We start from the raw sequence: 56,655 nt of genomic DNA on the forward strand, positions 1-56,655 counted from the left end.
CGCCTTCCGCATGAACAAGCTCGACGCGCAATTCGGCGTCGAGGAAGAATAGGAGACGGGAACAGATGGATCAGTTTACAATCAACCTGATGTTCGTCGGCGCGAGTTTTGCGCTGTATATCGGCATCGCGATCTGGGCCCGGGCCGGCTCGACATCGGAATTCTACGCCGCCGGCCGCGGCGTGCACCCGGTCACCAACGGCATGGCGACGGCGGCGGACTGGATGTCCGCGGCCAGCTTCATCTCGATGGCCGGCCTCATCGCCTTTACCGGCTATGACAATTCCAGCTTTCTGATGGGCTGGACCGGCGGCTACGTGCTGCTGGCGCTGCTGCTGGCGCCCTATCTGCGCAAGTTCGGCAAGTTCACCGTGTCGGAATTCATCGGCGACCGGTTCTATTCGCCGACCGCGCGCATCGTGGCGGTGATCTGCCTGATCGTCGCCTCGACCACCTATGTGATCGGTCAGATGACCGGCGTCGGCGTGGCCTTTGGCCGCTTTCTCGAGGTCAGCAACACGCTGGGCCTGCTGATCGGCGCCTGTGTGGTCTTTGCCTATGCGGTGTTTGGCGGCATGAAGGGCGTGACCTATACCCAGGTGGCGCAGTATTGCGTGCTGATCATGGCCTATACCATCCCGGCCGTGTTCATCAGCCTGCAGCTGACCGGCAACCCGATCCCGGCCCTGGGCCTGTTCGGGGACCATGTCGCCAGCGGCGAGCCGCTGTTGGCCAAGCTGGACACCATCGTCGCCGAGCTGGGCTTTAAGGAGTATACCGTGCATCACGCGGATACGCTGAACATGGTGCTGTTCACCCTGTCGCTGATGATCGGCACCGCCGGTCTGCCGCACGTGATCATGCGCTTTTTCACCGTGCCGAAAGTGGCCGATGCCCGCTGGTCGGCCGGCTGGGCGCTGATCTTCATCGCGCTGCTCTACCTGACGGCCCCCGCGGTCGGCGCCATGGCGCGTCTGAACATCACCGAGATGATGTGGCCCAACGGCACCGATGGCGAAGCTGTTTCGCTGGCCGATATCGAGAACTCGCAGGAAGGCGACCAGCTGTTCTGGATGAAGACCTGGGAGAAAACCGGTCTGCTGGCCTGGGAAGACAAGAATGGCGACGGCAAGATCCAGTACTATAATGACGGTTCCGAGGCCCTGCAGGCCAAGGCGGCCGAAAACGGCTGGACCGGCAACGAGCTGACCAACTTTAACCGGGACATCCTGGTGCTGGCCAACCCGGAAATCGCCAACCTGCCCAGCTGGGTGATCGGCCTGGTGGCTGCCGGCGGTCTGGCCGCGGCGCTGTCCACCGCGGCGGGTCTGCTGCTGGCGATCAGCTCGGCGGTGTCGCATGACCTGATCAAGGGCTCGATCAACCCCGGCATCTCGGAAAAGGGCGAATTGCTGTCGGCACGTGTCGCCATGGCGGTGGCCATCGGGGTCGCCACCTATCTGGGTCTGAACCCGCCGGGCTTTGCGGCGCAGACCGTGGCCCTGGCCTTTGGTCTGGCGGCGGCCTCGATCTTCCCGGTCCTGATGATGGGCATCTTCTCCAAGAAGGTGAACAACACCGGCGCCGTGGCGGGCATGCTGGCCGGTCTGACCGTGACCCTGGTCTACATCTTCCTGCACAAGGGCTGGCTGTTCATCCCGGGCACCAACTCCTTTACGGATGCGGACCCGCTGCTGGGCACCATCAAGTCGACCTCGTTCGGCGCCGTCGGCGCGGCCGTGAACTTTGCCGTGGCCTACATCGTGTCGGGCATGACCAAGCCGCTGCCCAAGGAGATCGTGGAACTGGTGGAAAGCGTTCGCGTGCCGCGCGGCGCCGGCGCTGCCGCCGCCGACCACTAAACCTCTCCCAGGCGCGGGCAGTCCCCCCCGGTTCCGCCCGCACCACCCGGTCCCGTCCGCATCAAAGCGGACGGGACCAATTCAGTTTTTCCAGGTGACACATGACCCTTTCTCGCCAAGACCTGCACCGGTTCATCTTTTCGGTTCATCCCTATGACAGCCTGCTGCCTGCGGATCTGGCCGACCTTGTGCCGCTGTTCCAAACCGTGCCCGTGTCGGCCGGGGACAGCATCTATCAACTCGGAGACCCGCTGGAGGGTCTCTATCTGGTGCATGACGGCGAGATCGAGATCACCGATGAAAACGACATTCCGGTATCGCTGCTGGGCCCGCGCAACTCGTTCGGAGAACGTGGCCTGACCCGAAACGGAATGGCTGTCACCTCGGCCCGGGCCACCACCGATGGCCTGCTGCTGCTGCTGCCACGCGCGGATTTCGACGCGCTGATGGCGCGTCACAGCAGTGTCGCGAAATTCTTTGACCGCCGCCGCAGCGATTCCCGGCGCGGCAGCAACCTGGCCACCAGCCGGGTCGAGACCCTGATGGCCGGAAAGCCGATCACCTGCCCCACCGGCACGGATGTACAATCGGCCGCCCGGCTGATGCGCGACCATCGCATCTCGTCGCTCTGCCTGACGGAAAAGGGCAAGCTTTCGGGTATCGTCACGACCCGCGATCTGTCGGGCAAGGTACTGGCCGAGGGGCTGCCCTTTGACACCCCCGTATCGCAAGTGATGACCGCCTCGCCGCTGACCCTGTCCCCCTCTGCCATCGGATCGGACGTGCTGCACGCGATGATGGAGCACAACATCGGCCATATCCCGATCGTCAAGGGCGGCAATCTGGTCGGGATCGTCACCCGAACCGATCTGACCCGGTTCCAGGCGGTCAGTTCGGCCGAACTGGTCAGCGCCATTTCGCGCGCCGACACCGCCGCCGACATGGCCCGCGTCACCGCCGAAATCCCGCGCCTGCTGGTGCAGCTGGTCGCCGGCGGCAACCGTCACGAGGTCGTCACCCGGCTGATCACGGATATTGCCGACACGGCCACGCGGCGCCTGCTGAAACTGGCCGAAGCCGAACTGGGCCCGCCGCCCGTACCTTATCTGTGGCTGGCCTGCGGCAGCCAGGGCCGGCAGGAACAGACCGGGGTCTCGGATCAGGACAATTGCCTGTTCTTGGATGACGCGGTGCGCGAGGCGGACATGCCCTATTTCCATGCGCTGGCGAAATACGTCAGCGACGGGCTGGACACCTGCGGCTATTTCTATTGCCCCGGCGACATGATGGCGACCAATCCGCGCTGGTGTCAGCCAGTACGGGTCTGGCAGCAGTATTTCCAGGGCTGGATCGCCAAACCCGATCCCGAAGCACAGATGCTGGCCAGCGTGATGTTCGACCTGCGCCCGATCGGCGGCGACCGCGCGCTGTTCGGCAATCTGCAGAAAAAGACCCTGAAGGCGGCCAACCGCAATTCGATTTTCGTGGCGCATATGGTCAGCAATTCGCTGAAGCACACGCCGCCGCTGGGTCTGTTGCGCGGCTTTACCACAATTCGCTCGGGCGAGCACCGCAACCAGTTGGACCTCAAGCTGAACGGCGTCGTTCCGGTGGTCGATCTGGGCCGCATCTATGCGCTGCAGGGGCGGCTGACCGAGGCCAATACCCGGGCCCGCCTGCAGGCCGCCGAGACCAAAGGTGTGATTTCGGCCAGCGGCGCGCGCGATCTGCTGGACGCCTATGACCTGATTGCCGAAACCCGGCTGAACCACCAGGTGAAACGCGTGAATGACGGGGAAAAACCGGATAACTTCCTGTCCCCCACCGATCTGTCGGACTTTGAAAGAAGTCACCTTCGCGACGCATTCGTCGTGATCAAGACCATGCAATCCGCGATTGGGCATGGCCGTGGTACGCTCAGCTGACCACCTGCGGAATGAACGTGAGAGCGCCTTGGGGAGGGCATATTTGTAACAGATGTGATTGAGCGGGCGGCAGCAAGCCGCCTTGGGAGGAGAAAACATGTTTCTGGAACTCATCGGAACGGTCTTTGCCGGTTTCGCCGTTGCCGGCGTCGTGATGCTGGTCAACCGGCTGACCGGCGGGCGCCTGCCCCGCTGGACCGCCCCGGCGGTCGCCGGTCTGGCGATGATCGCGGTGACGGTGTCGATGGAGTACAGCTGGTACGAGCGCACGCGGACCAACCTGCCCGAGGGTCTGGTGATCGCGAAATCGATCGAAAAGCAAAGCATGTACCGGCCCTGGACCTATGTCACACCCTATGTCGACCGGTTCGTGGCGGTGGACCAGCTGTCGCTCAGGCGCAACGCGCAACTTCCGGATCAGCGCATGGTCGAGCTGTATTTCTTTGGCCGCTGGGCGCCGCTGAACAAGGTCGCCGTGATCTTTGACTGCGCCAATGCCCGCCAGGCCACCTTGATCGACGATGTCAACTTTACAGAATCCGGCGCGCTGGCGGATGGCGACTGGGTCAAAGTCGCCGCCGATGACAGTGTTCTGACGACTGTCTGCGAGGTGTCGTGATGCAGACCAAACTTGGATTGCGCCTTCGCATCTTTCTGTTCTTCTGCCTGCTGGCCATTGGCGGTGTCGGGTTGACTTCGGCGGCGCTGGCGATCGGCTATCGCCGCGCCGAAGCCCCGGAAATGCTGGACGCTTTCGTGTTTTCCGGCCTGTTGTCGGGATTTGTCCTGCTGGCGATGACGGCCGGTGTCTGGCTGTGGTTCGACGAGAATGTCGCCAAACCCATCGAACGTCTGGCCTCGGAGATGCGCGCCCGCGCCCATGCCGGCGTGTCCGGCGAAATCGATTTGAAGGCGGCGCGCTATCTGGGCGATCTCGCCCCGGCGGCGCATGCGGTCACCGGCCAGCTCAGCCAGTCGACGCTGCAGACAGCGGAACGGATCGCCGAGGAAACCGCCAGACTGGCGGCGGAAAAGCAAAGTCTGACCGCGCTTTTGACCGAGATTCCGGTGGCCATGGTGCTGGTGAACCCGTCGCACCGCATCGTGCTGTATGACGGTCAGGCGGCGGCGGTTCTGGCGCAGGTTCACCATCCGCGCCTGAATGCGTCGCTGTTTGATTATCTGCGCCGCAGCGCGGTTCTGGAGGCCTATGACGAATTGCAGCGCACCGGTGAAGAGGTGACGTTTCACGCCGTCAGCGTCGACGATACCTTTGGCTATACGGCGCGGATGAAACCCCTGGGGCACGCCCCCGGCTATATGCTAGTGTTTGACGAAAGCGAGGCCCAGATCGCGCCCGAGGCGGAACGTCCTCTGGTCTATGATTTCGAGTTGCTGGATACGCTGGGCGACGATGAATTCGAGAACCGGCCCCTGTCCAGCCTGTGTTTCGTGGTATTTGATTCCGAAACCACCGGGCTGTTGCCGCACAAGGACGAGGTCGTGCAACTGGCCGCGGTCCGGGTGCTGAACGGCCGCATCATCGAGGGCGAGGTCCTGGACACCCTGGTCGATCCGGGCATCCCGATCCCGGCGGCCTCGACCAAGGTGCACCGGATCACCGATCAGATGGTTCAGGGCGCGCCCGGGTTCATCGAGGTCGGACGGAACTTTCACCGCTTTGCGCATGACGCCGTGATCGTGGCGCATAACGCGCCGTTCGACATGGCCTTTCTGCGCCGCGACGCCGAAAAGATGGGCGTCACCTGGGAACATCCGATCCTGGATACGGTGCTGGTGTCGGCGGTGGTCTTTGGCGCCTCGGCCACGCATACGCTGGACGCGCTGTGCGATCGGCTGGGGGTCGTCATCCCCGCCGAATTGCGGCACACCGCACTGGGCGACGCCTATGCCACCGCCGAGGTCCTGTGCAAGATGCTGCCGATGCTGCAGGCCCGGGGCATGGAGACCTTTGGCGATGTCATCGAAGAGACCCGCAAACATGGTCGCCTGCTCGAAGACCTGAACTGAACCCGCGCCCCGGCGCGGCGGCCCACCGGGCCGCCGCCACCACCCGGACCAGGGTGCGGCGCAACCCGGGGCATGGACAAATCCGGGCTGGCATGGCACCCAGCGCGGCAGACCAACAGGCGCGCAGGATCATGTCCGAACTCACCTTTACCCCCGGCCCCGACACCAGCCGCGCCTATCGCGACGCGTTGGGCTGTTTCGGCACCGGGGTCACGGTGGTCACGACCCGCACCGACCGTGGCCCCCTGGCCATGACCGCGAATTCCTTTGCCTCGGTCTCGCTGGACCCGGCGATGGTTCTGTGGTGCGCGGCGAAACATTCGTTGCGCCATCCGGCCTTTGCGGCGGCGCAGGATTACGCGATCCACGTGATGGCGGACGATCAGCAGGACATCGCCCTGCATTTCGCCCGCAGCGGCGAGGATTTCGCGCCGGTGGACTGGTCGCAGAACAGCAATGGCGTGCCGATCCTGCAGGGCTGCCTGGCGCGGTTCGAATGCCGCCAGATGGCGTTGCACGATGCCGGCGATCACACGATCATCGTCGGCAAGGTCCTGTGCGCCACGCATCGCCCGGGGTCCGGACTGATGTATAAGCATGGCCGCTATGGCGGGTTTGCCGGCCTGGACTGATCGGCGCTGAATTCCGACCGCGGGGGCCTAGTCGGCCGCTTTTATCGTGCCGGTCACCACATGTTCCACATCCAGCCCGTCGATGGTCAGCACCACCTTGGCCTCATAGCTTTTGCGGCTCGGGTCGCCGGACTGGCGCAAGCCGTCTTCGATCGCTTTTTGACTGGTCACACCCACCTGTTTCAGGAACTTGCGCATCGACATGTTGAAATCGCCACTCATTGTGTTTCCTTTCCTTGCAATCTTTTCATTGACCGGCTGGCGCGCCAGCACCGGCCGGGGTGTTCGCCCGATTGATGGCCCTGGCGCTGGCCGTCAATATGGCCGCGGACTCGCGACCGGCGCCACCCCGCCGAAACCACCCGCTTCAATTGACCGCGACCGAGCGGTTCAACACCGCCGACACCGGCGCCAATGTCACCCGGCTGCGGTCCTGCAACCCCCACAGCAACAGCGTGCTGATCGTGTTGGGTCGCAGCCGTCCCATCATCACCACATCGCCCTCCTGCCCCGCGCGAAACGCCGCCTGGTCCAGAAACCGGCGCATCACGTCGGGGCTTTGGCCGGCACCGTCGAAATCGCGGAACACCAGCGCGGCGGGCACCTGATCGCGGCGCGCCAGTTTCAGCGCCGTGTTCAGCCCGGCGGCCTGGGTCAGCAACCCGCGCCCGGTGCTCTTGACAAAGGCAGCAACCTGACCGGACAAATCGCGGCTGCCCTGAATGCCGGTGCCCGGCCCTTCGAGCACGCCCACCGCCTCGGTCAACGTGTCGAACCCGGCGGACAGCAGCACTTCGGCATCCTGCGCCGTGGCGCCCTGTGGCAGATCGACCAGCGCCACGACTTCGAATCCGGCCGCGCGGTGGCGGGCCATCTTTTCCGCCGCATCCGGAGCAGTCGGATCAACGGCAAAGGTCAGCGGATAGGGAAAGTCGGCCAGCGCTTCGACCCCCAGCGCATCGGCATCGTCAATCAGGACGATCGCCATCAGCGGCTTGTCCGCCGGGGCCGCAAAGGCCGCCGCGTGTTTCTTCAGAGGCGGCAGGTTTGCCGTGTCGCCGTCGGGCGCGCAGGGGGCCTCTTCTGCCTTCGGCGCACGTTCGGTCAGCGGCAGCACCCGCTGTCCGATGCCGATGCGCACCGGCGCGCTGGCGACACCGGCCTGCGGCAGGGCCGCCAGCCGGGGCTGGACCGGACCGGTCCTGTCGCCGGGCGCGACCGCTACGGGTTCCGGGGCATCCGGCGTGCCCGCCGGCGTCCGGGAACCGGCAGGCGCCTTCTTGGGGGTTGCCGGTGCAGGCGCTTCGGGAACAGGCTGCGCGGGGTCGGGTCGGGGCATGGCCGCCGCCACGTCGATCTCGGGCACGCTGCCCGGTTTCGGAGCGGTGACTGTCGCCGGACGCGCGCCCGGCAAAGACGGCGGATCGGCGCGGGCAACGACGCCCGCGATAAGGCCGGGTTCGGTTGCCGACCCCGCAGTCGCGTCAGCGTCCAGAACCGCACCAGGGTTCGTGACCGGCCCGCCGGTTTCCACCTTGCCCGGACGTGCCGGGGCCGCCGGCAGCGCGGCGGGCAACGGATCCGGCTGCGTCTGCGGCGCCGGCAGCGGCGCCGTTGCCGGTTGCGATACGGGGGCCAGGGGGCGCAGGCGTTCCTCGGTCGACATTGCCCCGAACGCGGCGGCATCCGGCGCTGCCGGCTGCAGGGCCGCCGCGCCGATATCGGGCTGCGTTCCCGGGTCGGTATCCGCCCCCTGACCCGCACCCCCTTTCTCTGGGGCCGGCATCAGAGTGGCCGGTGCGATCTTGGCTGATTGCACCGGCTGGTCGGCAGCAACGGGATCGACCAGCCCGGACGCGGCCGGCGCATCAGGCGGCGGCGCCAGCGCGACCTGCAGCGGCGGCGCCAGGGGCGACACCTGCGAAAGAGGCGTCAGCAAAGACAGAGTTGCAAGGCCCAGACCACTCAGGACCAGACCCCAGAACACTCCGCTGACAAATCCGCGCATCACTGCCTTGCCTTTCTGATCTCACCGAACGCTGCACTGACCGTCTGAGCGGTGTTTCCTGCAGGTCCGGGGCCGGTTTGCGCTCTTGACGCTGCCCGACAACCCTGAACATGTATGGTGCAACCTCTATATCGCGACCGGGGCACCCGCCTCTAGCCCATATCGAACGAATGCCAGATGTTGCTGCTGATAGACAACTATGACTCATTTACCTACAACCTTGTACACTATTTAGGCGAGTTGGGCGCGGATGTGGAGATCCGACGCAACGATGCCCTGAATGTACAAGAGGCGATGGCGATGAACCCGGCCGGAATCCTGCTGTCTCCGGGGCCCTGCACCCCGGATCAGGCCGGCATCTGCCTGGCGCTGACCCAGGCGGCGGCAGAAACCGGAACACCGCTGATGGGGGTCTGTCTGGGGCATCAGACCATCGGCCAGGCGTTCGGCGGCAAGGTGGTGCGCTGCCACGAGATCGTGCATGGAAAGATGGGCGCGATGCGCCATTCCGGCACCGGGTTGTTCGCCGGCCTGCCCAGCCCGTTTCACGCGACGCGCTATCATTCGCTGGTGGTCGAACGCGACAGCCTGCCGGACTGTCTGGCCATCACCGCCGATCTGCAGGATGGCACGATCATGGGGCTGCAGCACCGAACGTTGCCGATCCATGGCGTCCAGTTTCATCCGGAATCGATTGCCTCCGAGCACGGCCATGCGCTGCTCGACAACTTTCTGAAAGAATTGAAGGTCCCCGCATGAGCGAAGCCCTGAAACCGCTGATCGGCGCTGCCGCCGACCGGCCGCTGACCCGCGCCGAGGCCGAACAGGCCTTTGGTATCCTGTTTGACGGCGCCGCCACGCCCAGCCAGATCGGCGGATTGCTGATGGCGCTGCGCACGCGCGGCGAAACCGTCGACGAATTCGCCGCAGCGGCGGCCGTGATGCGCGCCAAATGCCAGCCGGTCAGCGCCCCGGACAACGCCATGGACATCGTCGGCACCGGCGGTGACGGCAAGGGCACCCTGAATATTTCCACCGCCACGGCCTTTGTCGTGGCCGGCGCCGGTGTTCCGGTGGCCAAGCACGGCAACCGCAATCTCAGCAGCAAATCCGGCGCCGCGGATGCGCTGACCGAGTTGGGCATCAACGTCATGGTCGGCCCCGACGTGGTGCAGGCCGCGCTGGACCAGGTGGGAATCGGGTTCATGATGGCGCCGATGCACCACCCGGCCATGGCCCATGTCGGTCCCAGCCGGGCCGAGCTGGGGACGCGCACGATATTCAACATTCTCGGTCCCCTGACCAATCCGGCCGGGGTCAAGCGCCAGCTGACCGGCGCGTTCTCGCGCCACCTGATCCGGCCGATGGCGGAAACCCTGGGCGAACTGGGATCGGACCGCGCCTGGCTGGTGCATGGCAGCGACGGCACCGACGAACTGACCATCACCGGGGTCAGCTGGGTCGCCGCTCTGGAAGACGGCACGGTGAAAGAGGTGGAACTGCACCCCGAGGACGCCGGCCTGCCGGTTCACCCCTTCGAAGACCTTCTGGGCGGTACTCCGGCGCAGAACGCCGACGCAATGCGCGCATTGCTGGACGGTGCCCCCTCGGCCTATCGCGACGCGGTTCTGCTGAACGCGGCGGCAGCGCTGGCGGTGGCCGGCGCGGTGGACGATTTGCGCGACGGTGTGGCCCGTGCCGCTGAGAGCATCGACAGCGGTGCGGCGCGCGCCAAGGTCGCGGCCCTGGCAAAAATCACGCAGGACATGGCATGACCGAAACGATTCTGGACAAGATCAAGGCCTACAAGCTGGAAGAGATCGCCGCCGACAAGGCGGCCCGCCCGCTGGACGAAGTCGAGGCTGCGGCCCGCAACGCCGGCCCGGTACGCCCCTTTGCCGAAGCTCTGAACAAGGCCAATCGCAGCGGCTATGGGCTGATCGCCGAAATCAAGAAAGCCAGCCCGTCCAAGGGGCTGATCCGCGCGGATTTCGACCCGCCGGCGCTGGCCAGAGCCTATGAACAGGGCGGTGCGGCCTGTCTGTCGGTGCTGACCGATACGCCCAGCTTTCAGGGTGCGAATTCCTATCTGACCGCAGCCCGCGCCGCCTGTGAACTGCCGGTTCTGCGCAAGGATTTCATGTATGATCCCTATCAGGTAGCCCAGGCCCGCGCCCTGGGGGCCGATTGCATCCTGATCATCATGGCCAGTGTCAGCGATGCGCAGGCGGCCGAACTGGAGGCTGCCGCCATTGAATGGGACATGGATGCGCTGATCGAGGTGCATGATCTGGCCGAATTGGAGCGCACGGCGGATCTGAAATCGCCGCTGATCGGCATCAACAACCGCAATCTCGCGACCTTTGAAACCTCGCTGGATGTCACCCGCAAGCTCAGCAAGATGGTGCCCGCCGAGCGCACCATGGTCTGCGAAAGCGGGCTGAGCAACCCGGCCGATCTGGCCGATATGGCGCGATATGGCGTGCGTAATTTCCTGATCGGCGAAAGCCTGATGCGCCAGAACGATGTCGCCGCCGCAACCCGGGCACTGCTGGACAAGCCGCTGACCCCCGGAGCGATGTGACATGACACTGACCCATTTCGACGCCAAGGGCGATGCGCATATGGTCGATGTCTCGGACAAGGCCGAGACCACCCGCGTCGCCGTGGCGCGGGGTCATATCCGCATGGCGCCCGAGACCTTTGCCACCATTTCGGAGGGCCGCGCGCAAAAGGGCGATGTGCTGGGCGTGGCCCGTCTGGCCGGGATCATGGGAGCCAAGAAGACGCCGGACCTGATCCCGCTTTGCCACCCCCTGCCCCTGAGCAAGGTGGCCATCGATCTGACGCTGGACCCCGATTTGCCCGGCGTGCAGATCGAAGCAACCGTGCGCACCACCGGGCGCACCGGCGTCGAGATGGAGGCGCTGACAGCCGTCTCGGTTGCCGCGCTGACGGTCTATGACATGGCCAAGGCGGTGGACAAGGCGATGCAGATCGGCGGCATCCGGGTGGTGCTGAAGGACGGCGGAAAATCCGGGCGCTACCAGGCCTCATGATCACCGTGGCCCAGGCGCGCGCCGCGCTGTTCGACCTGATCGAAACCTTGCCGGCCCAGCAGGTGCCGCTGACCGAGGCCGCTGGCCGGGTGCTGGCGCAGGACGCCGTGGCGCGGCGCGATCAGCCGCCCTTTGCCGCCGCATCGATGGACGGATATGCGGTCAAGACGGCCGAGGTTGAACTGCACGCGATGTTCAAGGTGATCGGAGAGGCCGCCGCCGGGCATCGCTTTGACGGCACGGTCGGTGCCGGACAGGCGGTACGTATCTTTACCGGCGCGCCGGTGCCGCAGGGGGCCGACCGCGTCGTGATCCAGGAGGATGTCAGCCGCTCGGGCGATCTGATCACCATTACCGACGATCCCGGCACCAAGCACAACATCCGCCCGGCCGGCGGCGATTTCCGCACCGGAGACAGCCTGACCGCGCCGCGCCGTCTGACCCCGCAGGACGTCGCGCTGCTGGCATCAATGAACATCGCGCGCGTGCCGGTCGTGCGCAAACCCCAAGTGGCGATCCTGGCCACCGGCGACGAACTGGTGATGCCCGGCGAGGACCCCGGCCCGGACCAGATCATCGCCTCCAACAGTTTCGGTCTCAAGGCCATGCTCGAAGGGTTGGGCGCCCGCGTCCGCCTGTTGCCGATCGCCCGCGACACCCATGCATCGCTGCGCATGGCCTTTGAACTGGCGACCGGCGCCGATCTTATCGTCACCATCGGCGGTGCCTCGGTCGGCGATCACGATCTTGTCGCCGCGGTGGCCGCCGACCTGGGGCTGGACCGGGCGTTCTACAAGGTCGCCATGCGCCCCGGCAAACCGCTGATGGCCGGTCGGCTGAACGGCGCGGCCATGGTCGGGCTGCCGGGCAACCCGGTCTCGGCGATGATCTGCGGCCAGGTCTTTCTGGCGCCGATGATCCGCGCCATGCAGGGGCTGGGCCGGGCCGCCGCGCCGCTGCAACGGGCCCGGCTGGCGCAGGACATCGGCGCGAACGGGCCGCGCGAACATTACATGCGCGCGATCCTGCGGGACGGCGCGATCAGCCCCTTTGACAATCAGGACAGTTCGCTGCTGACGGTTCTGTCCCGGGCCAACGCGCTGCTGGTCCGCCCGGCCGGCGATGCCGCGCGTTCGGCGGGGGCGCAGGTGGACTATCTGCCGCTCTGACCCGTTGGCGCAATGAACGGGCCGGTGCAAATTCGTTGACACAAAACGGGAACATGCCTAGAACAAACGCAAACCAACAGGCAAGAGGTCCGGGTAATGTTGACCAAGAAGCAGCTGGATTTGCTGGAATTCATCCATAATCGCGTGCAGCGCGACGGGGTTCCCCCCAGTTTTGACGAAATGAAGGTAGCGCTGGATCTGCGCAGCAAGTCGGGCATTCACAGGCTGATCACGGCGCTTGAGGAACGCGGGTTCATCCGGCGACTGGCGCATCGCGCCCGCGCCATCGAGGTCGTGCGGCTGCCCGAAAGTCTGGGCGGCGAGGCCACGGTGGGCTTTACCCCCCAGGTGATCGACGGCGACCGCCCCGACACACCGCGCCCGACCGGTTCCAACGCGGTCTCGGCCAGTGCGGTTGAACTGCCGCTGATGGGACGCATTGCCGCCGGGGTTCCGATCGAGGCGATCAGCCACGTGGAAAACCAGGTCGCGGTGCCGGCGCAGATGCTGTCCAGTTCCGGCGAGCATTACGCGCTCGAGGTCAAGGGCGACTCGATGATCGATGCCGGCATCAACAACGGTGACGTGGTGGTGATCCGGGAAACCGCGTCGGCCGATGACGGCGACATCGTGGTGGCGCTGGTCGAGGGGCACGAGGCGACGTTGAAACGCTTGCTGCGCCGGGGCGGGACCATTGCGCTGGAGGCCGCGAACCCGGCCTATGAAACCCGGGTCTATCCCGAGGACAAGGTCAAGGTTCAGGGCAAGCTGGTCGGATTGATCCGCACCTACTGAACCGCTTGTCGGCGCAACGCCAGTTGCCGCGCGTCGCGTTTTTGCGGCGTGTTCCAGATGCGCCGTCCCGCGGCCTGGCGTGCGGTAACGATTCCGTTTTCCGAGATCGCCAGACTGCCGGTACGCAACAGGCGTTTGCTGTCATAGACCCGGCACGGGCCGGCCAGTGTCAGGGGCACCGAGGCGATCACCACCTGACCGGCCTCGCAGCCGGTGATCTGTCTCGCGCCCGTCTTGCCGATCACATGCACGATCTGCGCCCCGGGCGCATCGATACGGCGCACCTTTCCGGGCTCGGCTGGCCAGCGCGCCGCTGCCGCCGCCTGCTCGGCGCCATCGCCATCGTTTTCCAGCCAGTTCTGCGCCACGAACCCGGCACCGCGCGGCTTGCTCAGGGCCCGGCCCTGACCGGTCATTACCCCGACCAGCCCGCCGGTATCGGCCACCAGCACCGGTGGCCGGTCGGCCTGCGCCCACAGCGCCAGCGCCAGAACCACCGGCGCCAGCCCGGCCAGTCGCGCCCGGCCCTGCCACAGGAACAGCCACAGCGCCCCCAGCGCCAGCAGCGGCAACACCCAGGGTCCCGGCCCGACGACATGGCCCTGCGCCCCGTCCAGCGCACTGACAAACCGCGCCACGCCCAGGATCCAGCTCAGCCCCCAGCCCATCGGATACAAGCCGACGATCTCCAGGCCCAGCGGTGCCAGGCACAGCGCCAGAACGGCGGCCGGTATCACCAGGATCCCCATCAGCGGCACCGACAGGAGATTAGCCAGCAGCCCAAAATGGGACAGCGTGTTGAAATGCGCCGCCCCCACAGGTGCGGTGGCCAGCCCGGCAATGGCCGAGGACAGAACCACGCCCAGAACCGGCTTGGCCCAGCCCGGCGCCCGGGGCAGTTCGGCGTCGCGCAGCCAGCCGAAGAACGCCACCAGCGCGGTGGTGGCGGCAAAGGACATCTGGAACCCCGGCCCCAGCAACGCCTCTGGCCGCAGCACCAGCACGATCAGCGCCGCCATCGCCACCGCCCGCAGCGAGAACGCCCGCCGATCGACCAGCACCGCCAGCAGCACCACCGCCACCATGACAAAGGCGCGTTCGGTGGCGACATTGCCGCCGGACAGCGCCAGATAGACCGCCGCCGCCGCCAGCGCCCCGACCGCAGCGACCTTTTTGACCGGCAGGCGCAGCGCCAGCGGCGGCACCAGCGACAGGCCGATACGCAGCAGGGCAAAGACGAACCCCGCCAGCAGCCCCATGTGCAACCCGGAGATCGCCAGCAGATGCGCCAGATTGCTGGCGCGCAGCGCCGTCAGCGCCGCCTGCCCGACGCNACAGGCCGATACGCAGCAGGGCAAAGACGAACCCCGCCAGCAGCCCCATGTGCAACCCGGAGATCGCCAGCAGATGCGCCAGATTGCTGGCGCGCAGCGCCGTCAGCGCCGCCTGCCCGACGCCGCTGCGGTCGCCGGTGGTGACAGCGGCGGCAAAGCCGCCGACATCGCCGGGCAACACCGTGCGCACCCGGTCCGAGGCGGCCATGCGCAGCGTCATCACCCGCAGTCCGGCCTGGCCCTCATGCGCCGGCGCGATGGTCAGCACCGGATTGCGGGTATAGCCGACCGCCCCCAGCCCCTGAAACCAGGCATGACGGCGGAAATCGAACCCGCCGGGTTCGACCGGACCCTGGGGCGGTGACAGATGGCCTGTGGTCATGATCCGTTGTCCGGGGCGCAGCTCTGCCGGCGGACCGTGCAGCGAGATGCGCACCCGGTCCGGGCGCCGTTCGGGGTCCACCCGGTCCAGCCGTACCCGGTCCAGCGTCACCCGCAGCGCGTCCGAGGCCGAGCGGTCCAGCGCCACGACGCGCCCCTCGACCGGCCCGTAATAGCGCCAGCTCAGCACCGGGCCGGCGACCTGATGCGCCCGCAGCCCGGCGAGGCAGAAACCGGTCGCAACCAGCGCCAACGCCCAGCCCAGGCTGGCCCAGCCGCCGGGCCAGCGCAGCGCCGCCGCCGCGCCGGCCAGACCCGGCGCGGCCACCGCCAGATATAGCGGCGTCGCCGGCTCGGTGGGCAGCAGAAAGTAGGCGCCGATCCCCAGCGCCAGACACACCGGCGCCCAGGGAAACAGGTGACCGCGCTGCACCAGCAGCACCAGGTCGACCCAGGTCAGGGCGCGCCTGAAAACACGCATGCTTGCTCCCCGCCGTCCGGCTCGCTAGACAGGCGCAAACCCTAGCCTTTCCATGGTTACCAAAAGGTAAATCCCCACGCATGTCCGAGACCCGTCCCGCGCCCGTCGTCACCCGCTTTGCCCCCTCGCCGACCGGGTTCCTGCATATCGGCGGCGCCCGCACGGCGCTGTTCAACTGGCTTTACGCGCGTGGCCGTGGCGGCAAGTTTCTGCTGCGTGTCGAGGACACCGACCGCGCCCGCTCGACCCCCGAGGCCACCGAGGCGATCCTTAAGGGGCTGCGCTGGCTGGGGCTGGACCATGACGGCGAGGTGATCAGCCAGTTCGACGGCGCCGCGCGTCATGCCGCCGTGGCGCATGAATTGCTGGCCGCCGGCAAGGCCTATAAATGTTTCGCCAGCCAGGACGAGATCGCCGCGTTTCGCGAGGCGGCCCGCGCCGAGGGCAAGAGCACCCTGTTCCGCAGCCCCTGGCGCGACGCCGATCCCGCCAGCCACCCGGATGCGCCGCACGTGATCCGCATCAAGGCGCCGCAGGACGGGGTGACCGTGATCCGCGACCGGGTGCAGGGCGATGTCACCATCCGCAACGACCAGCTGGACGACATGGTTCTTTTGCGCGCCGATGGCAGCCCGGTCTACATGCTGGCGGTGGTGGTCGACGATCATGACATGGGGGTGACCCATGTGATCCGCGGCGACGACCATCTGAACAATGCCGCACGGCAAATGATGATCTATGACGCCATGGGCTGGGACGTGCCGGTCTGGGCGCATATCCCGCTGATCCACGGCCCGGACGGCAAGAAACTGTCCAAGCGCCACGGCGCCCTGGGCGCACAGGAATACCAGGCCATGGGCTATCCCGCCGCCGGCATGCGCAACTATCTGGCGCGGCTGGGCTGGAGTCATGGCGACGACGAATTTTTTACCGACGATCAGGCGCTGGACTGGTTCGATCTGGACGGAATCGGCAAGAGCCCGGCCAGATTCGACCTGAAGAAACTGGAAAACCTGAGCGGACAGCATATTGCCATTGCCGACGATGCTGCGCTGCGGCAGGAAATCGAGGATTATCTCGCTGCAGCGGGCCAATCGCCGCTGTCTCAGGCGCAGGCGGAAAATTTGCAAACTGCGATGTATTGCCTCAAGGACAGGGCGCGAACATTTCCGGAACTTCTTGACAAGGCACGGTTTATTCTAGCAATCCGCCCGATCGAGCCGGACGAAAAAGCGCGAAAGGCGCTGGGTTCGGTATCCAATGGTATACTGTCTGAATTGACGCCGCAGTTGCAAAATGTTAGCTGGACACGGAATGATCTGGAGGAGGTCCTGAACGGCTTTGCCGCCGCGCAGGGAACGAAGTTTGGAAAACTGGCAGGGCCGCTTAGGGCCGCGCTGGCGGGCCGGACGGTGACACCTTCGGTTTTCGACATGATGCTGGTGCTGGGTCGCGAAGAGACCCTGGGCCGGCTGATGGATGCGTCGTCACAACAGGGTCATGCCCCGTTGGCATGACGCCAATACACCCGGGCCCGTGCGCCGAAGCGCGGGAACTGCCCGCACGGGTCAGGCGATGCCCCGCCCCGTGGTTGATAGAGGAAGGGACATAAATGACCGACAGCAAGAAATCCGCGACACTGACCATTGACGGGGACAGCTACGAACTGCCGATCTTTTCGCCAACAGCCGGCCCCGATGTCTTGGACATCCGAAAGCTCTACGGGCAGGCCGGTGTGTTCACCTACGATCCCGGCTTTACCTCGACTGCCAGCTGCGACAGCACCATCACCTTTATCGACGGTGGCAAGGGCCAGTTGCTGCACCGCGGATATCCGATCGATCAACTGGCGGAGAAGTCCCATTACCTGGAAGTCTGCTATCTGCTGATGAACGGCGAATTGCCGAGCGCCGCGCAGCTGGAAGATTTCGAAACCCGCATCACCCGCCACACGATGGTGCATGAACAGATGCACAATTTCTTCCGTGGTTTCCGCCGCGACGCGCACCCGATGGCGACCATGGTCGGCGTGGTCGGCGCGATGTCGGCCTTTTACCACGACAGCACCGATGTCAGCGACGAATGGCAGCGCGAAGTCGCCGCCATGCGCCTGATCGCCAAGGTGCCGACGATCGCCGCGATGGCCTATAAATATTCGGTCGGTCAGCCCTTTGTCTATCCGCGCAACGATCTGGATTACGCCGCCAACTTCCTGCACATGTGTTTCGCCGTTCCGGCCGAGGAATACCATGTCGACCCGATCGTGGCCCGCGCCATGGACCGCATCTTTACCCTGCATGCGGATCACGAGCAGAACGCCTCGACCTCGACCGTGCGCCTGGCGTCCAGTTCCGGCGCCAACCCCTTCGCCTGCATCGCCGCCGGCATCGCCTGTCTGTGGGGTCCGGCCCATGGCGGCGCCAACCAGGCCTGCCTGGAAATGCTGGCCCAGATCGGCTCGGTCGAGAGGATCCCCGAATTCATCGCCCGCGCCAAGGACAAGGACGATCCGTTCCGCCTGATGGGCTTTGGCCACCGGGTCTACAAGAACTTTGACCCGCGCGCGACGGTGATGAAGAAATCCGCCGACGAGGTGCTGGATCTGCTGGGCGTCGAGAACAACCCGAAACTGCAGGTCGCCAAGGAACTGGAAAAGCAGGCCCTGTCCGACCCGTATTTCGAGGAAAAGAAGCTGTTCCCGAACGTCGATTTCTATTCCGGCATCATCCTCGAAGCCATCGGTTTCCCGACCTCGATGTTCACGCCGATCTTTGCGTTGTCGCGCACCGTCGGCTGGGTCAGCCAGTGGAAGGAAATGATCGCCGATCCGCAGAACAAGATCGGCCGTCCGCGCCAGCTGTATCTGGGCGAGACCCAGCGCGATTACGTGGATATCGAGAACCGCTGAAAACGGGGCTGACGCGCCGAAACCAGGAACCCCGGACCAGTGTCCGGGGTTTTTTTGTGGCCAGGGGGCTACGATCTGCCGCCGCAAATGCCGATGATTGTCCGGTTTTGCCACGCAAATGTCCGAATTCCGCCACGGTGCCGACCCGCCACCGGGTCTAGCCCTACGGTTGCATTCTCGGCACCAGGCAAAAGGGGAACCGGATGGCTTCCATGACTTTCGAATTGACCGACACCAATGTCACGGTGGGTATCACCGTCACCGAACAGGCGGACGGCTCGCTGCTGTTCCAGCTTGATGTTCTGGACGAAGGCGGATCGATCGGCGACCTGAACGGGCTGTTCTTTGACATCGGCGATGAATCGCTGCTGGACGGGATACAGATCGCCGGTGCCGATGTGACCGGCACCGCCGTCAAGGCCAATGGGGTGACCAAGGTCGACGGCTATAACAACATCAATGGCGAAGTCGCCAACGAGCTCGGAAAATTCGATGTTGGTGTGCAGTTCGGCACCTCTGGCATGGCCCAGGACGACATCCAGAGCACCAGTTTCACGCTGTCCTCGGATGCGGGTCCACTGACCCTGGATGCTTTCCTGTCACAGGATTTCGCCGTGCGCCTGACCTCGGTCGGCGAGGTCGACGGCAGCCGCACGGATTCGGTCAAGATCGGCGGCACCGCCGCGGATGAGCCGATTGCCGAGGACCCGGCACATGTGGCCAATGACGACGTGCTGACAGTGATGCAGGACGAAACCTTTGAAGCGGCGGGCCAGACCGATACCCTGGACAGTTCCGCCCAGTCGCTGCTGGCCAACGACACCACCGACGACGGCGCCTATCTGGGCGATCTGCTGGCGGCCAACGGCCAGGTGCTGACCGACCAGGTCACGGTGGCGGGCAGCAATGGCGGCCTGCTGATCGTTCACGCCGACGGGCGGCTGGATTTCTCGGCCAATCACGAATTCATCCACCTGGATGGCGGCGAATCCGAATTGACCCAGTTCACCTACGAGATCGACGGCGGCGCGATGGCCAATCTGGATGTCTTTGTCTTTGGCCTGAGCGGCGACGCCGGCGGCGGTCCCGGTGATGACGACATGAGCGACGACGACATGGGCGATGACGTTTACGATTATGGCGGCGGCGAAGACGAGGTTTATGACGATGTCTACAGTGGTGACGACGTGGCCGGCGGCTATGCCGCGCCGATGGACGATCCGCTGGGCGGTCTGGGCTGATAGCGGGGTTTACTTCCTGTGAAACAGTCGCGCCTCGGGCGTCAGGAATTCATCCAGGTCCAGCGCCTTGCCCTCGGCCTGGGCCTGTCCCACGGCGCGGTTCAGATGCCCGTATGAGATCGAACTGCGCGGTGCCTTTTCCAGCGCATCGGAAAAGGTCCGCGCCGCTTCGGCGGCCCGGCCACCTTCGAGCTGGGCCAGCCCCCAGGCATCCAGATAAACGTGGTTCTGCTGTCCGGGCGCGGTTTCGGACAATGCCTCGCAGTCCCGCAGGGCGGCCATGACGTCGCCGCTGCGCAGATGGATGGCACAGAGCGTATAGGTGTATTCGGCGGTGCGGCTGGTGGCGCGTTGCAGCGTGTTCTGATCGGCCACGCTGCGGGTCTGGGCGGCGCGTGTTCCCGCCTCTTGTTCAGCGCTGCGGCTCAGCGCGATGGCCTGGCGGATATCGGCAAGACCCGCCTCGTTGGCGGCGATCGCGATCCGTTCCAGCCCGCGCAGATAATGCAGGCTGGCCTGTTCGGACAGCCCGATCGCCTGTTCCGACGCCAGCACATCCGTCAGGGCCTGTACCGCGCCGGCGCTGTCGCCCTGGGCGATCAGGGCGCTGGCGCGCAGCTGGTTCAGATAGCGCGCGGCGATCCTGCCCGGCATCTGGCTTTCGATGGTCTGCAAACGGTCCAGCGTGATCTGCGGCTGTTCCATCGCCAGCGCCAGCTGGGCCTCGGAGTAGTTCACATAGGCCAGCACCAGCGGGCGATCTTCCTTGCGCACCCGCCGCAGCAGATTTCGGGCCCGGGCACAGTCTCGCTGGGCCTTGGGCAGGTAATCGGCGGCGGCGTGATCCTGACAACTGCGCATCAACAGCCAGATGTCGTTGGGCGTGAATTGCAACGCCGATTGCAACGCCGCCAGCGCCTGTTCGGTCTCGCCGCGCAACGCATGGGCGGTGGCCTTTTGCCCCAGAACCAGAGCCGCAGTCTTGCCGACCGTGGCGGGATGATCGCGCGCCTGTTTCAGCAGCGCCAGCGCCTTGTCAGTATCGCCCGCGCCATTGGCCGTCTTGGCCTGCATGATCAGCGCGCACAGATCTTCGGGTTTCGGCGCGTCCGCAGTCTGGCAATAAGGGTCCGCATCCATTGCCGCGGCCGGACCGGCGGGCAGCACCGCCAGCAACAGCGCCGCAAGCCGCCTCAGCATTGGGGAACGTCGGGCGGACAGGGCGGCGGCGGCGGCCCGCCGGCCAGTGTGGCCGTCCCGGTCAGGATGGCGAAATGCGCAGTGAAAAGGCACAGGATCAGTCCTCGTGTCATGGTCATGGTCCTTTCTTCTCTGTCGACAGCCAGTCCTTGAGCAGACTGGCAAATGTGCCGAAATAGAAACCGATGATGATACCGCCCCAGTTCACCAGTTCCTTGGGGGCTGCATATTCGACAAAAAGCGGCATCATCGCCGTGACGAAAATGATCCCCAGGGCGATCACCGAGGCGACGATGGTGGCGGTCACCACAACGAAACGGCGCAGGAACTGATCGGTCTCGGACACCGTCGTGTGTACCGGTCTGGCCAGGGCAGTGCTCTGTGCCGCGGGCTGGGTCGCCGGGGCCGGATCGGTGGTGGTCTGGGTCATCTGGATGCGTCCTCTTTACTGCGTTCTCTGGGGTGGATCAGGAATTACCGGCATGAGACATGATCGCCTGCGCCCAGGCCTTGGCCCGGCGCAGCCCCGGGGATCCGCGCACGATGCGCTCCATCTTGGGCGTCTCGGCCAGGTACAGGAAGCTCTCCCAGTAGAACCGCAGATCACCATCCGCCGCCACGCGGCGGTGAAACGCGTCATTGCTGACATCACCGGCCCGGCCCAGACCCGAAGCGCTTTCAAGTTTGCGCACATATGCCGCGAGAAACGCCTTGTTGGTACGCTTTGCAAAGCTCTGTTCCAGATCGGCAAAGCGCTCGATCACTTCGAAACAGTCGATTGGCGTGCTGTTGATCTGCGTGTCCTCGGCGCATTCCATCTGGTAGTAATTCTGAAAGGTCGTCGCCAAATCACCGGGCTCGATCTCGGTCTCGTGGAATTCGGCGATGTTGGCGGCTTCGTTGAACAGCGTCTGCGCCACCTGGTAATAGGTCAGGTTGGGCGGGATCTGCTGGGACAGTTCCGGCGCCCGGGCGAACCAGAAGGCCAGCCCCGACAGCACCTGGAACTGCTCGGCCTTGGGCAGGTCGCGAAACGTCGTCCTGCCGCGCGACCCCATGGTCAGGGTGCTGGGCAGATCCATCACAACCCGGGCCATCTGGGGGTCGACATAGCCGCGCTCCTCCATCAGTTTCTGCACCACGGCGACCAGCAGAAAGAACACCTCGCGGTCGGTCAGTTCGGCCATCAGGCTTTCCAGCACGACCATGGTATCGCTGAGTTCGGATTGCGAGAATGTCTCGCGGTCAAGAAAATCCAGCACAACGGCCATGCGCTCGCCATTGTTCTTCTGGCGCCGCTCGATATACAGCGGTCCGACCTCGAACGCGCCGACGTGATCGACGAATTCATGTATCTTTTCATGCAGGTAATAACCGTCATGGCTGAAATGCACATAGACCTCGGCGGGCCGGATCTTTTCCGATTTGATCAGCTTGACCTTGTAGGCGACGAATTTCGGATCGTCCTGCGGCAGATTTATGTCGTTCACCGACCGGTTCCACAGAACCTTTTGTTCAGGTGTCGAAAACGGTCGGCCCTGAAACACCACCGCGCGTTTGAGGATGTCTTCGGTCCAGGGCACGCGCGTGGTCTGCCCGTCCGTATCGCGCACGAACAGCGTGCCATGCACCACCGTGCTTAACGCATCCTGCGCCATCGGAGCGGTCGGCAAAAGGGCCAGACCCATTAGTCCAATCAACTTACGAAACATGTTTTTCCCCGGAAAACGGGTGGAAGCAAAGTATTGAATAAAAGGGAAACTACACCATGACGCGATTCGAGGCAAACCGCCGCAAGGTAGGGTAATCCCGACCCTGATTCAGATCGGGATGGCGCCAAGCGAAATGGAGCGGTATCGCGGCTGTCGCCGGGCCGTTTTTCCTGCACCCATCTGGCAGGCAAAGCATGGCCCCCAGGACGCAACCGGGCGGTCGGGTTGTCAGCGGCCTTCGAACCGGGCCGGGCGTTTCTCGACAAAAGCCAGAACACCTTCGCGGAAATCCCGGGTCCTGCCGCATTCGCCCTGCAAATGTGCCTCGATGGCCAACTGGTCGCCCAGCGATTTGTCAAAGCTGCCGCGCAGGGCCTGTTTCACCGCGCCATAGGCAGCGGTCGGCCCCTGGGCCAGATGCGCGGCGCGAGCGCGCCAATGGGCGTCAAAGGCGTCATCGGCCACGGCTTCCCAGATCATGCCCCAGTCATCGGCCTGCCGGGCGCTGATCCGGTCGGCGAACAGCGCCGCGCCCATCGCCTTGGCCAGGCCGATCTGGCGCGGCATGAACCAGGTACCGCCAGCATCGGGGATCAGTCCGATCCGGGTGAACGCCTGCAGGAAATAGGCACTTTCGGCCGCGATCACCACATCGGCTGCCAGCGCCAGGTTGGCACCCGCCCCGGCGGCCGGTCCGTTGACAGCGGCAATCGTCGGCACCGGGCAGTTGCAGATCGCCTCGAGCATCGGCTGATATTCGTCGCGCAGGGTCCGTTCGAAATCGATCTGGGTGGCATCCCCGCCATCGCCCAGATCCTGGCCGGTGCAGAATGCCCGCCCTGCCCCGGTCAGAACGATCACCCGCGCCTGTTTCGCGATGTCGTGCATGGCAAACCCAACCTCGGCCCGCATCTGCGCGTTTACCGCATTCATCTTGTCCGGCCGGTTCAGGGTCAGAATGCCCAGCCCGGCGTCGATCTCGACAGTGATGGTCTGATAGTCCATGGCGCCCTCGTTTGTCTGCTTGCGGTCAAACTGGCCCAAGGCCGCGCCGGTGAAAAGCGGAACTGCGCGTCACTCGTCGAGAATCTGGCGCAAACGCTCCTTTTCCGCCTCGTTCAACTCGGTTTCCTGGGTTTTCGGCGCCCGGGCGCGCTTGCGCAGATAGCCCCATCCGACGCCGCCCGCCAGCAGCAGCATCAGCGGGCCCGCCGCCCATAACAGCCAGTTCGAGCCCGTCGCGGTCGGGCGCAGCAGCACGTATTCGCCGTATCGGTCGACGATATAGGCGATCGCCGCCGCATCGCTGTCCCCCGCCACCAGCCGCTCGCGCAGCAGCAGGCGCAGATCGCGGGCCAGGCCGGCATTGCTTTCGTCGATGCTTTCGTTGCGGCAGACCAGACAGCGCAGCACCTTGCTCAGCTCGCGCGCCCGGGCCTCCAGCGCCGGATCGTCCAGCACCTCGTCGGGCTGTACCGCCCAGGCCGGAGAGGTGCCCACGACCACCGGCGTGATCCCGGCCAACACCAACGTCAGCAGCAGCGACAGAACCAGAGGTCTCATTCCGCCGGCACCCCTTGTGCTTGGGTGCGGCGTGCGCCAGCGGCCACCCGGAACCGCCGATCCGACAGGCTGAGCGCACCGCCCAAAGCCATCAGCAGACAGCCGCCCCAGATCCAGTTGGTCAGCGGTTTGACATAGGTGCGCATGGTCCAGCCGCCATCATCCTGACGGTCGCCGATCACGACATAGACATCGCGCAGAAAGCGATAGTCGATTGCGGCCTCGGTGGTCGGCATCCGCGCCACCGGATAGTCCCGCTTCTCGGGGCGCAGCTGCGCGATCTCGCGCTCGCCGCGGGCCAGGGTCACCAGCCCGGTCGTGGTGTAGTAATTCGGTCCCTCGGCGCGCACCACGTCCGTCAGCGTCAGCGTATAGGCACCCACCTGAAACGGCTGGCCCAGTTGAACGACGCGGATATCCTCCTGTTCCCAGGCGGTCAGACCGGCAATGGCGAACATGGCGACTCCCAGCCCGGAATGGGCGCAGGCCTTGCCCCAATCCGCCCGCGGCAGGCGCAGCAGCCGGCCCAGGCGGTCCCCCCGCCGGCCGGTGCGCGACCACAGATCGACCAGCGCGCCGAACACCATCCAGGCGCCCAGGAACAGCCCCACCGGACCCAGCGCGCTGCGCCCGGTCTGCATGGCCCAGGCCAACACCGCCAGCGCCACCGCCAGCACAAAGGCATAGCGCAACGGCCACATTGCCCGGCCCAATCGGCCGCGTTTCCACGGCAGCATCGCGCCCACCGGCATGATCAGGCCCAGAAGGACCATGAACGGGGTAAAGGCCATGTTGAAAAACGGCGCTCCGACGCTGAGTTTGCGGCCAAAGAACATCTCGGCGATCATCGGCCACATGGTGCCGGTAAAGACCACGAAACAAGCCACCGCCAGCAGGATGTTGTTGGTCACCAGCGCGCTTTCCCGGCTGACCATGCTGAACACGCCCTTGGCCTCCATGGCGCCGGCCCGCAGCGCGAACAGCATCAGCGCACCGCCGGTAAAGATCGCCAGGATGATCAGGATAAAGACCCCCCGTTCGGGGTCGTTGGCAAAGGCATGCACGCTGGTCAGCAGCCCCGAGCGCACGATAAAGGTGCCGATCAGCGAAAAGCCGAATGCCAGGATCGCCAGCAGGATGGTCCAGCTTTTCAGCGCCTCGCGCTTTTCCACCACGATGGCCGAATGCAGCAAGGCGGCGGCCAGCAGCCAGGGCATGAAGCTGGCATTCTCGACCGGGTCCCAGAACCAGAACCCGCCCCAGCCCAGCTCGTAATAGGCCCACCAGGAGCCCAGCGCGATGCCGATGGTCAGGAATATCCAGGCCGCCAGCGTCCAGGGCCGCACCCAGCGCCCCCAGGCGGCATCGATGCGCCCTTCGATCAGCGCCGCCACGGCAAAGGAAAAGGCCATGCTCAGCCCGACATAGCCGAGATAGAGAAACGGCGGATGAAAGGCCAGACCCGGATCCTGCAACAGCGGGTTCAGATCCTGCCCGTCGAACGGCGGCACCGCCAGGCGCAGGAACGGGTTGCTGGTGAACAGGATAAAGGCAAAGAACGCCACGGCGATCGCCGCCTGCACCGCCAGAACCCGCGCCTTCAGAGTCGGAGGCAACCCGCCGCCGAACCACGCCGCCATCGCGCCGAACAGGGTCACGATCAGCACCCATAACAGCATCGAGCCCTCGTGATTGCCCCAGGTGCCGCTGATCTTGTACAGCATCGGCTTGGCGGAGTGGCTGTTCAGCACCACCAGGCGCAGGCTGAAATCCGACGTGACAAAAGCCCAGGTCAAGGCGCCAAAGGCAAAGGCGGTCAGCAGGAACTGCGCGCTGGCGGCCGGGTCCGCCACGGCCATCCATCCGGACCAGCGTTTCTGGGCGCCGATCAGCGGCACCACCATCTGCACGATGGCGACCATGAAGGCGAGGATGAGGGCGAAATGTCCGAGCTCTGTAATCATGCGCCCGGTATACGCCCGGCAAGCGGTGCGGCCAATGGGTTTCGTCCGCTTCGCCGCTTCACAATGTCGAAATACCCGGGCCCGATGGTCTAGGCACGGCGGGCCGCCTTCCAATCCTGCAGCGCCGGATTGTCTTCGGGGCGCAGCACCGCAGCGCCAAGCTGGGCGTCCGGGCCGGTATCGGCGATGCCGGGGCTATCGGCCCGCAGCTTTTCCAGTTGCACGATGTTTTCGACCGCCTGGGGCACCCGCGCCATGGTGCTGGCGATCTCGCGCTGAAAGCTCTGTGCCTTGAGCTGGTGGCGCGCGCCGAAATAGAACGACACGATCACCCCGAGCAACCACCACAACGGTTCGGGCACCAGTGCAACGCCCTGCATCCGCGCGGCGAACCACAGCGGGTCGACCATTGCCGACACGAACAGGCCCAGCGTTCCCAGCGCCAGCGCCGGGCGCGGCAGCCGGTTGACCCCGTCCATGACCTGATCGAACAGCCCCTGGCGCGGTCCCGTGAATTCGGTGCCGAACTGCTGCACGGCCTGCGCCTGCGTCTCGTGCGCCCGCTGGGCACCGGATTCGGCGTTCTGGGTAAAGACTTCGGCCGTTTCTCGAATCACATTGCGCCCGCTGCCGAACATCAGCGTCAGAAATCCCTGGATCAGCCCCATGCCGCCACCCTCTTGTCAAATTGTGCCTGTGTCATGTGATATCTCGGCGACAGGAATTCCTCGGCCCGCCTGATCCAGCCGCCCTTGCCACCGCGACGGCTGCGGGCGTATTTTCGGCTGGCCACGCGGCCATCGGCAATCCGGAAATAATAGTTGCGCCGGGCCACCCCATAGGCGTCGCGCAGCGCCTGCGCATCCGGCGCCGCCGCATCGCGGGCGGCTTTCAGCGTCTGCGGTCCGATCGCTCCGTCCACGGTCACCGCATAGCCCATCTCGCGCAGCATCCGCTGCAGGATCTTGACCGCGTTGCCGCCGGCGTTGACATACATGTCAAACAGGCTGGCCTGCAGCGCCACGGGCATCTCGTTGATACGCGGACGCTCGAAATAGTGACGGACAAAGATATCGACGGCCTGGCTGCGACTCAGCGCCCGGACATCCGAGACTCCGATGGTTCCGTCGCCGGTCAGGTCCAACCCCAGACGGCGCAAGGTATGGATCGTGACGCCGTATTTGGTCGCCCCGCCAGGATCGTCGGGATCGTTCACATAACCGCCCTCGCGGGCGACGATCTGTTCTGCAATTTCACGCACTGTCTGCATTGCGGCCTCCGAAAAACTCGTCCGGAAGGCTGCGCGCAAAGTCTTAAAGACGGGTACCGGACCGCGCGCATGCCTGCCCGGCCGGAACAGACCGGTCGTGTTTCATCTGCCTTAGGCTGGCACGTTCGCGGCGGTCAGCTGTCGTTCGGATCCTGATACACGCCTTGCTCTTTCAGGGCGTCCACCACTTCGGAGGGCATGTAGGTCTCGTCATGTTTTGCCAGAATTTCAGAGGCTTCAAAGACACCGTTCACGTAACGACCGGTGCCGACCATGCCCTGATTCTCGGCAAAGAGATCGGGCAGGACGCCGGAAAAGGATACCGGTACCGAAGCGCCACCGTCAGTGACCGAAAAGCGGATGATTTCGCCCTGTCCACGCACGATGCTGCCGGTCTCGACCAGACCGCCGATACGAAAAATCTCTTCGGGACCCGGCGGTTCGGCAATGATCTGGCTGGGCGCACGAAAAAAGTTGATTCCGTCGCGCATGGCATAGCCGATCAGCCCGGTGGCCACGGCCAGCGCCACCGCCGCCACCACAATTACCTGGATCCTGCGCTGCTTTTTCAGGCTTTTCATGGTCTACCTCACGGGAACAGAGGGGCCATCATCAGGCCCTGCGTTTCATCCTCACCTAGCATCAGATTGGCGTTTTGCAACGCCTGCCCGCTGCTGCCCTTGGTCAGGTTGTCCAGCGCGACCACCACGATCGCCCGCCCGTCGATGCGGTCGCCGGTCACGCCGACATGCACGAAATTCGACCCGCGCACGTGGTGTGTGCTGGGCGTTTCGCCAAAAGGCAATACCTGGACGAACGGCTCGTCCGCATAGGCCGCCGCAAAGGCGTCATGCACCGCCTGCGCCACGCCCTTGACATAGACCGTCGCCAGAATACCGCGATTGGCCGGGATCAGATGCGGCGTGAACTGCACCCTGACGGGACGCCCGGCCAGGGCGCTGAACTCCTGATCGAATTCACCCAGATGCCGGTGCGTGCCACCGACCGCATAGGCGTTATAACCTTCGCTCAGTTCGGCATGCAGCAGGTTTTCCTTCAGCGAGCGCCCTGCCCCGGAAACCCCGCATTTCAGGTCGAGAATGATGTCGTCCAGATCGATCACACCGGCCGAGATCAGCGGGCGCAGCGCGAACTGGCCGGTGGCGGCGTTGCACCCCGTGCCGGCAACCAGCCGGGCCGCGCGAATGTCGTCGCGATAGAACTCGGTCAGCCCGTAAACCGCCTCGTCCTGCTGGGCCAACGCCGCATGCGGGTTGCCGTACCATTTCTCGTACTCGGCCGGATCGCGCAGGCGGAAGTCGGCGCTGAGATCGACGATCTTCAGGTTGTCCGGCAGGTCGCGGATCACTTCCTGGCTGGTCTTGTGCGGCAGGGCGCAGAAACACAGATCGACCCCCGAGAAATCGATCTCGTCGATGCGACACAGCGCCGGCAGTGCCATGTGGCGCAGATGCGGGAACACCTGGGCCATGTCCATCCCGGCCTTGCGTTCGCCGGACAGCGCAACGATGTCCATCTCGGGATGACCGGCGATCAGCCGGATCAGTTCGGCGCCGGTATATCCACTGGCGCCCAGAATTGCGATCTTGTGGGTCATGTCAGACCTCTTTCATGCTGCCGTCAAATAATGCCGCAGATGCCCGCGACGCACATGGCGCAGACCAATCGCCCACGCCTTGACCTGGATCAGGCCGCGCAAAACGTGATCTGTCGTCGCAAGAATTGCGTCGCCTGATCACTGACCTTGCGGGGGTCACCCGTGGTCAGAAAACCCGATTGCCCGCCCCCCTGCATATCCGGATGGCGCACCAGATAGTCGGCCAGGCTCTCGGCCACCAGATCGCCCTGGCTGAACACCTGCACATCCGGGCCCAGCGCATCCTGAAATACCTGTTCCATCAACGGGTAATGGGTACAGCCCAGGATGGCCGCCTGCGGATCCGGCATCTTGCGCCTCAGGGCGTCGACATGGCTGCGCACCAGAGCCTCGGCCAGGATCATATCACCCTCTTCGATAGCATCGACCAGACCGCCGCAGGCCTGCGCCTCGACATCAACGCCAATGGCCCGAAAGGCCAGCTCGCGCTGAAACGCCCGGCTGGCCACCGTGGCCGGGGTGGCAAACAGCGCCACATGCTTGACCGCGACCTCACGCGGCGGGCTGTTGTCGCCCCAACGCCGTTCGGTCAAAGCCTCGATCAGGGGCACGAAAACCCCCAGAACCCGTTTGCCCTTGGGCAGGCCGCCCTCCTGCATCCGCCGCAGGGCCGCGGCGCTGGCGGTGTTGCAGGCCAGAATCACCAGATCGCAACCGCCATCCCACAAACGCTGCACCGCCTTGACGGTCAGACCATACACATCGTCCGCATCCCGCACGCCATAAGGCGCGTGAGCATTGTCGCCCAGATACAGGAAATCCACCTCGGGCAACCGCTTTTGCGCGGCGTTCAGAACGGTCAGGCCGCCCAGACCGGAATCAAAAATGCCTACTGCCATCTACCTCAAGCGCGCTGCTTGCCCTCATCTGCACGACCGACGTCGCGGAACTGCAACGGTGTCGCAACCAGCACATAAGAGGATTTTGACGGGAAATCCATCGTCGCTTTGCCTTGCGCCGGAGACTGGACCAGAATGTCGCGCCACAGAGGCCGCCGCCCGGTCGACCCACCGCTCAAAACGGCCCCCGGGACACTCGATCCCGGGGCCGCAATGAGGCAGGCTTATTCGGCCGCCTGGCTGTAATCGCTGCCGCCTGTCCGAAAGGCTGCCAGCAGTTCCTCGCGCCGCTTGGCCGCCTTGACCTCGCTTGCGGATTTGACCGGACCAAAGCCGCGGATGTCCATCGGCAGGCTGGCCAGCGCCACCGCTATGTCCATGGTTTCCGGTGTAACGTCTGCCAGGACCATCTTCATATCCGCCTCGTATTGCCGGATCAAAGCGCGCTCCATCCGCCGCTCGGCGCTATAGCCGAAAATGTCCAGCGGCGTGCCGCGGAGCATCTTCAGCGATGCCAGCATTTTCAGCGGCTTCAGCATCCAGGGGCCGAATTCGCGCTTTTTCGGGCGTCCATCGGGGGCCTTGCCGCCCAGAATCGGCGGGGCCAGATGAAAGGTCATGCGGAAATCACCGTCAAACTCGGCCGCCGCCTTTTCCTGACTGGTCAGCAACAGCCGCGCGACCTCGTATTCGTCCTTGTAGGCCAGCAGCTTGTGATAGCCCTTGGCGACAGCCTCCTGCAGCCTCGGATTCTCGATCGCATCCACCATCCGGCGATAGCGCTTGGCCAGCCGCTGGCTCTGATAGTCGGCCAGATGATCGGCGCGATAGGCGATCCTGTCCTCCGGCGTCTTGGGCATGGCAACTACCTTTGGCTCTGACAGCTTGGCCGCCTGCTCCGGGAACAGAACCGCCCAGCGCCCGATGTCAAAAGCACGCAGATTGCGCTCGACCGCAGCACCGTTCATGCGGATCGCCTCCTGAATCGCCTCCAGACTCAGAGGCACCAGTCCGCGCTGCCAGGCGCCGCCGAATACCATCATGTTGGAATAGATCGAATCCCCCAGCGTCGCCTTTGCCAATTCAGAGGCGTCAAACAGGTCCAGACGTTCCCTGAGGCGGGCCTGCAAGGCCAGCTGCAGCCGATCCGCCGGCAGGGCAAAGTTCCTGTCGCGGGTGAACTCGCCGGTGATGATCTCGTGACTGTTGACCACCGCACCGGTCTGACCGGTGCGGGTCAGGCCCAGCGTCTTGGCCGCCGCACTGACCACCAGATCGCCGCCGATCAGCGCATGCGCCTCGGCCGTGGCCACACGGATGGCGTTGATATCTTCGGGCGAATTGGCCAGCCGGCAATGGATATGCACCGCACCGCCCTTTTGCGCCAGACCCGCCATTTCCATCATGCCGGCCCCCTTGCCATCCAGTTGCGCCGCCTGCGCCATGACCGCGCCGATGGTGACGACCCCGGTTCCGCCGACGCCGGTGACCACGATATTGTGGGTGCCGTCGATTGCCGGCAGGTCCGGCAGTGGCAGATCCGGCAGGTCCAGTGCGCTGGTCGGCTCCTTGCGCAGCTTGGCACCCTGCAGCGTTACAAAGGATGGGCAGAACCCGTTCAGACAGGAAAAATCCTTGTTGCACGAAGATTGATCAATCGCGCGCTTGCGCCCCAGTTCGGTCTCGACCGGTACGATCGAGACACAGTTGGACTGCACGCCGCAATCGCCGCAGCCCTCGCAGATATCGGTGTTGATGAAAACGCGCTTGTCGATATCCGGGAACGTGCCGCGCTTGCGGCGTCGGCGCTTTTCCGCGGCACAGGTCTGGATATAGACGATGGCGCTGACACCTTCGATCTCGCGGAACTTCTTTTGCACATTCTCCATCTCGGCGCGCTCGTACCATTCGATGCCGCCAGGGAAGTCCTTGCGCGCGGGTTCCTCCTTTTCATCATAGACCACAGCGATGGTCGGTACGCCCATGGCCTTCAGCTCGGCCACGATCCGCGGCGCGTTCAGATCGCCCTCAGCCTTCTGACCGCCGGTCATCGCCACGGCATCGTTGTAGAGGATTTTGTAGGTGATGTTGGTCTTGGCCGCCAGGGCGGCCCGAATGGCCTGTACCCCGGAATGGTTATAGGTACCGTCTCCCAGATTCTGAAAAACATGCTTGGTCTTGCTGAACGGCGCCTCGCCGATCCAGTTCACCCCCTCGCCGCCCATATGGGTAAAGCCCTGCGTCGAGCGGTCCATCCACTGCACCATATAGTGGCAGCCGATCCCGGCATAAGCCCGGCTGCCGTCGGGGACCTTGGTCGAGGTGTTGTGCGGGCACCCCGAACAATAGAACGGCAGGCGCGCGGCCAGATCCTCGGCATTATCGTTGCGCCGCGCTTCGTCCAGCGCCGCCATACCGGCGCGGATGCCGTCGGTCTCGCGGTCCTCTTCGATCAGGATTTCGCCGATCTTGGTGGCGATCATGATCGGATCCAGCGCGCCGCGGGTCGGGAACAATTCCAGCCGGCGGCCATGTTCCCATGTATCGCCCTTGTGCCAGCCATAGACCCGGCGCCCGCTGCGGTCGTCAAAGATCGCTTCCTTGACCTGCACCTCGATCAACTTGCGCTTTTCCTCGACCACCACGATCAGATCCAGCCCTTCGGCCCATTCGTGAAAGCTGTCCATGTCCAGCGGAAAGGTCTGTCCCACCTTGTAGGTGGTGATGCCCAGCCGCTCGGCCTCGTTTTCGTCGATGTTCAGCAGCGCCATGGCATGTGCCAGATCCAGCCAGTTCTTGCCCGCCGCGACAAAGCCGATTTTGGCCCCCGGCTTGCCCCAGACCCGCTTGTCGATCCGGTTCGCCCGGGCAAAGGCCTCGGCAGCAAAGCGTTTATAGTCGATCACCCGCGCTTCCTGCGCCACGGGCGTGTCGCCCAGCCGGATGTTCAGCCCCCCCTTGGGCATCTCAAACTCGGGCGTCACCAACTGCATCCGCATCGGATCGCCATCCACGACCGAAGTTACCTCGATCGTGTCCTTCATGGTCTTGAGACCGACCCACAGACCGGAAAACCGGCTCAGCGCATAGCCGTAGACGCCATAATCCAGAATTTCCTGGACACCCGCCGGGCTGACCACCGGCATATAGGCATCGACCAGCGCCCATTCGCTCTGGTGCAGCACGGTACTGGACTCGCCCGTATGGTCGTCGCCCAGCGCCATCAGCACCCCGCCCATCGGGCTGGTCCCGGCCATGTTGGCGTGTTTCATCACGTCGCCCGATCGGTCGACCCCCGGCCCTTTGCCATACCACAGGCCAAAGACCCCGTCATACCGGCCCTCGCCGCGCAGCTCGGCCTGCTGGCTGCCCCACAGCGCCGTGGCCGCCAGATCCTCGTTCAGCCCCCACTGAAAGGTCACGTCATGTTCCGTCAGCAGTTTGGCCGCGCGTTCCATCTGCAGATCGACCGCCCCCAGAGGCGAGCCGCGATAGCCCGTGACCAGCCCGGCGGTGTTCAGTCCGGCGGCCCGGTCCCGCGCCTTTTGCATCAGCATCAGACGCACAAGCGCCTGGGTACCGTTCATCAGAACCGGGCTTTTGGTCAAATCGAACCGATCATTCAAGGATATCTTCTGCGTGCTCATCATTCGCCTCCCCAACGTCAGACTAGTGTGCATATGTCGCCCGCATAATAGGTCATACTTTATGACCTGAATAGCAAAAAAACATTGATATCTCAGCGAAACGGCGGTTGCATGCCGGACGATCCTTCCTTTCATATAGGGCAGCCGTGGCAGATCGAAAGTTACCGGGATGGATTGGGACAAGCTCAGAATATTTCACGCCGTGGCAGATGCCGGCAGCCTGACCCATGCCGGGGACCGGCTGAACCTGTCGCAATCCGCGGTCAGCCGGCAGGTGCGCGCGCTCGAAGACAGCCTGGGCGCAACCCTGTTCCACCGCCACGCGCGCGGACTGATTCTGACGGAACAGGGCGAGTTGCTGTTTGACGCCACCTGCGCCATGTCCAAGCGGCTGGAAACCGCCGCCGCCCGTATCAAAGACAGCGCCGAAGAGGTGTTCGGCGAATTGCGCGTGACCACGACATTTGGTTTCGGGCTGCTGTGGATGGCCCCGCGTCTGCCCAAGCTGTTCGAGAAATACCCCGATCTCAAGGTCGATCTGATGCTTGAGGAACGTGTCCTGGACCTGCCGATGCGCGAGGCCGACGTGGCGATCCGCATGAAGGAACCCAGCCAGGCCGACCTGATCCGAAAACGCCTGATGAAGGTGCAGATGCTGCTTTATGCTTCGCGCGCCTATCTGGACAAGCATGGCACGCCAACCCGGCTCGAGGACATCGCCGACCACCGGTTGATCTGCCAGAACATCGACGCGGCGCAGGTCAATGCCGGTGCCCTGCTGGTGCAGCAGTTGCTGACAAGCAACCCGCACTCGCTGTTGACGGTGAACAATTACTTCGGGGTGCTGCAGGGGGTTCTGAACAATCTGGGCATCGGGGTGATGCCGAATTATGTCACCCACGATTTTCCCGATCTGGTGCGCATTCTGCCGGAAATCGAGTCGGCCGATGTGCCGGTATTTCTGGCCTATCCCGAGGAACTGCGGCAATCCAAGCGCATCGCGGCCTTTCGCGACTTTGTTCAAGAAGAGATCATTTTGTACCGTAAGAACCTGAAAGTCATTGATAATTTATAAGATATGCGCCAGGCGCATACCGGAAATGCTGCAAGTGCGGCATAATGATCCTTGATCCGCGCGAGACCTTTGCCTAATTCAGTACTCGAAGGCGGTGACATTTACTTGCTCATCACTTCATACCTCCCTGTTGGACTTTGGCCGAGCTTAGTGCTCGGCCTTTTTTTGCCCTCTCAAGTCGAAGCAGTAATACAACGCCCGTCACAGGATGGGGTCCTTCGCCAATAAACCGCGTGCATCCCGGCAAATAATCCTGAAAATGCTGGCAGATAATACTGCCGGGAGTTGTTTCATGAGATTTCGTGTCTATTTCGCTGCGCTGTTTGCACTGGTGTTTCTGCACCTGAGCGGCCCGGCATCTGCACAGGTCGGGGCCATCACTCACACCCAGGACGCCGGCACCGGCGCGACTGTGGAACTGCCAGAACCGCTGACACAAGAGGCCGTGCGCGAAATGGTGGCGCGCATGTCCGACGATCAGGTCCGTGGCATGTTGCTTGACCGGCTGGATGCCGTTGCACAGGCTGAACAACAGCCCGCGGCGTCCCAGACCTCGTTCTTCGGTCAACTGGGTACGCTGTGGACCGCGTTTTACTCGAACCCGCTGGACGCCTTCCGGAAACTCCCGACCCTGTTCACCAAAGAGGCCGAAGCGATCGGAGGGTTCACCGCATCGTTCGGTGGCTTTGGCGGGGTGATGGCGATGCTGGGTCTGACCGCAATCGCCCTGGCGGCCGGTTTTGCCGCCGAGTTTCTTGCCGGTCGACTGGTCCGGCGGTGGAAAGGTCCGAACGTGGCGACCGACGGCGCGACGCTCAAGGATTCGCTCTCGTTTCTTTTCAGCCGTTTCATGCGCGAGATTTTCGGGCTGATCGTTTTCTATTTCACGATCCGTACTGTCGGTCGCTTTCTGCTGTCGCCGGAACAGCTGGCATTTGCCGGACCGATGGTGACCTATCTGATATGGCTTCCGCGTCTGGGGGCCGCCGTCTCCAGATTTGTTCTGGCCCCGCACAAACCGAAATTGCGGATGGTCAGCATCGATGATCGCTGGGCGACCTTTCTGCATCGCCACATGATCGGGCTGATCCTGCTGGCAGGCTTTACGATCTTTGCCGTCTTTTTCAACAGGACCAACGGCGTTGCTCTGGCGGAAACCCGTATCGGTTTCTGGCTGGATACGTCGGTCTATATCTATATCATCTTCATCGCCTGGCGGGCCCAGTCCGGCCTGACCCAGATGATGCGCGGGGTCGATCCCGACCGAACCGAATATGACGAATGGATGGCCCGCAACTATCCCTACTACATCATGGGTGTGGCCGCCGTTACCTGGGTGTTCGTGACCACCCTCACAGGTCTGGGGATTATCGAACAATTGCTGAAGGGCGCCCACTACGTCACCATGTTCTGGCTGATCCTGGCGCCCGCGCTGGACACGGCCATCCGCGGCCTTGTCCGGCATCTGGTGCCGCCGATGTCCGGTGGCGGCCAGATCGCCGAGGTGGCGTACCGCTCGACCAAGCGCAGCTATATCCGCATCGGCCGGGTGCTTTTGGCCGGGTTCGTTCTGGTGCTGATCGCCAACACCTGGGACATGAACATCGCCGACTTCACCGCCAGCCGGCAGGGAATCGGCGCCAGCCTGATCGAATTCCTGATGACGCTCGCGGTCGGCTATGTCGTCTACGAGGTGGTGTCGCTGTGGATCAATCGCCAGTTGGCCCGCGAACAGACCAATGCCGCGCCCGACGAAGGCGAAGCAGCCGGCGGCGAAGGCGGCGGTGCCGGCGGATCGCGGCTGGCGACGGTTCTGCCCCTGTTGCGGGTCACCGCACAGGTGGCGATTGCCACGATCTTTGTCCTGCTGGCCATCGGCACGCTGGGCATCGACATCACCCCATTGCTGGCCGGCGCCGGGATCATGGGCCTGGCCATCGGTTTCGGCGCCCAGAAACTGGTCAGTGACGTGGTGTCGGGCATCTTCTTCCTGGTCGACGACGCCTTTCGAGTCGGCGAGTATGTCGAGGTTGACGGCACCATGGGAACGGTCGAGAAAATCTCGATCCGGTCGATGCAACTGCGGCATCACCGCGGACTCGTCCACACCATCCCCTATGGCGAGATTCCCAAGCTGACCAATTTCAGCCGCGACTGGGTGATCATGAAGCTGAAATTCACCGTGCCGTTCGATACCGACCCCAACAAGGTCAAGAAAATCTTCAAGAAGATCGGTGCCGAGATGCTGGCGGACCCGATCCACGGCGATGGCTTTCTCGAACCGTTCAAAAGCCAGGGCGTGTTCGACATCGACGATGTCGGCATGGTGATCCGCGGCAAATTCATGGCCAAGCCCGGGGCGCAGTTCACCATTCGCAAGGAAATCTACAACCGTGTGAAAAAGGAATTCGCCGAGGCTGGAATCGAGTTCGCGCGCCGCGAGGTGCGTGTGGCCATCCCGGGTCTGGAACATGCCGAGGATCTGAACGATGACGAAAAGGCCGCCATCGGCGCCGCCGCCACCGGCGTCGTTCAGGCGCAGATCGAAAAGGAACAGACCCAGCCATGATCCACGATGCCCGGCGCCCCCCGCCGGACATCGCCCGCCGGGGCGACCGAGTTCCGACGGCGGCCCCGCCCCGGCACCACCGCTTTTCACTGCCCGGGCTTTTTCCGCCTGATCGTTGCCGGTTCCATCATGCGGCGTGGCGCAGACCGGCCGATCCCGTTCTTGAACCCGAAACGGCTTCGGGTTCAAGGCCGGCGATCAATTGGCCCGTCGCCCGCGACCTGGAACTGCCAGCGCGAACCTTGCCCCGGCCGTTTGGCGCTTTCAACTCTGCCGGCATTGCCCTTCGCTTTGGCCTTTTCCCCACCGCGCCCATGGCCTAAAAGCGGCTCGATTGCTGCCACCGGGGAATATCACGCGCCATGCAAGAGCCTGCCATCACGCCCGATCTGATCGAAAGCCACGGGCTGAAACCCGACGAATATGACCGCATCCTCGAAATCATCGGACGCGAGCCGAGCTTTACCGAACTGGGAATCTTTTCGGCGATGTGGAACGAGCATTGTTCCTACAAGTCCTCAAAGAAATGGCTGCGCACCCTGCCTACCGAAGGCCCGCAGGTGATCTGCGGCCCCGGCGAAAACGCCGGCATCGTCGATATCGGCGACGGTCAATGCGTGGTCTTCAAGATGGAAAGCCATAACCACCCCAGCTATATCGAACCCTACCAGGGCGCGGCCACCGGCGTCGGCGGCATTCTGCGCGACGTTTTCACCATGGGTGCCCGCCCGATCGCGGCGATGAACGCGCTGTCCTTTGGTGCCCCCGACCACCCGAAAACCCGGCGCCTGGTCAATGGCGTGGTCGAAGGCATCGGCGGCTATGGCAACTGTTTCGGCGTGCCCACCGTGGGCGGCGAGGTGCGCTTTCACCCGGCCTATAACGGCAATTGTCTGGTCAACGCCTTTGCTGCCGGTCTGGCGCGCACCGACGGCATCTTTTATTCGGCGGCGTCCGGTGTCGGCATGCCGGTCGTCTATCTGGGCGCCAAGACCGGCCGCGACGGCGTTGGCGGCGCCACCATGGCCAGCGCCGAATTTGACGACACCATCGAGGAAAAGCGCCCCACCGTGCAGGTCGGCGACCCGTTCACGGAAAAACGCCTGATGGAGGCAACGCTCGAACTGATGCAGACCGGCGCGGTGATCTCGATTCAGGACATGGGGGCCGCCGGTCTGACTTGTTCCGCCGTCGAGATGGGCGACAAGGGCGGGCTGGGCGTGCGCCTCAACCTGGACGCGGTACCCCAGCGCGAAGACAACATGACAGCCTATGAAATGATGCTGTCGGAATCCCAGGAACGGATGCTGATGGTGCTGAAACCCGAGCTCGAAGCCGAGGCCCGGGCCGTTTTCGAGAAATGGGATCTCGATTTCGCGATCGTCGGCGAAACCATTCCCGAAGACCGTTTCGTCATCGAACATCAGGGTAAGGTCGTGGCCGATCTGCCGCTGGCCACCCTGTCCGGCTCGGCACCCGAATATGATCGCCCCTGGGTGCCGACCCCGGCTGCCGAACCGCTGGCGGATGTGCCGCAGATCGATCCCATCGACGGGCTGCGCGCCCTGCTGGCCTCGCCCAATTACGCCGCCAAGCAATGGGTCTACGAACAATACGACACCATGGTCATGGCCGACACCGCCCGCACCCCCGGTCTGGGCGCCGGCATCGTGCGCGTGCATGGCACCGACAAGGCGCTGGCCTTTACCAGCGACGTGACCCCGCGCTATGTGCGCGCCAACCCCGAAGAAGGCGGTAAACAGGCGGTGGCCGAGGCCTATCGCAACCTGACCGCGGTCGGCGCGCGCCCGCTGGCCAGCACTGACAACCTAAATTTCGGCAATCCGGAAAAGCCCGAGATCATGGGTCAGTTCGTCGGCGCCATAAAAGGCATCGGCGCTGCCTGTTCGGCGCTGGACATGCCCATCGTGTCGGGCAACGTGTCGCTGTACAACGAAACCGACGGCGCGGCGATCCTGCCGACCCCGACAATCGGCGCGGTCGGGCTGCTGGCGCATGGCGACGACATCATCGGCTGCGATGTGCGCGAGGGCCATATGGCGCTGCTGATCGGCGAAACCGACGGCCATCTCGGCCAGTCGGCCCTGCTGGCCGAAGTGTTCAACCGCGAGGAAGGCGATGCGCCGCCGGTCGATCTGGCCGCAGAAAAGCGCAATGGCGATTTCATCCGCGCCAACCGCGCCCTGATCAAGGCCTGCACCGATCTGTCCGATGGCGGGTTGGCTCTGGCGGCCTTCGAAATGGCCGAACGGGCTGGCGTCGGTGTGCATCTGGACGGTGCGCCCACCGAATTCCTGTTCGGCGAAGATCAGGCACGGTATCTGGTCGCCTGCAATTTCGATCAGGCCGAGGCGCTGATGATCGCCGCCGGGCAGGCTGGCGTTCCGATCGCCTCGGTCGGCCGCTTTGCCGGTGACACGGTCCAGATCGGCGGGTCTTCGGCGTCGCTGGGGGATCTGTCGCACGCGTATCGCAGCGCCTTTCAGGAAACCGTCAGCTAGATCGCCCCAACGCACGGCTTTGCGACGACCGCTCTCTTGCGCGTGCCGCAGCATCGTCCTACATCTGACGCAACACAGTGAAAGAAAGGCCCGCCATGGCCATGCAAGCCCACGAAATCGAAGCCTTGATCCGCGCCAGCTTTCCGGATGCCAAGATCACGATCACCGATCTGGCGGGGGACGGCAACCACTATGCCGCCGAGGTGATCGACGACAGTTTTCGCGGCCAGAACAGGGTACAGCAGCAACGCGCGGTCTATGCCGCGCTCAAGGGCAAGATGGATGGCAGCCAGGGTGAATTGCACGCGCTGGCCCTGACCACCAAGGCCCCGGACTAGGACCAGACACCAAAAGGAACCGCGCCATGAGCGATACAGCCACACAGATCAAGGACACGATCAGCAAGAACGATGTCGTGCTTTACATGAAAGGCACCAAGGAAATGCCGCAATGCGGGTTTTCCAGCCGGGTTGCCGGGGTCCTGAACTATATGGGCGTCGATTTTGCCGACGTGAACGTGCTGGCCGACGAAGCGATCCGCCAGGGCATCAAGGATTTTTCCGATTGGCCGACGGTGCCACAGCTTTATGTCAAAGGCGAATTCGTCGGCGGCTGCGACATCGTTACCGAGATGACCCTGTCCGGCGAGCTGGACACGTTGTTCGAAGACAAGGGCGTCGCATATGACAAGGACGCCGCCGAAAAGATCCGCGAAGCCAACGCCTGAGCGAATCAGAACAGGCTGACCTCGTTCAACGCCGCCCAGTCGATCAGCACTTTTTCGTCCCGCAGGTCGATATCCTCGGGCAGATTTTTCAACAGCGCCTCGATCCGGTTTCGGGTCGAGGCGTCTGATTTTTTGCCCGCCCCGAACCCCGCATCCAGATTGACCAACGCGATGGCCAGGCACAGTTCGTAATAGCCCCGACCGCTGTCATCCTCGTCGCTGCGCAGCCGGATCGCGGTTTCCAGCGCGTTCTTGGCCGCCGCCCAGTCCGGGTTCACCGCCTTGATCAGCGCATAGCCAAGCTGACCGTAGTTCCGGTGGTGCCGATTGGGCGAAGCCGCCACAAGGCCGCGAAAGATCGGGATCGTCCGGTCCACCAACTGCCGCACCGGATCCCCCACCGGGGCCCGCCAGCTGTCGCGCCGCACCTTGCGGGCACGCTCGAAAATCAGGGTGCGCGCGATCAGCGAGGACGCTGCCACCTTGGCCTCGATGTTGCGGAATGCCGGCGCCGCCGGATCGGTCTGGACCTCAAGATAGGCGTCGGTCAGTTCAAAGGCCGCGGCGTCGGCGTCGTTCTCGTCCTGCTTTTGCTGTTCCAGCGCGCCGGCGATCTCGACCGACAGTTGCAGGCTCTGCCAGCGCAGCACGCTTTCCATGTGGATCCGCGTCCAGAGATAGGCGAACAGGAAGCCGACAATCGCGAAATAAACGATCACCGCGACCCCGATCGCGGTGCCCAGATTGGCGTCCCCAGCCCACAGCGCGGGGGCAAAATAGGTGCCCGCCAGCACGACCGCCGCCTGAATCTTGTCGTATTGCACCAGGGTCAGCCCGACGATGATCTTGGTCAGCCAGTCCGAGATCTGTTCCAGATTGGTGTTTTCCAGATATTCCCGCTGCCCAGAGCCGCCCGCGACCGCCGGTGCTGGCGCCTGCCCCTGCTTGGAGCGGGGAATGCCGAACAGAAAACCGATGAAACCACCGATCAGCGTTGCCGCCCCGGCCAGAAGAACGCCCGCCATAGAGGCCGAAAAGGCGTCGGCCTCGGCATTCGCGATCCCCAGCACCAGCACAATGACCAGGCCGAATCCCAGCGAGGACCAGGCCGCGATGACCCATTTCGTGTCCCCGGTCTTGCCAATGGCCGGGGCGAGCGAAAGCGGCAGATGGGTCATGACAAATTCCTTGTGAAATGCAGATGCGAATACGCAAGTCTGACACGAAGGTTGTCACACGTTCAAGCGGCCCCGGTTGTGCGCCGGGCTGCCGGAACCCTTGCCGGACCATCGCGCGTCGGTTGCGACGAGCAGACCAAGCCTGGCACGACGGGGTTATCCGGCCGCTGTCTGTTCCTCGATCTCGGCAGCCAACGCCTCGGCGCGCGCCGCCAGTTCGGCCAGTGTATCGGTGATCGCCGGCGGCACCACCGGCACCTCGATCCGGTCCGGTTCCGGGCGCGGCGCATCGCGCAGCTGCTCCAGTTCGGCCTGTCGCTCGGCCAGCGCCGTTTCGATCTCCTTGATGCGATCCTCGCAGGCGGCGGTCTTGTCGGCCAGCATCAGCCCGGCCATCAACAGCATCCGCGCCTCGGGCATGCGCCCGATCTGGTCTGACAGGATTTGCGCCTCGTCGTCCAGCATTTGGGCCGCCGCCTGCAGATAGCTTTCCTCACCCTCCTGACAGGACACTTCAAACGCGCGCCCGCCAATCTTGATCGTCACTTCCGGCATCAGACGTCCTCTCCCATGGGCAGGGTCGCGGTTCCCGCCAGCAGCGGTTCCAGCTTGGCCAGGACCGCCCCGATCTCGGCCGCGTCGGTGGCCCGCGCTGCGCGCAGCCCTTCCAGTTCGGCCTGCATCGCCTTGTTGATCAGGTCCGGCTCGCCGACGCCGTTCTCGTTGGCGGACCGCAGCGCCGCGTTGCTCTGGCGTAGCTGGTCGTTGGCCGCACGCAGCCGCTGAACATCCATGTCCAGACGTCCCATGGCGGCGTTCTGCGCCTCCAGCTCGTCGCGCAGGCTCTGCAATTCGGCCGAAGCGTCCAGTTCGGCCCGCAAGGCGGCCATGTCGTCGTCATGCTGCGCCTTGAGCGCGCGCAACCGTTCTTCCAGCTGCGCATTCGCCAGTTTCTCCGCCTCAAGTGCCTGGATCAACGCCGGATCCTGCACCGGCTCGGCCTCGCGTTCGGTCAGGGTGGTGACCCCGGCGCCGATCCGCTCCATCGCGGCCGTGATACGGCTGTGCAATTCCTCGATCTGGCTCATGCCCCCCTCACCTTTCCGTGCGGCTGTATATTCACGCTTTTTCACCTTTTCCCGAAACGCGCAGATACGCGGGTTGCGTGAGCGAATCGCTCAGACACCCCAATAGGTATCAGTCTATCGCCTGCCAGTGCAAATTTCCCCCCCTTTGGTTTCAACAGCTTGAACGGCTGACCTTATGTGATGCGCCCGACCTGTACCGCTGACGCTTGATCTTTGGGACTCGGCTGATATTGAGCAACAAAAACCGCCGCCTGTTGCCCCAGACCAGTCAAAGGACCTGCCCCGTGGATCTCAACGCCCTGCGCACCGCCAACCCCGATCACTGGGCCAAGGCCTCGGCCATCCGGGCCCTGACCCTTGATGCCGTGCACGCCGCCAATTCCGGTCATTCCGGCATGCCCATGGGCATGGCCGATGTCGCCACCGTGCTGTTTGAAAAACACCTGAAATTCGACGCCAGCGCCCCGCACTGGCCGGACCGGGACCGGTTCATCCTGTCGGCCGGGCACGGCTCGATGCTGCTGTATTCGCTGCTCTATCTGACCGGCTATTCGGACATGACGCTGGATGAGATCCGCAATTTCCGGCAATGGGGCGCGCGCACCGCGGGCCACCCGGAATATGGCCATGCCGCCGGTATCGAGACCACGACCGGCCCGCTGGGCCAGGGCATCTCGAACGCGGTCGGCTTTGCCATCGCCGAGGAAATCCAGCGCGCCCGCTATGGCAAAAAGGTTGTCGATCACTATACCTATGTGATCGCTGGCGACGGCTGCCTGATGGAGGGTATCAGCCACGAGGCGATCGGCCTGGCCGGACGTCACCAGCTGGGCAAGCTGATCGTGCTCTGGGACAACAACAACATCACCATCGACGGCACCGTCGAACTGTCGGACCGCACCAACCAGGTGCAACGGTTCAAGGCGGCGGGCTGGCAGGTGATCGAGATCGACGGTCATGACCCTCAGGCCATCGATGCCGCCCTGACCCAGGCCAAGAAGGGCCGCAAGCCGACCATGATCGCCTGCAAGACCCATATTGCGCTCGGTCATGCCGCCCAGGACACCAGCAAGGGCCACGGTGCGCTGACCGATCCCGACCAGCTGCGCGCCGCCAAGGAGGCCTATGGCTGGACCACCGGCCCCTTTGTCGTGCCCGAGGACATCAAGGCCGCGTGGGAAACCATCGGCAGCCGAGGCGCCGCCGAGCGCAGCGCATGGGAGGCCCGGCTGGCCGGCCTGTCCGCCCGCCGGCGCAGCGACTTTGAACGCGCCTATGCACGCGAATTGCCAAAACGGTTCTCTGCCACCATCCGTGCGCTCAAAAAACAGACCTCCGAGGCCGCGCCCAAAGTCGCCACCCGCAAATCCAGCGAAATGGTGCTGGAGGTGATAAACCCGGTGATGCCGGAGACCGTTGGCGGCTCGGCCGACCTGACCGGCTCGAACAACACCAGGACCAGCGATCTGGGGATTTTCTCGCCCGAGGACCGCAAAGGCCGCTATATCTATTACGGCATTCGCGAACACGGCATGGCGGCGGCCATGAACGGCATGGCCCTGCATGGCGGCATCCGCCCCTATGGCGGCACCTTCATGTGCTTTACCGACTATGCCCGCCCGGCGATGCGGCTGGCCGCGCTGATGAAAATTCCCAGCGTCTTCGTAATGACCCATGACAGCATCGGTCTGGGCGAAGACGGCCCGACCCACCAGCCGGTCGAACATCTGGCCATGTCGCGCGCCACCCCCAACACGATGGTGTTCCGCCCGGCCGACACGGTCGAGACCGCCGAGGCCTGGGAACTGGCGTTGGCCAGCAAGGACCGCCCCTCGGTCCTGTCGCTGACCCGTCAGGGGCTGCCCACCGTGCGCACCGAACACAAGCAAAAGAACCTGTCCGCACAGGGCGCCTATGTTCTGGCCGAAGCCACCGGCAAACGGCAGGCGATCCTGATCGCCACCGGCTCCGAGGTCTCGATCGCCTTGCAGGCCCGCGCGACGCTGGAAGAGGCCGGCATCGGCACCCGGGTCGTCTCGATGCCCTGCATGGAGCTGTTCGCCGAACAGGACGACGCCTATCGCAAGCGGGTTCTGCCCGGTGGCCCGGTGCGCGTCGGGATCGAGGCGGCGATGCGGCAGGGCTGGGATCGCTGGCTGCTGGGCGAGCGCGGCCGCGAGTCCAAGGCCGCCTTTGTCGGCATGGACAGCTTCGGGGCTTCGGCACCGGCGGACGAGCTCTATGAGAAATTCGGCATCACCGCCCAAGCCTTGGTGGCCAAGGTCAAAGCGCTGCTGGGCTGATCCGCCACCGCCCGGACAGAAAAGACTGAACATCGACGGCCGCGCCCCAATCCGGGCGCGGCCGTTTTTCCGGGCGGGGCGGGTTTGGTCATCGACTGCGTTATGCAACACTGGCGGCGTGACGGAGGCGACATGATTCATCCGGTGATCGTGATCGGTGCCGGCCCGGCCGGGCTGGCGGCGGCGGCCTGTTTGCGCGGCAAGGGTGTCGATCCGCTGGTGCTGGAACAGGCACCGCATGTGGGCGCCGCTTGGCGCGGCCATTACCAGCGGCTGCATCTGCATACCGACAGGAGGCATTCCGCCCTGCCCGGCCTGCCGATACCGGCCAGCGCTGGCACGTACCCGTCGCGCCAGCAGGTCATCGACTATCTCGAGGATTACGCAGCGCATTTCCGGCTGCGGATATCCTTTGGCACGCGGCTCAGGCGCCTGACCCCGGGCGCGGCCTGGCAGGTCGAGACCGACGACCAGACCCTGCAGGCGGAAAACGTGGTGATGTGCACCGGTTTCGCGCAGCGGCCACACCGGCCACGCTGGCCCGGGGACGACCGGTTTGCCGGTTCTCTGCTGCATTCCGCCGACTATGACTGTCCCGCCCCCTTTGCCGGCAAGCGGCTGCTGGTGGTCGGGTTCGGCAATTCCGGCGGCGAGATTGCGCTGGATCTGGCCGAAGCCGGGATTTCGGTGGACCTGTCGGTGCGCGGACCGGTGAATGTGGTGCCGCGCGATATCCTGGGCATTCCGATCCTGACCCTGACCATCGCCATGCGATGGCTGCCCTACCGGCTGGCCGATCTGCTGAACCGCCCGATCCTGCGGCTGGCCACCGGCGACATCGCCGCTCTGGGGCTGACCCCGGCCGGAAAGGGACCGATGGCACAAGTGATCGAGGACGGGCGCGTGCCGCTGCTGGACATCGGTACGCTGGCGGCGCTGCGCGACGGCCGCATCGGTCTGCGTCCGGGCATTCACAGCTTTGACGCGACCGGCGTCACCTTTGCCGATGGCGGCCGCGCGGCCTATGATGCAGTGATCCTGGCCACCGGCTATCGCAGCGATCTGCGCGATCTGCTGCCCGGCATGGACGACTTGCTGGAGGCCGCCGGGCGACCGCAGGTTTCCGGTGCCCAGACCCGGCCCGGCCTGTATTTCGTCAACTACCGTGGCGTCGCCACCGGCCAGTTGCGGCAATGCGGGATCGAGGCCCGCGCAATCGCCCGCGCCATCGCCGGCTGAACCCGGCGTCTCAGTGACTGTCGCCCGCGGCCCCCGACCGGCGCCGCAGCAACGGCGCGATCACCCGGGTCGCCAGCGGGATCAGCAGCAAGCCCAGCCCCAGCCCGAACACACCGTCCATCGCCGCCTTGGCGGTCCATTCCACCGCCCCGGTCCAGGCCGCCGGCACCGCGTGCCCCACCGCATAGGCCCAGTCGTGGATGTGGTGACCCAGCCAGCCAAAGCCCAGAACTTCGAGCCCGTGGATGATGATCGAGCCACCGACCCACAGCATCGCCGCGGTTCCAACCACCGACAGCAGCTTCAGCAGACCCGGCATCGCCCGCACAAGCCAGCGCCCGACAGCGCGCCCCGGCGCGGTGCGCCCGTTCTGCGCTAGGAACAGGCCGACATCGTCCATCTTGACGATCAGGCCGACAGATCCGTAGACCGCCAATGTCACGCCAATGCCGACCACGGCCAGGGTCGCCGCCTGCATCCAGACATTGGGGGCCTCGATGGCGGCCAGCGCGATGGTCATGATCTCGGCGGACAGGATGAAATCGGTTTTGATCGCCCCCTTGACCTTCTGTTCCTCCAAATGGCCCGGATCCTGTACCGACATGTCCGCCTCGATATGCGCGTCGCCATGGGGAAACAGCACGTGAAAGATTTTCTCCGCGCCTTCGAAACACAGATAGGCCCCGCCCAGCATCAGCAGCGGCGTGATCAGCCACGGCGCGAAATTGGCCAGCAGCATCGCCACCGGCAGCAACAGCACGATCTTGTTGAACAGCGAGCCGCGGGCGATCCGCCAGATGATCGGCAATTCCCGCGCCGGGGCGAATCCCTGCACGTATTTCGGCGTCACCGCCGCGTCATCGATGATCACACCGGCGGTTTTTGCCCCGGCCTTGCCGGCCGCCGCCGCGATGTCATCCACCGAAGCCGCCGCCACCTTGGCGATCGCCGCCACATCATCCAGCAATGCCAGAAGACCGCTCATGCCTTGCCCCCACACCCAGTCCGTGATTAAGTCCGGCTCACCCTAACGCATCCATTCCACAGAACAAGCGTTAGCGCAATCGGACACAGTTTGCGCTAACACGTTGTGAATGCGACGCTTTTTCACTTTTTCTGGGGCCAGCGCGGGTCTATACGCCCCTCAACGCGCAACTTGTGGAGCGACACCCATGACCATCAACGTCGGAATTAACGGATTTGGCCGCATCGGCCGCTGTACCCTGTCCCATATCGCCGCCAGCGGAAGAAACGACATCAAGGTGGTCAAGGCCAACGCCACCGGGCCGCTGGAAACCGCCGCGCATCTGCTGCGCTATGACAGCGTACATGGCCGGTTCGGCAACGACATCCGCGTCGGTGACCGCAGCCTGGATCTGGGCCGCGGCGAAATCGAGATGTTTTCCACCTATGACCCGAACGAACTGGACTGGTCCGGCTGCGACGTGGTGCTGGAATGCACCGGCAAGTTCAACGATGGCGAAAAGGCCGCCGTGCATCTCGAGCGCGGCGCCAAGTCGGTGCTGATCTCGGCCCCCGCCAAGAACGTTGAAAAGACCGTCGTGTTCGGCGTCAATGACGAGATTCTGGCCAAGGGCGACACCATGGTCAGCAACGGGTCCTGCACCACCAACTGTCTGGCACCGCTGGCCAAGGTGCTGGACGAGACCGTGGGCATCGAACATGGCATCATGACCACGATCCATTCCTATACCGGCGACCAGCCGACGCTGGACCGGCGGCACAAGGATCTGTATCGCGCCCGCGCCGCCGCGATGGCGATGATCCCGACCTCGACCGGCGCGGCCAAGGCTCTGGGCGAGGTTCTGCCCGGTCTCAAGGGCAAGCTGGACGGATCGGCGATCCGCGTGCCCACGCCGAACGTGTCCGCGGTCGACCTCACCTTCCGCGCCGGGCGCGATGTCACCGCCGAAGAAGTCAACGCCGCCGTCGCCGAAGCCGTCAAAGGGCCGATGGGCCGGGTTCTGGCCTATGATCCTGAGCAGAAAGTATCGATCGACTTCAACCACACCGAAGAAAGCAGCATCTTTGCCCCGGACCAGACCCGGGTGGTCGATGGCCGCATGGTGCGGGTGCTGGCCTGGTATGACAACGAATGGGGCTTTTCGGTCCGCATGGCCGACGTGGCCGTGGCGATGGCCCGGCTGAACGGCTGATCCCCGCGGATCGGTTACACCGGTAACCGCATCCCCCAAAGGCAAACGCTCGGTCAGGCAATTCTGACCGGGCTTTTTTCAGCCCCGAGGACCGCATGACCAACCGTCTAGCCCTTGTTCTGGCCGCTCTGATCCTGGCCGCGATCACCGCCGACTTTCTGATCAACGGGGCCGAGAACCTGGTGTTTGCCAGCAAGAAACTGTTCGAGCTGATCGAATGGCTGGCCTTTTGGCGCTAGGGGACCGGATCAGGCGCTGTGCTGCGCCGGAACCGGGTTCTTGTCGGATTCAACGGAATCAGCGGGGATCTTTCCCAGCCGCACCAGCAATTCCTGACGCACCAGCGGCGTGACGAATTTCGACACATCGCCGTTCAGACGCGCGATTTCCTTGACCAGCTTGCTGGCAATGGCCTGGCGCTTGGCGTCCGCCATCAGAAACACGGTCTCGACCGAAGCATCCATCGCCCGGTTCATCCCGACCATCTGGTATTCGTATTCGAAATCGGTAACGGCACGCAACCCGCGCACGATGATCTGCGCCCCGACGTCGTTGGCGCAATCGATCAATAGATTCTCAAACGGATGCACGACGACTTCCGCGCCGATCTGATCGCTCAGCCGGGAACATTCGGTCTTGATCATCGCCACTCTTTCCTCAAGCGAGAAAAGCGGCCCCTTGTCGCGATTGATCGCCACTCCGATCACCAGCCTGTCGACCAGTGCCGAGGCCCGTTCGATGATATCCAGATGACCCAGCGTGATCGGATCAAAGGTTCCGGGATACAAAGCTATGCGCATTGCGGTCTCCTGCCTGACGGACGGGACAGGACGAAGAAAGGTCTTGTTTGGTTCATCGCCGTCCCTGTTGCATCTTCACCGACCCGATCCCGACAGGCCGGGATCCGGTCGTAACGAACCGCTGCGAGTCAACGGCTGCACCGGCAGGTCCACAGGACCCGCAAGGTAACAACCTGACATTCTGCGCTGTTTCCGGCAAGTGTACGACACGTCGCACATGCCAACACGCGCGCACATGCAAATACCAGCATGGTCGCTGCGCGCCACGATCCAGACCTACTAACGGCCCCACAGCCGGATGCGTCTCGCCCGCGCCGCCGCCGACCGAACGCAGCAGATACCGACCCGAGCGATCCCGCGGTGAAGTCCGGGTCAGTGCCCCATAATCATGCCCTGCAGCGCCTCTTTTTCCATCGCCAGTTCCGACAGTTGCGCCTTGACCACGTCGCCCAGCGTGACCAGACCGACCATCGCGCCATCTTCGACCACGGGCATGTGGCGAAAACGGCCTTCGGTCATCATGGTCAGCAGGTCCTGGGCGCTGTTCTCGCTGGTGCAGGTCACCAGTTCGGTTGTCATATAGGCGCTGACCGGCTTTTCCAGACAGGCGCCACCGGATGCCGCCAGTTCGCGCACGATATCCCGTTCGGACAGGATGCCGACAGCGGACTTTCCACCATCGCCGGACACGACCACCGAACCGATCTTGTTCTCCGCCAGGATCGCGGCGGCGGCGGCGACCTTTGTCGATGGCGAGACCGTCAACACCCCCGACTTGGCTTTTGATTTGAGAATCTGGTGGACAAGCATTCGGGAGACCTCCGCAATATTCTTTCAATATCAAAAGGCTTGACACAATAAATCGGCAAGTCAAGTGAGGCTTTCCAACCGCGCCACTTCATCGCGCACGCCCTGCACCAAGGCGGCGGCAAAGCGGTTCTGACGGGCGCTGCGCCGATCCCCCTTGTGGCGCACCAAATAAAAGCTGCGGGTCAGGCTGATCCGGTCGGTCAGGACCTTGCGCAACTGGCTGTGGCTGGGCAGCGAAAAGTCATGCGCCATGCCCAATCCGGCGTCCTGTGCCAAAAAATTCAGCTGAACCGCAACCGAATTCGAGGCCAGCGGCACCCGTTCGACCCCCAGTTGACCGAGATAGTCCAGTTCGGCATCAAAGATCATGTCCGGAATATAGCCGATCATCCGCCGCCCGCGCAGATCCTCAAGACTGTTCACCGCGGGATGATCGCGCAGATAGCCCTGCCCCGCGACCAGATGCAGCTTGTAATCGGTGATCTTCTGCACCAGCAGCTGGCCGGCGGACGGCGCACTGACCGCGATGGCCATGTCGGCCTCGCGCCGCGACAGGTTAACGATACGGGGCAGAGCGACGATCTGGATGTCCAGTTCCGGGTTTTCGCCGGCGATGCGCGCGCAGACCTGCGGCAACAGGTAGTTCGCGCAGCCGTCCGGCGCCCCGATGCGAATCTGTCCGACCAGCCCGCCAGACGATCCGGCCACCGAGTCCACGGCGGCGCGCATCGCCTGTTCGGCCTGTTCGGCATGCACCAGCAGCCGTTCGCCTGCGGCACTCAGGGCATAGCCCTGCGGCGATTTTACGAACAGCGGCGCCCCCATATCCGTTTCCAGCCGGGCCACCCGGCGCCCCACCGTCGCCGGGTCGATCTTGAGAACGCGCCCGGCGCCCGACAGGCTTTCGGCGCGCGCCACCGCCAGAAAGATGCGCAGATCGTCCCAATGTGCCTGCATTCTGCCTGTCCCCGTTCTGTGCAGCCGTTGATCGTCTTGCAAAAATGCAAGACCTTTTTGAAAACTTGCCTCTGTTAAATGGATTTTTGCAAGCCTATTCTGCCGCAAGTCCCGCGAATAAAACCCCAGGAGGAATACGATGAAGGAACTGACACACTATATCAACGGCACCCATGTCAAAGGCCAGTCCGGCCGGTTTGCCGATGTCATGAACCCCGCCACCGGCGAAGTTCAGGCGAAGGTTCCCTTGGCCAATGCCGAGGAAATGGCTTTTGCCGTCGATGTCGCCAAGGATGCCCAGCCCGGCTGGGGCGCCACCAACCCGCAGCGCCGCGCCCGGGTGCTGATGAAATTCGTCGATCTCTTGAACCGCGACATGGACAAGCTGGCCGAAGCGCTTAGCCGCGAGCATGGCAAGACCTTGCCCGACGCCGCCGGGGATGTGCAGCGCGGCCTGGAAGTTGTGGAATACTGCATCGGCGCGCCGCAGATGCTGAAGGGCGAGTTTACCGACGCCGCCGGTCCGGGCATCGACATGTATTCGATGCGCCAGCCGCTGGGCGTCACCGCCGGCATCACACCGTTCAACTTTCCGGCCATGATCCCGATGTGGATGTTCGCCCCGGCCATCGCCTGCGGCAACGCCTTTATCCTGAAACCCAGTGAACGCGACCCCTCGGTGCCGCTGATGCTGGCCGAGTTGCTGGAAGAGGCCGGTCTGCCCAAGGGTATCCTGCAGGTGGTAAACGGCGACAAGGAAGCCGTGGATGCGATCCTGTATCACCCCGACATCCAGTCGATCGGCTTTGTCGGCTCGACGCCAATCGCCGAATACATCTACGGTACCGGCTGTTCGCAGGGCAAGCGCGTCCAGTGTTTCGGCGGCGCCAAGAACCACATGATCATCATGCCGGACGCGGATTTGGATCAGGCCGCCGATGCGCTGCTGGGCGCCGGGTACGGTGCCGCGGGCGAACGCTGCATGGCGATCTCGGTCGCGGTTCCGGTGGGCGACGAGACCGCCGACCGGCTGATGGAAAAGCTGGTGCCGCGGGTCGAGGCGCTGAAGGTCGGCCCCTATACCGGCGGCGACGAGGTCGATTACGGCCCGGTGGTGACGGCGGCCGCCAAGGCCAATATCGAACGGCTGGTGCAGACCGGCATCGATCAGGGCGCGAAACTGCTGGTCGATGGCCGCGGCTTCAAGCTGCAGGGATATGAGGACGGATATTTCGTCGGACCGCACCTTTTTGACCATGCGACACCGGACATGGACATCTACAAGACCGAGATCTTCGGCCCGGTTCTGACGACCGTGCGCGCCCAGAGCTATGAAGAGGCGCTGAAACTGGCCATGGATCACGAATATGGCAACGGCACCGCGATCTTTACCCGCGACGGCGACTCGGCACGCGATTTCGCCAGCCGCGTCAATGTCGGGATGATCGGTATCAACGTGCCGATCCCGGTGCCGCTGGCCTATCACACCTTTGGCGGCTGGAAGAAATCCGTTTTCGGCGACCTGAACCAGCACGGTCCGGATGCGTTCAAGTTCTACACCCGCACCAAGACCGTGACCTCGCGCTGGCCCTCGGGCCTCAAGGATGGCGGCGAGTTCCACTTCAAGCCGATGGACTGATCCGCCGGATCGGGTCCCCCGGGGCTGCGGCCCCGGGGGAAGCCGAAATGCCACACCAGCACGACCACAACCAATAGTTGTTTAATTTCACTACATTGCCTATCCAAGATGTGCTTGTATCTGCGCAATACTCTTGGACTGGGCCAAATGGGACTTTCCTATCACCTTTTTCAGACCCGCCGTCTGATCTATGTCCGCCTGACCGGTCCGGTCGGTCTGGCAGATATCTTCCGCCTTTATTCGGTGCTCGAACGCGACAAGGCGTTCCGGCCCGGCAGCGCCGAGCTGATCGATTTCGCAGGCCTGTCCGACCTCGACCTCAGTTATAACGACATGCGCACCCTGCGGCTGCGCGAGCGCGACTATTACACCCGCACACCGAACCCGGTCCTGTGCGTGATCCACGCCCCCAGCGACACAAATTTCGGCATGGCGCGGATGTATCAGCAGCTGGTGGCCACGACCGGTGATCATGTCGTGGAAATCGCCCGTGACGAGGCCGAGGCCCTGGCCATGCTGAACCAGCCCGAGGCCAGCTTTTCCAGCCTGTTGGCCGATCCCGAATGCGCGCCGGAACAGCCTGCGCCCAATCTGGGTCTCACATCGACGTGAGGCGTTCCTTTTCGGCGCTTTGCCTCTGGCCGGCGCCTTGGGACGTGCCTATCTAGGGCCAAAGAGCAGCGTAGATCGAGGAAGAGCCGTGAGCAAAGTTCGCATGACCCGCCGCAGTGCCCTGTTGGGTGTAGCCTCTACCCTGGCCGTCCCGACCCTGGCGCGCGCGCAGAATTCGGGTGATGCCTTTCCGACCCAGGAGGCGCCGATCCGCGACCAGCAGCCGGTCCGGCGCAACGTCTCGTCCTTTGCCCGGCAGAAATGGCAGGACCATTTCGGCACGCTGGGCAAGGGCTGCCTGTTGGCCGACATCACCAGCCGCGCCGTGCATTACTGGGGGCCGGACGGCGAGACCTATCTGTTGTTCCCCTCGTCGGTGCCGATGTCCGAAGAACTGACCAAACGCGGGTACACCGAAGTCGTGCGCAAGGCGGAAAACCCGCGCTGGACGCCCACCGCCAACATGCGCGAGCGCGATCCCTCCCTGCCCGAATTCATGCCGGGCGGTCCCGGCAACCCGCTGGGCACCCGGGCGATGTACCTGTCCTGGCCGGCCTATCTGGTGCATGGCACCCACGACACCCGAAAGATCGGCCGCCAAAGCTCGTCCGGTTGCATCGGCCTGTACAACCAGCATGTCGAGCAACTCTATCCGCTGGTTCAAATCGGCACCCAGGTCCGCCTGCTGTAGCCGACAGGGCCGGCGATGGAACGCCCACGCCCGCCCCGACCGGTTGGGCCGGGGAAGGCGCTGTTCGGGCCGTTTTACCAGGCCAGGGTCTGCATGCCGTCCCGGAACAGCCAGCTTTCGACCAGGGGGAAATTGCCCATCTCGACCCCGTCGATATAGTCGGCCTTGGTCAGACCGGCCGCCTTGGAACAGGCCCCGCACATGATCACCGTGCCGCCATCGGCCATAAAGGCGCGCAGCATGTCCTGAATCGTGGTGCCGCTTTCGGCCATCAGTCCCGGCACGTTGCTTGGCCGCTTGCTCTCGGCCAGATAGACCGCGCGCACGTTCAGCCAGATCGCGGTGTCATGGCCGTTTTTCAGCGATTTATGGTGCGCGAACATGATGGCCTTGGCAGCCGACCAAGTGTCGTCCGTGGTCAGGTTGACGAACAATCCGCGCGGTTCCGTCCCGGCATTGGCCGAGGTTCCGGCAGCTGCGACCGGCAGGGCCGACAACACCGTCAGCGCCAGGGCGATCAGGGCATGTCTCATGAGAATCTCCTTGAATTTCAGATGACTTCTCATATTCCATTTTTAATATATTCAAGTTGATGCAAATCAAACCTTCCCGCGCTGGAGGGTTATTCTCGCACGTGTGTCACCTGAACTTGCGGATCCGGTCAGCGTTTGCGGATCCAGAAGGAATGCGCCCGACCGTTCTGCAGGAACGGCAGGGCGGCAACGGCGTCGGGCCGGTCCTGTTGCAGGTGATAGCCCGGCCACAGAATGTCATATCCCCCGCCCTGCAACAGCGCGTGCAACATGTATTGCTCGGCCCAGGACGGACAGTCGTAAAAGAACCGCTTGGGGTATTCATAGGGCAGGAACACGTCATGCACATGGATCAGCACGCCCGGCGCCAGGGCCGGTATGATCCGGCAGAACAAATGCGCCACATCGTTGCTCATGCGGACCTGGTGGCTGCTGTCGATGAACAGGATGTCGCCGGCGGCCAGGTCGGCGAACAACTCAGGGTCGACGGCCTCCAGCGGCGCCTGCTCGAAGCGGTCCACCACCGCGGCGATGTCGGCGCGCGGCGCCGGATCGATCGCCGTCAGCACCGTGGACAGCCCCCCGTCCAGAACCGCCTGCCGCGTTACCCGGGTCGAGTTGCCGCAGCCCACCTCGATCACCCGGGCGGGCGCGGCACGGCGCACCATCAGATACAGCGCCTCGGCATCGGGACTGTCGAAATATCCGTTGCCCGGCGCATAGCCGGTCTGGGTCTGGCCCGCCTGCATCAGCCGCGCCAGTTCATCGCGATGCTGCGCGAAATCCGCCACCAGCGGCGCAATGTCGAAATCCCGCATCCCCGGCGAAAAAGCATAGGCGGGCCGTTGCAGACCACCGCGCGCATCAAAGGCACGCAAGCGCTGCTGCTCGGCCGCGTGTTCCGTTCCGTCGCTGATCCGGACATCAAGGCCGGCAATCAATTCATTGATCTGCCTGATTTTTGCACCGTTACCCATATCGCATCTCGCCCCGTTTCCGGCGGGCCTCGCTGCCCGCCCCGCCGAATTGCCCTGTTCCGGGCAGCGCCGCAAGCCCCCGATCCGGCAGCCGTTGGTGTGGTTTTTTCTTGGCAATCGCACGGCAAGCGTCTTGACTGTCCCGGAAACCGAAAGGAGCGGGCACATGCAGCAGGAGTTTACCCTTGGCATCGAAGAGGAATACCTGCTGGTAGACCGCGACAGCCTTAATCTGGCCGAGGCCCCCGAAGCATTGATGACGGCCTGCCAATCCGATCTGCAAGGCCAGATCAGCCCGGAATTCCTGCAATGCCAGATCGAGGTCGGCACCCGCGTCTGCGCCTCGATCGACGAGGCCCGCGAGGATCTGAAACGCCTGCGCAGCTGCGTCGCGCGCCATGCGGCGGATCACAACCTGGCCCCGATCGCTGTGTCCTGCCACCCGTTCGCCGACTGGAAAAGCCAGCAGCACACGGAAAAGGACCGCTATAACGCGCTGCAGCGCGCCCTGGGCGGGGTGGCCCGGCGCATGCTGATCTGCGGCATGCATGTGCATGTGGGGCTCGAAGAAGAGGCGCTGCGCATCGATCTCATGCCGCAGCTCAGCTATTTCCTGCCGCATCTTCTGGCCCTGTCCACCTCGTCGCCCTTCTGGCAGGGCGACGATACCGGGCTGGCCAGCTATCGGCTGACGGTGTTCGACAACCTGCCCCGCACCGGTCTGCCGCCGCATTTCGACAGTTGGACCGATTTCCAGCGCACCACCGGCACCCTGATCGAGCTGGGCGTGATCGAGGACACCACCAAGATCTGGTGGGACCTGCGCCCGTCGCATAATTTCCCGACGCTGGAAACCCGGATCATGGATGTGCAGCCCCGGCTGGAACACACGCTGGCGCTGGCGGCGGTGATCCAGGCGATCACCCGGATGCTGTGCCGACTGCGCGCGCGCAACCAGCGCTGGCGCATTTACGACCGGTTTCTGATCGCCGAGAACCGCTGGCGCGCCCAGCGCTATGGCACGACCGAAGGCCTGATCGATTTCGGCGACCGGTCGAT

Annotated in this window: 51 protein-coding genes and 1 pseudogene (1 of these 52 only partly in view); 27 read left to right on the forward strand and 25 right to left on the reverse strand. The window is 64.1% G+C overall.

Going from position 1 to position 56,655, the window contains the following annotated elements:
- Positions 1-65: 65 nt before the first annotated feature.
- The 5 genes from ACFMPD_RS14020 to ACFMPD_RS14040 all read left to right on the forward strand — a co-directional run bounded on the left by ACFMPD_RS14020 (position 66) and on the right by ACFMPD_RS14040 (position 6,450).
- Complete coding sequence (locus ACFMPD_RS14020; protein WP_380995556.1) at positions 66-1,862, forward strand: sodium:solute symporter family protein; 1,797 nt, start codon at positions 66-68, stop codon at positions 1,860-1,862.
- A 101-nt stretch (positions 1,863-1,963) separates the two neighbouring features.
- Positions 1,964-3,787, forward strand: a complete 1,824-nt coding sequence (locus ACFMPD_RS14025) for a DUF294 nucleotidyltransferase-like domain-containing protein (protein WP_380995559.1) — start codon at positions 1,964-1,966, stop codon at positions 3,785-3,787.
- A 97-nt stretch (positions 3,788-3,884) separates the two neighbouring features.
- A complete protein-coding gene (locus ACFMPD_RS14030; RefSeq protein ID WP_380995562.1) occupies positions 3,885-4,406 on the forward strand; it encodes a hypothetical protein in 522 nt (173 codons plus the stop codon).
- Positions 4,406-5,818, forward strand: coding sequence for a 3'-5' exonuclease (locus tag ACFMPD_RS14035; protein ID WP_380995564.1), 1,413 nt, complete (start codon positions 4,406-4,408; stop codon positions 5,816-5,818). The genes ACFMPD_RS14030 and ACFMPD_RS14035 overlap by 1 nt, the downstream gene beginning before the upstream one ends.
- Before the next feature lie 131 nt (positions 5,819-5,949).
- Positions 5,950-6,450: a flavin reductase family protein gene (locus tag ACFMPD_RS14040; RefSeq protein ID WP_380995567.1), complete on the forward strand. Its 501-nt coding sequence runs from the start codon at positions 5,950-5,952 to the stop codon at positions 6,448-6,450.
- A 27-nt stretch (positions 6,451-6,477) separates the two neighbouring features.
- On the opposite strand, the gene ACFMPD_RS14045 is transcribed toward ACFMPD_RS14040, so the two are convergent.
- Both ACFMPD_RS14045 and ACFMPD_RS14050 read right to left on the reverse strand, forming a co-directional pair.
- A complete protein-coding gene (locus ACFMPD_RS14045) occupies positions 6,478-6,672 on the reverse strand; it encodes a DUF6494 family protein (protein ID WP_380995569.1) in 195 nt (64 codons plus the stop codon).
- Between the two features lie 145 nt (positions 6,673-6,817).
- A complete protein-coding gene (locus ACFMPD_RS14050; RefSeq protein ID WP_380995571.1) occupies positions 6,818-8,458 on the reverse strand; it encodes a divergent polysaccharide deacetylase family protein in 1,641 nt (546 codons plus the stop codon).
- Positions 8,459-8,635: 177 nt separating this feature from the next.
- Between ACFMPD_RS14050 and ACFMPD_RS14055 the strand changes: the two genes are divergently transcribed.
- From ACFMPD_RS14055 to lexA, 6 genes are all read left to right on the forward strand, one after another.
- The gene (locus ACFMPD_RS14055) at positions 8,636-9,217 is read left to right on the forward strand and encodes an anthranilate synthase component II (protein ID WP_380995574.1); all 582 of its coding nucleotides are present in this window, start codon (positions 8,636-8,638) and stop codon (positions 9,215-9,217) included.
- Positions 9,214-10,233 carry an anthranilate phosphoribosyltransferase gene (gene trpD / locus ACFMPD_RS14060; protein WP_380995576.1) on the forward strand — a complete coding sequence of 340 codons (1,020 nt, stop codon included), beginning with the start codon at positions 9,214-9,216 and terminating at the stop codon, positions 10,231-10,233. The genes ACFMPD_RS14055 and trpD overlap by 4 nt, the downstream gene beginning before the upstream one ends.
- On the forward strand, positions 10,230-11,042 hold the full coding sequence (gene trpC, locus ACFMPD_RS14065) for an indole-3-glycerol phosphate synthase TrpC (protein ID WP_380995579.1): 813 nt from the start codon (positions 10,230-10,232) through the stop codon (positions 11,040-11,042). The genes trpD and trpC overlap by 4 nt, the downstream gene beginning before the upstream one ends.
- A 1-nt stretch (position 11,043) precedes the next feature.
- Positions 11,044-11,517 (forward strand): cyclic pyranopterin monophosphate synthase MoaC, encoded by a 474-nt coding sequence (gene moaC, locus ACFMPD_RS14070; protein WP_380995582.1) that lies wholly within the window; start codon positions 11,044-11,046, stop codon positions 11,515-11,517.
- A complete protein-coding gene (locus ACFMPD_RS14075) occupies positions 11,514-12,686 on the forward strand; it encodes a molybdopterin molybdotransferase MoeA (RefSeq protein ID WP_380995585.1) in 1,173 nt (390 codons plus the stop codon). The genes moaC and ACFMPD_RS14075 overlap by 4 nt, the downstream gene beginning before the upstream one ends.
- Before the next feature lie 96 nt (positions 12,687-12,782).
- A complete protein-coding gene (lexA, locus tag ACFMPD_RS14080; protein WP_380995588.1) occupies positions 12,783-13,481 on the forward strand; it encodes a transcriptional repressor LexA in 699 nt (232 codons plus the stop codon).
- On the opposite strand, the gene ACFMPD_RS14085 is transcribed toward lexA, so the two are convergent.
- Together ACFMPD_RS14085 and ACFMPD_RS14090 are read right to left on the reverse strand one after the other, a co-directional pair.
- Positions 13,475-14,740 carry a ComEC/Rec2 family competence protein gene (locus ACFMPD_RS14085; RefSeq protein WP_476463241.1) on the reverse strand — a complete coding sequence of 422 codons (1,266 nt, stop codon included), beginning with the start codon at positions 14,738-14,740 and terminating at the stop codon, positions 13,475-13,477. The two genes, lexA and ACFMPD_RS14085, sit on opposite strands and share 7 nt — an antisense overlap.
- Before the next feature lie 139 nt (positions 14,741-14,879).
- Positions 14,880-15,677: pseudogene (locus ACFMPD_RS14090) on the reverse strand (ComEC/Rec2 family competence protein); the annotation flags it as partial.
- 80 nt (positions 15,678-15,757) lie between these two features.
- On the opposite strand from ACFMPD_RS14090, the gene gltX reads away from it, so the two are divergent.
- The 3 genes from gltX to ACFMPD_RS14105 all read left to right on the forward strand — a co-directional run bounded on the left by gltX (position 15,758) and on the right by ACFMPD_RS14105 (position 19,826).
- Positions 15,758-17,194: a glutamate--tRNA ligase gene (gltX, locus tag ACFMPD_RS14095; RefSeq protein ID WP_380995593.1), complete on the forward strand. Its 1,437-nt coding sequence runs from the start codon at positions 15,758-15,760 to the stop codon at positions 17,192-17,194.
- Positions 17,195-17,289: 95 nt separating this feature from the next.
- Positions 17,290-18,585 (forward strand): citrate synthase, encoded by a 1,296-nt coding sequence (gene gltA / locus ACFMPD_RS14100; protein WP_380995596.1) that lies wholly within the window; start codon positions 17,290-17,292, stop codon positions 18,583-18,585.
- A 203-nt stretch (positions 18,586-18,788) separates the two neighbouring features.
- The gene (locus tag ACFMPD_RS14105; RefSeq protein WP_380995599.1) at positions 18,789-19,826 is read left to right on the forward strand and encodes a hypothetical protein; all 1,038 of its coding nucleotides are present in this window, start codon (positions 18,789-18,791) and stop codon (positions 19,824-19,826) included.
- A gap of 9 nt (positions 19,827-19,835) precedes the next feature.
- Here ACFMPD_RS14105 and ACFMPD_RS14110 read toward each other — a convergent pair whose 3' ends face one another.
- The 12 genes from ACFMPD_RS14110 to ACFMPD_RS14165 form a co-directional block, all read right to left on the reverse strand.
- Positions 19,836-21,026, reverse strand: coding sequence for a tetratricopeptide repeat protein (locus tag ACFMPD_RS14110; RefSeq protein WP_380995601.1), 1,191 nt, complete (start codon positions 21,024-21,026; stop codon positions 19,836-19,838).
- 115 nt (positions 21,027-21,141) lie between these two features.
- Complete coding sequence (locus ACFMPD_RS14115; protein WP_380995604.1) at positions 21,142-21,456, reverse strand: hypothetical protein; 315 nt, start codon at positions 21,454-21,456, stop codon at positions 21,142-21,144.
- Between the two features lie 37 nt (positions 21,457-21,493).
- Positions 21,494-22,738, reverse strand: coding sequence for a hypothetical protein (locus tag ACFMPD_RS14120; RefSeq protein WP_380995606.1), 1,245 nt, complete (start codon positions 22,736-22,738; stop codon positions 21,494-21,496).
- A gap of 228 nt (positions 22,739-22,966) precedes the next feature.
- A complete protein-coding gene (locus ACFMPD_RS14125) occupies positions 22,967-23,743 on the reverse strand; it encodes an enoyl-CoA hydratase-related protein (RefSeq protein ID WP_380995609.1) in 777 nt (258 codons plus the stop codon).
- A 69-nt stretch (positions 23,744-23,812) separates the two neighbouring features.
- Positions 23,813-24,301 carry a cytochrome c-type biogenesis protein gene (locus tag ACFMPD_RS14130; protein WP_380995611.1) on the reverse strand — a complete coding sequence of 163 codons (489 nt, stop codon included), beginning with the start codon at positions 24,299-24,301 and terminating at the stop codon, positions 23,813-23,815.
- Complete coding sequence (locus ACFMPD_RS14135; RefSeq protein WP_380995613.1) at positions 24,298-26,265, reverse strand: heme lyase CcmF/NrfE family subunit; 1,968 nt, start codon at positions 26,263-26,265, stop codon at positions 24,298-24,300. Before ACFMPD_RS14135 ends, ACFMPD_RS14130 begins: the two co-directional genes overlap by 4 nt.
- Before the next feature lie 89 nt (positions 26,266-26,354).
- Positions 26,355-26,933, reverse strand: a complete 579-nt coding sequence (locus tag ACFMPD_RS14140) for a holin family protein (protein ID WP_380995615.1) — start codon at positions 26,931-26,933, stop codon at positions 26,355-26,357.
- The gene (locus ACFMPD_RS14145) at positions 26,924-27,535 is read right to left on the reverse strand and encodes a holin-associated N-acetylmuramidase (RefSeq protein WP_380995618.1); all 612 of its coding nucleotides are present in this window, start codon (positions 27,533-27,535) and stop codon (positions 26,924-26,926) included. Before ACFMPD_RS14145 ends, ACFMPD_RS14140 begins: the two co-directional genes overlap by 10 nt.
- 134 nt (positions 27,536-27,669) lie before the next feature.
- Complete coding sequence (gene ccmE, locus ACFMPD_RS14150; protein ID WP_380995620.1) at positions 27,670-28,116, reverse strand: cytochrome c maturation protein CcmE; 447 nt, start codon at positions 28,114-28,116, stop codon at positions 27,670-27,672.
- Positions 28,117-28,124: 8 nt separating this feature from the next.
- Complete coding sequence (gene argC, locus ACFMPD_RS14155; protein ID WP_380995622.1) at positions 28,125-29,153, reverse strand: N-acetyl-gamma-glutamyl-phosphate reductase; 1,029 nt, start codon at positions 29,151-29,153, stop codon at positions 28,125-28,127.
- Positions 29,154-29,242: 89 nt separating this feature from the next.
- A complete protein-coding gene (locus tag ACFMPD_RS14160) occupies positions 29,243-30,052 on the reverse strand; it encodes a glutamate racemase (RefSeq protein ID WP_380995627.1) in 810 nt (269 codons plus the stop codon).
- 224 nt (positions 30,053-30,276) lie between these two features.
- Complete coding sequence (locus ACFMPD_RS14165; protein WP_380995629.1) at positions 30,277-33,699, reverse strand: indolepyruvate ferredoxin oxidoreductase family protein; 3,423 nt, start codon at positions 33,697-33,699, stop codon at positions 30,277-30,279.
- Positions 33,700-33,868: 169 nt separating this feature from the next.
- Between ACFMPD_RS14165 and ACFMPD_RS14170 the strand changes: the two genes are divergently transcribed.
- The 5 genes from ACFMPD_RS14170 (at position 33,869) to grxD (ending at position 40,592) form a co-directional block, all read left to right on the forward strand.
- On the forward strand, positions 33,869-34,774 hold the full coding sequence (locus ACFMPD_RS14170) for a LysR family transcriptional regulator (RefSeq protein ID WP_380995631.1): 906 nt from the start codon (positions 33,869-33,871) through the stop codon (positions 34,772-34,774).
- 292 nt (positions 34,775-35,066) lie between these two features.
- Complete coding sequence (locus tag ACFMPD_RS14175; protein WP_380995633.1) at positions 35,067-37,343, forward strand: mechanosensitive ion channel family protein; 2,277 nt, start codon at positions 35,067-35,069, stop codon at positions 37,341-37,343.
- A gap of 362 nt (positions 37,344-37,705) precedes the next feature.
- Positions 37,706-39,865, forward strand: a complete 2,160-nt coding sequence (purL, locus tag ACFMPD_RS14180) for a phosphoribosylformylglycinamidine synthase subunit PurL (RefSeq protein WP_380995636.1) — start codon at positions 37,706-37,708, stop codon at positions 39,863-39,865.
- Positions 39,866-39,960: 95 nt separating this feature from the next.
- Positions 39,961-40,203, forward strand: coding sequence for a BolA/IbaG family iron-sulfur metabolism protein (locus ACFMPD_RS14185; RefSeq protein WP_380995639.1), 243 nt, complete (start codon positions 39,961-39,963; stop codon positions 40,201-40,203).
- A gap of 26 nt (positions 40,204-40,229) precedes the next feature.
- Positions 40,230-40,592 carry a Grx4 family monothiol glutaredoxin gene (grxD, locus tag ACFMPD_RS14190; protein ID WP_380995642.1) on the forward strand — a complete coding sequence of 121 codons (363 nt, stop codon included), beginning with the start codon at positions 40,230-40,232 and terminating at the stop codon, positions 40,590-40,592.
- A gap of 5 nt (positions 40,593-40,597) precedes the next feature.
- On the opposite strand, the gene ACFMPD_RS14195 is transcribed toward grxD, so the two are convergent.
- The 3 genes from ACFMPD_RS14195 to ACFMPD_RS14205 all read right to left on the reverse strand — a co-directional run bounded on the left by ACFMPD_RS14195 (position 40,598) and on the right by ACFMPD_RS14205 (position 42,858).
- Positions 40,598-41,770 (reverse strand): hypothetical protein, encoded by a 1,173-nt coding sequence (locus ACFMPD_RS14195; protein ID WP_380995644.1) that lies wholly within the window; start codon positions 41,768-41,770, stop codon positions 40,598-40,600.
- A gap of 156 nt (positions 41,771-41,926) precedes the next feature.
- Positions 41,927-42,325, reverse strand: a complete 399-nt coding sequence (locus ACFMPD_RS14200) for a cell division protein ZapA (RefSeq protein WP_380995647.1) — start codon at positions 42,323-42,325, stop codon at positions 41,927-41,929.
- Positions 42,325-42,858: a hypothetical protein gene (locus ACFMPD_RS14205; RefSeq protein WP_380995649.1), complete on the reverse strand. Its 534-nt coding sequence runs from the start codon at positions 42,856-42,858 to the stop codon at positions 42,325-42,327. The genes ACFMPD_RS14200 and ACFMPD_RS14205 overlap by 1 nt, the downstream gene beginning before the upstream one ends.
- A 284-nt stretch (positions 42,859-43,142) precedes the next feature.
- Between ACFMPD_RS14205 and tkt the strand changes: the two genes are divergently transcribed.
- Positions 43,143-45,161 (forward strand): transketolase, encoded by a 2,019-nt coding sequence (gene tkt, locus ACFMPD_RS14210; protein ID WP_380995651.1) that lies wholly within the window; start codon positions 43,143-43,145, stop codon positions 45,159-45,161.
- A 132-nt stretch (positions 45,162-45,293) separates the two neighbouring features.
- Positions 45,294-46,400 (forward strand): flavin-containing monooxygenase, encoded by a 1,107-nt coding sequence (locus tag ACFMPD_RS14215; RefSeq protein ID WP_380995653.1) that lies wholly within the window; start codon positions 45,294-45,296, stop codon positions 46,398-46,400.
- A gap of 10 nt (positions 46,401-46,410) precedes the next feature.
- On the opposite strand, the gene ACFMPD_RS14220 is transcribed toward ACFMPD_RS14215, so the two are convergent.
- Positions 46,411-47,385, reverse strand: coding sequence for a DUF808 domain-containing protein (locus ACFMPD_RS14220; RefSeq protein WP_380995655.1), 975 nt, complete (start codon positions 47,383-47,385; stop codon positions 46,411-46,413).
- 187 nt (positions 47,386-47,572) lie between these two features.
- Between ACFMPD_RS14220 and gap the strand changes: the two genes are divergently transcribed.
- Positions 47,573-48,577, forward strand: coding sequence for a type I glyceraldehyde-3-phosphate dehydrogenase (gap, locus tag ACFMPD_RS14225; RefSeq protein ID WP_380995658.1), 1,005 nt, complete (start codon positions 47,573-47,575; stop codon positions 48,575-48,577).
- A 95-nt stretch (positions 48,578-48,672) separates the two neighbouring features.
- Complete coding sequence (locus ACFMPD_RS14230) at positions 48,673-48,816, forward strand: hypothetical protein (protein ID WP_380995661.1); 144 nt, start codon at positions 48,673-48,675, stop codon at positions 48,814-48,816.
- 9 nt (positions 48,817-48,825) lie between these two features.
- Here the strand turns inward: ACFMPD_RS14230 and coaD are convergent, their stop codons facing one another.
- The 3 genes from coaD to ACFMPD_RS14245 all read right to left on the reverse strand — a co-directional run bounded on the left by coaD (position 48,826) and on the right by ACFMPD_RS14245 (position 51,144).
- Positions 48,826-49,377: a pantetheine-phosphate adenylyltransferase gene (gene coaD, locus ACFMPD_RS14235; RefSeq protein ID WP_380995663.1), complete on the reverse strand. Its 552-nt coding sequence runs from the start codon at positions 49,375-49,377 to the stop codon at positions 48,826-48,828.
- Between the two features lie 372 nt (positions 49,378-49,749).
- A complete protein-coding gene (locus ACFMPD_RS14240) occupies positions 49,750-50,187 on the reverse strand; it encodes a CBS domain-containing protein (RefSeq protein WP_380995666.1) in 438 nt (145 codons plus the stop codon).
- A gap of 60 nt (positions 50,188-50,247) precedes the next feature.
- A complete protein-coding gene (locus ACFMPD_RS14245; RefSeq protein WP_380995668.1) occupies positions 50,248-51,144 on the reverse strand; it encodes a LysR family transcriptional regulator in 897 nt (298 codons plus the stop codon).
- A gap of 139 nt (positions 51,145-51,283) precedes the next feature.
- Here ACFMPD_RS14245 and ACFMPD_RS14250 point away from each other — a divergent pair, with 139 nt between their 5' ends.
- The 3 genes from ACFMPD_RS14250 (at position 51,284) to ACFMPD_RS14260 (ending at position 54,086) form a co-directional block, all read left to right on the forward strand.
- Positions 51,284-52,783, forward strand: a complete 1,500-nt coding sequence (locus tag ACFMPD_RS14250; protein ID WP_380995670.1) for a CoA-acylating methylmalonate-semialdehyde dehydrogenase — start codon at positions 51,284-51,286, stop codon at positions 52,781-52,783.
- Positions 52,784-52,930: 147 nt separating this feature from the next.
- Positions 52,931-53,395 (forward strand): hypothetical protein, encoded by a 465-nt coding sequence (locus ACFMPD_RS14255; protein ID WP_380995673.1) that lies wholly within the window; start codon positions 52,931-52,933, stop codon positions 53,393-53,395.
- Positions 53,396-53,498: 103 nt separating this feature from the next.
- Entirely contained in the window at positions 53,499-54,086 is a 588-nt protein-coding gene (locus tag ACFMPD_RS14260; protein WP_380995695.1) for a L,D-transpeptidase, read from the forward strand.
- Between the two features lie 74 nt (positions 54,087-54,160).
- Here the strand turns inward: ACFMPD_RS14260 and ACFMPD_RS14265 are convergent, their stop codons facing one another.
- Positions 54,161-54,619: a DsrE family protein gene (locus ACFMPD_RS14265; RefSeq protein ID WP_380995676.1), complete on the reverse strand. Its 459-nt coding sequence runs from the start codon at positions 54,617-54,619 to the stop codon at positions 54,161-54,163.
- 128 nt (positions 54,620-54,747) lie between these two features.
- A complete protein-coding gene (locus ACFMPD_RS14270) occupies positions 54,748-55,596 on the reverse strand; it encodes a class I SAM-dependent methyltransferase (protein WP_380995679.1) in 849 nt (282 codons plus the stop codon).
- Positions 55,597-55,762: 166 nt separating this feature from the next.
- On the opposite strand from ACFMPD_RS14270, the gene ACFMPD_RS14275 reads away from it, so the two are divergent.
- Positions 55,763-56,655, forward strand: the 5' portion of a protein-coding gene (locus ACFMPD_RS14275) for a carboxylate-amine ligase (RefSeq protein ID WP_380995682.1). It continues 223 nt past the right edge of the window; 893 of the gene's 1,116 nt are visible here — the first part of the coding sequence; its start codon is at positions 55,763-55,765; its stop codon lies off the right edge, out of view.

This window comes from Sedimentitalea sediminis, assembly GCF_042687825.1.
In the GTDB taxonomy this organism is placed as follows: Bacteria; Pseudomonadota; Alphaproteobacteria; order Rhodobacterales; family Rhodobacteraceae; genus Sedimentitalea.

Bases quoted from the DNA above. Each gene is read 5' to 3' on its own strand.
- ACFMPD_RS14020 (WP_380995556.1), top strand. From the start codon at position 66: ATGGATCAGTTTACAATCAACCTGATGTTCGTCGGCGCGAGTTTTGCG.
- ACFMPD_RS14025 (WP_380995559.1), top strand. From the start codon at position 1,964: ATGACCCTTTCTCGCCAAGACCTGCACCGGTTCATCTTTTCGGTTCAT.
- ACFMPD_RS14030 (WP_380995562.1), top strand. From the start codon at position 3,885: ATGTTTCTGGAACTCATCGGAACGGTCTTTGCCGGTTTCGCCGTTGCC.
- ACFMPD_RS14035 (WP_380995564.1), top strand. From the start codon at position 4,406: ATGCAGACCAAACTTGGATTGCGCCTTCGCATCTTTCTGTTCTTCTGC.
- ACFMPD_RS14040 (WP_380995567.1), top strand. From the start codon at position 5,950: ATGTCCGAACTCACCTTTACCCCCGGCCCCGACACCAGCCGCGCCTAT.
- ACFMPD_RS14045 (WP_380995569.1), bottom strand. From the start codon at position 6,672: ATGAGTGGCGATTTCAACATGTCGATGCGCAAGTTCCTGAAACAGGTG.
- ACFMPD_RS14050 (WP_380995571.1), bottom strand. From the start codon at position 8,458: ATGCGCGGATTTGTCAGCGGAGTGTTCTGGGGTCTGGTCCTGAGTGGT.
- ACFMPD_RS14055 (WP_380995574.1), top strand. From the start codon at position 8,636: ATGTTGCTGCTGATAGACAACTATGACTCATTTACCTACAACCTTGTA.
- trpD (WP_380995576.1), top strand. From the start codon at position 9,214: ATGAGCGAAGCCCTGAAACCGCTGATCGGCGCTGCCGCCGACCGGCCG.
- trpC (WP_380995579.1), top strand. From the start codon at position 10,230: ATGACCGAAACGATTCTGGACAAGATCAAGGCCTACAAGCTGGAAGAG.
- moaC (WP_380995582.1), top strand. From the start codon at position 11,044: ATGACACTGACCCATTTCGACGCCAAGGGCGATGCGCATATGGTCGAT.
- ACFMPD_RS14075 (WP_380995585.1), top strand. From the start codon at position 11,514: ATGATCACCGTGGCCCAGGCGCGCGCCGCGCTGTTCGACCTGATCGAA.
- lexA (WP_380995588.1), top strand. From the start codon at position 12,783: ATGTTGACCAAGAAGCAGCTGGATTTGCTGGAATTCATCCATAATCGC.
- ACFMPD_RS14085 (WP_476463241.1), bottom strand. From the start codon at position 14,740: ATGGGGCTGCTGGCGGGGTTCGTCTTTGCCCTGCTGCGTATCGGCCTG.
- gltX (WP_380995593.1), top strand. From the start codon at position 15,758: ATGTCCGAGACCCGTCCCGCGCCCGTCGTCACCCGCTTTGCCCCCTCG.
- gltA (WP_380995596.1), top strand. From the start codon at position 17,290: ATGACCGACAGCAAGAAATCCGCGACACTGACCATTGACGGGGACAGC.
- ACFMPD_RS14105 (WP_380995599.1), top strand. From the start codon at position 18,789: ATGGCTTCCATGACTTTCGAATTGACCGACACCAATGTCACGGTGGGT.
- ACFMPD_RS14110 (WP_380995601.1), bottom strand. From the start codon at position 21,026: ATGCTGAGGCGGCTTGCGGCGCTGTTGCTGGCGGTGCTGCCCGCCGGT.
- ACFMPD_RS14115 (WP_380995604.1), bottom strand. From the start codon at position 21,456: ATGACCCAGACCACCACCGATCCGGCCCCGGCGACCCAGCCCGCGGCA.
- ACFMPD_RS14120 (WP_380995606.1), bottom strand. From the start codon at position 22,738: ATGTTTCGTAAGTTGATTGGACTAATGGGTCTGGCCCTTTTGCCGACC.
- ACFMPD_RS14125 (WP_380995609.1), bottom strand. From the start codon at position 23,743: ATGGACTATCAGACCATCACTGTCGAGATCGACGCCGGGCTGGGCATT.
- ACFMPD_RS14130 (WP_380995611.1), bottom strand. From the start codon at position 24,301: ATGAGACCTCTGGTTCTGTCGCTGCTGCTGACGTTGGTGTTGGCCGGG.
- ACFMPD_RS14135 (WP_380995613.1), bottom strand. From the start codon at position 26,265: ATGATTACAGAGCTCGGACATTTCGCCCTCATCCTCGCCTTCATGGTC.
- ACFMPD_RS14140 (WP_380995615.1), bottom strand. From the start codon at position 26,933: ATGGGGCTGATCCAGGGATTTCTGACGCTGATGTTCGGCAGCGGGCGC.
- ACFMPD_RS14145 (WP_380995618.1), bottom strand. From the start codon at position 27,535: ATGCAGACAGTGCGTGAAATTGCAGAACAGATCGTCGCCCGCGAGGGC.
- ccmE (WP_380995620.1), bottom strand. From the start codon at position 28,116: ATGAAAAGCCTGAAAAAGCAGCGCAGGATCCAGGTAATTGTGGTGGCG.
- argC (WP_380995622.1), bottom strand. From the start codon at position 29,153: ATGACCCACAAGATCGCAATTCTGGGCGCCAGTGGATATACCGGCGCC.
- ACFMPD_RS14160 (WP_380995627.1), bottom strand. From the start codon at position 30,052: ATGGCAGTAGGCATTTTTGATTCCGGTCTGGGCGGCCTGACCGTTCTG.
- ACFMPD_RS14165 (WP_380995629.1), bottom strand. From the start codon at position 33,699: ATGAGCACGCAGAAGATATCCTTGAATGATCGGTTCGATTTGACCAAA.
- ACFMPD_RS14170 (WP_380995631.1), top strand. From the start codon at position 33,869: ATGGATTGGGACAAGCTCAGAATATTTCACGCCGTGGCAGATGCCGGC.
- ACFMPD_RS14175 (WP_380995633.1), top strand. From the start codon at position 35,067: ATGAGATTTCGTGTCTATTTCGCTGCGCTGTTTGCACTGGTGTTTCTG.
- purL (WP_380995636.1), top strand. From the start codon at position 37,706: ATGCAAGAGCCTGCCATCACGCCCGATCTGATCGAAAGCCACGGGCTG.
- ACFMPD_RS14185 (WP_380995639.1), top strand. From the start codon at position 39,961: ATGGCCATGCAAGCCCACGAAATCGAAGCCTTGATCCGCGCCAGCTTT.
- grxD (WP_380995642.1), top strand. From the start codon at position 40,230: ATGAGCGATACAGCCACACAGATCAAGGACACGATCAGCAAGAACGAT.
- ACFMPD_RS14195 (WP_380995644.1), bottom strand. From the start codon at position 41,770: ATGACCCATCTGCCGCTTTCGCTCGCCCCGGCCATTGGCAAGACCGGG.
- ACFMPD_RS14200 (WP_380995647.1), bottom strand. From the start codon at position 42,325: ATGCCGGAAGTGACGATCAAGATTGGCGGGCGCGCGTTTGAAGTGTCC.
- ACFMPD_RS14205 (WP_380995649.1), bottom strand. From the start codon at position 42,858: ATGAGCCAGATCGAGGAATTGCACAGCCGTATCACGGCCGCGATGGAG.
- ACFMPD_RS14215 (WP_380995653.1), top strand. From the start codon at position 45,294: ATGATTCATCCGGTGATCGTGATCGGTGCCGGCCCGGCCGGGCTGGCG.
- ACFMPD_RS14220 (WP_380995655.1), bottom strand. From the start codon at position 47,385: ATGAGCGGTCTTCTGGCATTGCTGGATGATGTGGCGGCGATCGCCAAG.
- gap (WP_380995658.1), top strand. From the start codon at position 47,573: ATGACCATCAACGTCGGAATTAACGGATTTGGCCGCATCGGCCGCTGT.
- ACFMPD_RS14230 (WP_380995661.1), top strand. From the start codon at position 48,673: ATGACCAACCGTCTAGCCCTTGTTCTGGCCGCTCTGATCCTGGCCGCG.
- coaD (WP_380995663.1), bottom strand. From the start codon at position 49,377: ATGCGCATAGCTTTGTATCCCGGAACCTTTGATCCGATCACGCTGGGT.
- ACFMPD_RS14240 (WP_380995666.1), bottom strand. From the start codon at position 50,187: ATGCTTGTCCACCAGATTCTCAAATCAAAAGCCAAGTCGGGGGTGTTG.
- ACFMPD_RS14245 (WP_380995668.1), bottom strand. From the start codon at position 51,144: ATGCAGGCACATTGGGACGATCTGCGCATCTTTCTGGCGGTGGCGCGC.
- ACFMPD_RS14250 (WP_380995670.1), top strand. From the start codon at position 51,284: ATGAAGGAACTGACACACTATATCAACGGCACCCATGTCAAAGGCCAG.
- ACFMPD_RS14255 (WP_380995673.1), top strand. From the start codon at position 52,931: ATGGGACTTTCCTATCACCTTTTTCAGACCCGCCGTCTGATCTATGTC.
- ACFMPD_RS14260 (WP_380995695.1), top strand. From the start codon at position 53,499: ATGACCCGCCGCAGTGCCCTGTTGGGTGTAGCCTCTACCCTGGCCGTC.
- ACFMPD_RS14265 (WP_380995676.1), bottom strand. From the start codon at position 54,619: ATGAGACATGCCCTGATCGCCCTGGCGCTGACGGTGTTGTCGGCCCTG.
- ACFMPD_RS14270 (WP_380995679.1), bottom strand. From the start codon at position 55,596: ATGGGTAACGGTGCAAAAATCAGGCAGATCAATGAATTGATTGCCGGC.